At 66.6% G+C, this 42,942-nt stretch carries 41 protein-coding genes (1 of these 41 only partly in view); 16 read left to right on the forward strand and 25 right to left on the reverse strand.

Annotation, left to right across the window (positions count from 1 at the left end):
* The 3 genes in view from pilV to AC1DOX_RS16240 are tightly spaced (at most 45 nt apart) and all read right to left on the reverse strand, a layout consistent with a single transcriptional unit that may run on beyond the window.
* Window positions 1–545, reverse strand: partial view of a type IV pilus modification protein PilV gene (gene pilV / locus AC1DOX_RS16230; protein ID WP_441618482.1) — the 5' portion only. The gene continues 46 nt to the left of window position 1, outside the view; the window shows 545 of its 591 coding nt (coding positions 1–545); it begins with the start codon at window positions 543–545; its stop codon lies off the left edge, out of view.
* Window positions 545–988 (reverse strand): GspH/FimT family pseudopilin, encoded by a 444-nt coding sequence (locus tag AC1DOX_RS16235; protein WP_441618484.1) that lies wholly within the window; start codon window positions 986–988, stop codon window positions 545–547. The genes pilV and AC1DOX_RS16235 overlap by 1 nt, the downstream gene beginning before the upstream one ends.
* Window positions 989–1,033: 45 nt before the next feature.
* A complete protein-coding gene (locus tag AC1DOX_RS16240) occupies window positions 1,034–1,534 on the reverse strand; it encodes a type IV pilin protein (RefSeq protein ID WP_441618486.1) in 501 nt (166 codons plus the stop codon).
* A gap of 632 nt (window positions 1,535–2,166) precedes the next feature.
* Between AC1DOX_RS16240 and AC1DOX_RS16245 the strand changes: the two genes are divergently transcribed.
* Window positions 2,167–3,120, forward strand: coding sequence for an N-acyl homoserine lactonase family protein (locus AC1DOX_RS16245; protein ID WP_441618488.1), 954 nt, complete (start codon window positions 2,167–2,169; stop codon window positions 3,118–3,120).
* Between the two features lie 146 nt (window positions 3,121–3,266).
* Window positions 3,267–3,719 carry a hypothetical protein gene (locus tag AC1DOX_RS16250; protein ID WP_441618490.1) on the forward strand — a complete coding sequence of 151 codons (453 nt, stop codon included), beginning with the start codon at window positions 3,267–3,269 and terminating at the stop codon, window positions 3,717–3,719.
* A 349-nt stretch (window positions 3,720–4,068) separates the two neighbouring features.
* Here the strand turns inward: AC1DOX_RS16250 and AC1DOX_RS16255 are convergent, their stop codons facing one another.
* From AC1DOX_RS16255 to AC1DOX_RS16305, 11 genes are all read right to left on the reverse strand, one after another.
* Window positions 4,069–5,085: a D-2-hydroxyacid dehydrogenase gene (locus AC1DOX_RS16255; RefSeq protein ID WP_441618492.1), complete on the reverse strand. Its 1,017-nt coding sequence runs from the start codon at window positions 5,083–5,085 to the stop codon at window positions 4,069–4,071.
* A gap of 9 nt (window positions 5,086–5,094) precedes the next feature.
* Window positions 5,095–6,087, reverse strand: a complete 993-nt coding sequence (locus tag AC1DOX_RS16260; protein WP_441618494.1) for a Bug family tripartite tricarboxylate transporter substrate binding protein — start codon at window positions 6,085–6,087, stop codon at window positions 5,095–5,097.
* A gap of 65 nt (window positions 6,088–6,152) precedes the next feature.
* Window positions 6,153–7,049, reverse strand: a complete 897-nt coding sequence (locus AC1DOX_RS16265) for an amidohydrolase family protein (protein WP_441618496.1) — start codon at window positions 7,047–7,049, stop codon at window positions 6,153–6,155.
* Between the two features lie 19 nt (window positions 7,050–7,068).
* On the reverse strand, window positions 7,069–8,052 hold the full coding sequence (locus tag AC1DOX_RS16270; protein ID WP_441618498.1) for a Bug family tripartite tricarboxylate transporter substrate binding protein: 984 nt from the start codon (window positions 8,050–8,052) through the stop codon (window positions 7,069–7,071).
* A 162-nt stretch (window positions 8,053–8,214) separates the two neighbouring features.
* Window positions 8,215–9,003 (reverse strand): class II aldolase/adducin family protein, encoded by a 789-nt coding sequence (locus AC1DOX_RS16275; protein WP_441618500.1) that lies wholly within the window; start codon window positions 9,001–9,003, stop codon window positions 8,215–8,217.
* 58 nt (window positions 9,004–9,061) lie between these two features.
* Entirely contained in the window at window positions 9,062–10,234 is a 1,173-nt protein-coding gene (gene tcuB / locus AC1DOX_RS16280; RefSeq protein ID WP_441618502.1) for a tricarballylate utilization 4Fe-4S protein TcuB, read from the reverse strand.
* On the reverse strand, window positions 10,221–11,663 hold the full coding sequence (tcuA, locus tag AC1DOX_RS16285) for an FAD-dependent tricarballylate dehydrogenase TcuA (protein ID WP_441618504.1): 1,443 nt from the start codon (window positions 11,661–11,663) through the stop codon (window positions 10,221–10,223). The genes tcuB and tcuA overlap by 14 nt, the downstream gene beginning before the upstream one ends.
* Before the next feature lie 294 nt (window positions 11,664–11,957).
* Window positions 11,958–12,899: a LysR family transcriptional regulator gene (locus AC1DOX_RS16290; protein ID WP_441618506.1), complete on the reverse strand. Its 942-nt coding sequence runs from the start codon at window positions 12,897–12,899 to the stop codon at window positions 11,958–11,960.
* Between the two features lie 145 nt (window positions 12,900–13,044).
* Window positions 13,045–14,205: an acyl-CoA dehydrogenase family protein gene (locus tag AC1DOX_RS16295; protein WP_441618508.1), complete on the reverse strand. Its 1,161-nt coding sequence runs from the start codon at window positions 14,203–14,205 to the stop codon at window positions 13,045–13,047.
* Window positions 14,206–14,226: 21 nt separating this feature from the next.
* Window positions 14,227–16,377, reverse strand: coding sequence for an acetate--CoA ligase family protein (locus tag AC1DOX_RS16300; RefSeq protein WP_441618510.1), 2,151 nt, complete (start codon window positions 16,375–16,377; stop codon window positions 14,227–14,229).
* Between the two features lie 36 nt (window positions 16,378–16,413).
* Window positions 16,414–17,769: an MmgE/PrpD family protein gene (locus AC1DOX_RS16305; RefSeq protein ID WP_441618512.1), complete on the reverse strand. Its 1,356-nt coding sequence runs from the start codon at window positions 17,767–17,769 to the stop codon at window positions 16,414–16,416.
* 258 nt (window positions 17,770–18,027) lie between these two features.
* Here AC1DOX_RS16305 and AC1DOX_RS16310 point away from each other — a divergent pair, with 258 nt between their 5' ends.
* From AC1DOX_RS16310 to AC1DOX_RS16320, 3 genes are all read left to right on the forward strand, one after another.
* On the forward strand, window positions 18,028–18,939 hold the full coding sequence (locus AC1DOX_RS16310) for a LysR family transcriptional regulator (RefSeq protein ID WP_092139987.1): 912 nt from the start codon (window positions 18,028–18,030) through the stop codon (window positions 18,937–18,939).
* A 244-nt stretch (window positions 18,940–19,183) separates the two neighbouring features.
* A complete protein-coding gene (locus tag AC1DOX_RS16315; protein ID WP_441618514.1) occupies window positions 19,184–20,152 on the forward strand; it encodes a Bug family tripartite tricarboxylate transporter substrate binding protein in 969 nt (322 codons plus the stop codon).
* Window positions 20,153–20,253: 101 nt separating this feature from the next.
* A complete protein-coding gene (locus AC1DOX_RS16320; protein WP_441618516.1) occupies window positions 20,254–21,444 on the forward strand; it encodes a GGDEF domain-containing protein in 1,191 nt (396 codons plus the stop codon).
* A gap of 8 nt (window positions 21,445–21,452) precedes the next feature.
* Here AC1DOX_RS16320 and alaC read toward each other — a convergent pair whose 3' ends face one another.
* From alaC to AC1DOX_RS16340, 4 genes are all read right to left on the reverse strand, one after another.
* A complete protein-coding gene (alaC, locus tag AC1DOX_RS16325) occupies window positions 21,453–22,670 on the reverse strand; it encodes an alanine transaminase (protein ID WP_441618518.1) in 1,218 nt (405 codons plus the stop codon).
* A gap of 153 nt (window positions 22,671–22,823) precedes the next feature.
* Window positions 22,824–23,234 (reverse strand): hypothetical protein, encoded by a 411-nt coding sequence (locus AC1DOX_RS16330; protein ID WP_176861038.1) that lies wholly within the window; start codon window positions 23,232–23,234, stop codon window positions 22,824–22,826.
* A gap of 108 nt (window positions 23,235–23,342) precedes the next feature.
* Window positions 23,343–24,155, reverse strand: coding sequence for a siderophore-interacting protein (locus AC1DOX_RS16335; protein ID WP_441618520.1), 813 nt, complete (start codon window positions 24,153–24,155; stop codon window positions 23,343–23,345).
* Window positions 24,156–24,320: 165 nt separating this feature from the next.
* Window positions 24,321–25,175 carry a PadR family transcriptional regulator gene (locus tag AC1DOX_RS16340; protein ID WP_441618522.1) on the reverse strand — a complete coding sequence of 285 codons (855 nt, stop codon included), beginning with the start codon at window positions 25,173–25,175 and terminating at the stop codon, window positions 24,321–24,323.
* Between the two features lie 157 nt (window positions 25,176–25,332).
* Between AC1DOX_RS16340 and AC1DOX_RS16345 the strand changes: the two genes are divergently transcribed.
* Window positions 25,333–26,061, forward strand: coding sequence for an SDR family oxidoreductase (locus AC1DOX_RS16345; protein ID WP_441618524.1), 729 nt, complete (start codon window positions 25,333–25,335; stop codon window positions 26,059–26,061).
* Window positions 26,062–26,119: 58 nt separating this feature from the next.
* The gene (locus AC1DOX_RS16350) at window positions 26,120–26,713 is read left to right on the forward strand and encodes a 2-hydroxychromene-2-carboxylate isomerase (RefSeq protein ID WP_441618526.1); all 594 of its coding nucleotides are present in this window, start codon (window positions 26,120–26,122) and stop codon (window positions 26,711–26,713) included.
* A gap of 156 nt (window positions 26,714–26,869) precedes the next feature.
* On the opposite strand, the gene AC1DOX_RS16355 is transcribed toward AC1DOX_RS16350, so the two are convergent.
* From AC1DOX_RS16355 to AC1DOX_RS16370, 4 genes are all read right to left on the reverse strand, one after another.
* Entirely contained in the window at window positions 26,870–28,417 is a 1,548-nt protein-coding gene (locus AC1DOX_RS16355) for a methyl-accepting chemotaxis protein (protein WP_441618528.1), read from the reverse strand.
* 183 nt (window positions 28,418–28,600) lie between these two features.
* The gene (locus AC1DOX_RS16360) at window positions 28,601–29,101 is read right to left on the reverse strand and encodes a DUF6644 family protein (protein ID WP_441618530.1); all 501 of its coding nucleotides are present in this window, start codon (window positions 29,099–29,101) and stop codon (window positions 28,601–28,603) included.
* A gap of 9 nt (window positions 29,102–29,110) precedes the next feature.
* Window positions 29,111–29,515, reverse strand: a complete 405-nt coding sequence (locus AC1DOX_RS16365; protein ID WP_441618532.1) for a DUF6152 family protein — start codon at window positions 29,513–29,515, stop codon at window positions 29,111–29,113.
* A 14-nt stretch (window positions 29,516–29,529) separates the two neighbouring features.
* The gene (locus AC1DOX_RS16370) at window positions 29,530–30,888 is read right to left on the reverse strand and encodes a tetratricopeptide repeat protein (protein WP_441618534.1); all 1,359 of its coding nucleotides are present in this window, start codon (window positions 30,886–30,888) and stop codon (window positions 29,530–29,532) included.
* A gap of 313 nt (window positions 30,889–31,201) precedes the next feature.
* Between AC1DOX_RS16370 and AC1DOX_RS16375 the strand changes: the two genes are divergently transcribed.
* Complete coding sequence (locus AC1DOX_RS16375) at window positions 31,202–32,347, forward strand: DSD1 family PLP-dependent enzyme (protein WP_441618536.1); 1,146 nt, start codon at window positions 31,202–31,204, stop codon at window positions 32,345–32,347.
* A gap of 167 nt (window positions 32,348–32,514) precedes the next feature.
* Here the strand turns inward: AC1DOX_RS16375 and AC1DOX_RS16380 are convergent, their stop codons facing one another.
* Window positions 32,515–33,000, reverse strand: a complete 486-nt coding sequence (locus AC1DOX_RS16380; RefSeq protein ID WP_441618538.1) for a hypothetical protein — start codon at window positions 32,998–33,000, stop codon at window positions 32,515–32,517.
* Between the two features lie 468 nt (window positions 33,001–33,468).
* On the opposite strand from AC1DOX_RS16380, the gene AC1DOX_RS16385 reads away from it, so the two are divergent.
* From AC1DOX_RS16385 to AC1DOX_RS16420, 8 genes are all read left to right on the forward strand, one after another.
* Window positions 33,469–34,902 (forward strand): cytochrome ubiquinol oxidase subunit I, encoded by a 1,434-nt coding sequence (locus AC1DOX_RS16385; protein ID WP_441618540.1) that lies wholly within the window; start codon window positions 33,469–33,471, stop codon window positions 34,900–34,902.
* A gap of 4 nt (window positions 34,903–34,906) precedes the next feature.
* Window positions 34,907–35,914, forward strand: coding sequence for a cytochrome d ubiquinol oxidase subunit II (gene cydB, locus AC1DOX_RS16390; protein ID WP_092140014.1), 1,008 nt, complete (start codon window positions 34,907–34,909; stop codon window positions 35,912–35,914).
* Window positions 35,914–36,057 (forward strand): DUF2474 domain-containing protein, encoded by a 144-nt coding sequence (locus AC1DOX_RS16395; protein WP_441618542.1) that lies wholly within the window; start codon window positions 35,914–35,916, stop codon window positions 36,055–36,057. Before cydB ends, AC1DOX_RS16395 begins: the two co-directional genes overlap by 1 nt.
* A gap of 258 nt (window positions 36,058–36,315) precedes the next feature.
* The gene (locus AC1DOX_RS16400) at window positions 36,316–36,483 is read left to right on the forward strand and encodes a hypothetical protein (protein WP_441618544.1); all 168 of its coding nucleotides are present in this window, start codon (window positions 36,316–36,318) and stop codon (window positions 36,481–36,483) included.
* An 86-nt stretch (window positions 36,484–36,569) separates the two neighbouring features.
* A complete protein-coding gene (locus AC1DOX_RS16405; RefSeq protein WP_441618546.1) occupies window positions 36,570–38,717 on the forward strand; it encodes a phosphocholine-specific phospholipase C in 2,148 nt (715 codons plus the stop codon).
* 125 nt (window positions 38,718–38,842) lie between these two features.
* On the forward strand, window positions 38,843–39,757 hold the full coding sequence (locus tag AC1DOX_RS16410; RefSeq protein WP_441618548.1) for a LysR substrate-binding domain-containing protein: 915 nt from the start codon (window positions 38,843–38,845) through the stop codon (window positions 39,755–39,757).
* Window positions 39,758–39,820: 63 nt separating this feature from the next.
* The gene (locus AC1DOX_RS16415; RefSeq protein WP_441618550.1) at window positions 39,821–40,852 is read left to right on the forward strand and encodes a M14 family zinc carboxypeptidase; all 1,032 of its coding nucleotides are present in this window, start codon (window positions 39,821–39,823) and stop codon (window positions 40,850–40,852) included.
* Entirely contained in the window at window positions 40,849–41,610 is a 762-nt protein-coding gene (locus tag AC1DOX_RS16420; RefSeq protein WP_477101447.1) for an alpha/beta fold hydrolase, read from the forward strand. Before AC1DOX_RS16415 ends, AC1DOX_RS16420 begins: the two co-directional genes overlap by 4 nt.
* Window positions 41,611–41,668: 58 nt before the next feature.
* On the opposite strand, the gene AC1DOX_RS16425 is transcribed toward AC1DOX_RS16420, so the two are convergent.
* Complete coding sequence (locus AC1DOX_RS16425; protein ID WP_441618554.1) at window positions 41,669–42,268, reverse strand: TetR/AcrR family transcriptional regulator; 600 nt, start codon at window positions 42,266–42,268, stop codon at window positions 41,669–41,671.
* Between the two features lie 293 nt (window positions 42,269–42,561).
* On the reverse strand, window positions 42,562–42,942 hold a 381-nt coding region (locus AC1DOX_RS16430; RefSeq protein ID WP_441618556.1), incomplete at its 5' end, for a copper resistance protein CopQ.

Below are 42,942 nucleotides of genomic sequence, written 5' to 3' on the forward strand. Positions count from 1 at the left end.
TTGGCGTCATCGCCAAACTGGCCACGGCCGCACGGCAGCGCTGGGGCACCAGTCTTGGCCAGCCCCTGCCAGGCGATGGTCACGCGGTAAATTTGGTTGGGCGTATCCAGCAATTCGACGCAGCCCAGCGCACCGATCATGGCACCGACCGCCTTGCCGCCATCGTTCTCGGCGCTGCCGAGAAGTGCGGTGCCCCACGCGGCCAGGTCTGCCGTGGCGAGGGCGCGCTGGGCATCCGTACCAACCGCACAGGCGGGCGGAGCTGCGGTGCTGCTGCCGGCAACCGTGATAGTGCCGCCGCTGGCATAACACGCCGCCGCCTGCCGGTTGGCGTTGAGCCGCGTCACCATGTCCTGCAGCAACGTCAGCGCCTGCGCGCGCTGATACGACTCCATTTCAGACTGCCCGGAACGCGCGATCAGTCCGGCGGCGCCGAGCAAGGCTACCAGCAGGATAACCACGGATACCAGCACTTCAATCAAGGTGGCGCCGCGCTGGTGGCGCCTTTGCAACCGATGCAGATCCCCTGGTCTGTGTCGTGTCATCAGCAAGCCCCCGAGACCGTGGCGGCACGGCCAGTGCCGCTGACCTGCACGCAGACCGTAGCATCGGTCTGCGTCGCATCCGTAGGTGCCACCTGGAATGTCTGGCTGCCACTGCCCAGCCTGCCGTCGTTACCTACGGAGAGTGACGTGCCGCCACTGGCGGTGATCGCCACGCCGTCATAGGGGCCGTAGCCACGCACCCTCTCGGTGCCAGCCGTGACAGCCCATCCGCCAGCCCAGGCGCCAGAAGCGGCCATCGTCATCGTGCTGTTGCGTTTGACGGCTTCGCTGCGCGCCAGCGTCACGGCCGACGCAAGATCAGACGCCGCGTTGCGGGAGCGATTCGACGCAATCAGCCTTGAGAACGACGGAGCCGCCGCCATGGCGATAACCGCGAAGACGATCATGGTGATCATCAGTTCGGTCAGCGTGAATCCACGCATGCGTGACGCCGGGCACCGGCAGGAAGTATGAGGAGATGACATGGATTATTTCCAGCAGCCCTGCCCTGCCCCGGAAGCCGTCTTGTCGCCGGCGCCGGTGAGCGTCAACGTTCCACAGTTGGTATCGCCAGTGGCTTGCGTGCCGATCGGCGTGGCCGTCAGTTGGTATCCGGGCGGCGTTGCCACGGTAATCAGTGTGATCTGGTAGTTCGGGGAAACTGATGCAGGAAGGCTGGCGTAGCCCAGCGCGGGCAGCGTGGTGGCATAGGCGCGGGTATCGACCAGGAAGCGTTCCTGCATGCTGGCGACTTCCAGCAGGAACGACTCTGCCGCCGTGCGATTTGCGCGCACGATATAGCGTGTATAAGCAGGGATTGCGATAGCCGCGAGGATGCCGAGGATGGCCACGGTAATCATCAACTCGACCAGCGTAAAGCCGGCTGCGCGCGCAAAGCGCGAACGGCATGCGCCGGCCGTGACAGCCGACTTGATATCCCGAAATAGCCGTGCAAGGCTATATCGCACCGCCGGGCTTCTTTGGCCCATGCTCGCGCTCCTAGTTATGTCCTGCTGACCCGGTGCCGGACAATTTATGCAGCGAAGTGTAGTTTTGATTCCGCCGCCGGTCAAACGCCACGATATGACTGCGGTGCAACTGCAACGCTCCCGGGGATAAGTGCCGAATTCTTAAGGAAACATTAATGGCATTGAACCCGGAAAAGGCGCTCGGGTTGAAAATTTCCCTGGCACGAAAGACTAGGAGACCTACTACCCGCACTGGCTCGCCACGCTTGAGCCCCTGGTGGCAAGCAAAGGCGTCGCGAACGCAGAGATGCAGGCGCGCTACCGCGACGCTTGGCACTACGCGGCGCGTCGCTGCCTCACGGCAAGCCTGTTGAACTCTCGCCTGGCGATTTCCGGGGAAACGGGGATTCGTGAGTCGAACTCCGTTAAAAGCCGACTCTGCGGCCGTGGAACCGCCTTGTCGCTCTACCGCTTGGAGTCCACTACAGCCAACCGGGAGGGTGGCCCATAAGGGTCTCTTGCCGGCCCGGGAGGCGCCAGACGACCTTGTGAGTTTCTATCAAAGGGCTGGCTGGGACGAAGATGCGATCGAGATCTGAATACTTGATACGATACGTCGCATCCACCGTTGCATCCACAGCCAGAAGCGGTTGATGACAAAAACGACGATTGAGAATCCGCCTGGCGAGCCCCTGTTATCGTTCCGATTTGAAGCCTCGCAAACGACCTTGACTGAACTCGCCGCCCACCAGGAGAAGCCCGTCATGCCGAGATTTCCACGCATCGTCGCCAAACTTGCGCTCGCTTCGCTGGTCATCCTGGTCGTGGGGTGCGGCGGCATGACCGCGCAGCAAACGAGTGGTGTCGAACGCCTCTACGTCCTCAACTGTGGCGAAGGTATCGCCGGCGACATCTCACGCTGGTCGCCCAGCGTGAATGTCGGCAAACCGATGGCGTTCGCTAACAATTGCTATTTAATAAAGCACACCCAGGGCTGGATGCTATGGGACACGGGCGTAGACGACTCCATTGCCGCCATGCCAGACGGGCAGGCCCCGACGGATCCGAAGGCGATACATTGGCGTCGGCCGAAGACCCTGGCAAGCCAGTTGGCGCAACTCGGTGTCAAGCCCTCTGACATCCAATATGTCGCAGTTTCTCACACCCACCCGGACCATATCGGCAATGTAGAGATGTTCCCACAGGCGATGCTGTTGGTGCAGAAGGCTGAATACGAATGGCCCGGTGCCAACAATACACCGCGCTTCAAGCCCGGGCATCCAGTCACTAAGCTCGAAGGCGACAAGGACGTGTTTGGTGACGGTAGCGTGACGCTCATTTCGACATCCGGCCACACACCTGGCCATCAGTCGTTGCTGCTCAAGCTGCCGAGGACGGGTGCGGTCGTGCTGTCGGGTGACGCAGCCCACTTCGAGAGCAACTGGGTCAATCGGCGAGTGCCTTCCATCAACTTCGACAAGGACATGACGCTGGCCTCGATGCAACGCATTGCCGAGTTGCTGGCACGGGAAAAAGCGCAGCTCTGGATCAATCACGACAAAGCGCAGCGCGACACGCTTAAGATGGCGCCGCAGTATTACGAGTGACCGCTACCGCTCTCGCGAGAACGATCTGCTTCGAGGTGGTCAGAGACGATCGCAGATTCCAGTTGGGCATCCGACCGAGCGCGTCCCGTCGGAAGACGGTCTCTCGCGGAATTCGCGCCCTTCTTCTCAGATAATAAGAAAACCAAATGGAAGACATCGATGCCCAACCCGCAGATCACTCGATCCACTCTGTCCTGCGCGAACGCATCGTTGAGCATCTCTTCGTAGGTCAAGCCCTCCAGCGCTTGTGGCAAGTAGGGATTACAGATGCCGAGGTCTTACGCTCAGAGTTCGATGCTGGTGGCTACGACCTTGTGATGAGCTACCGCAATCTTGTGCGTCACATCCAACTGAAGGTGCCTGTCGTCGATGCAACGACCAGCAAGATTACCGCTAATCTCAAGCTTCAGAAGCGTCCCTGCGGATGTGTCTTATGGATTTTGGTGCGTCCGTGCTTGACGATTGATTCATATCGTTGGTTTGGAGCTCGTCTGGGAAGCCGCTTCCGGCCATTGACAAAAAGAAGGTCGCCAAACACTCGCGGGGAAATTCTTCGGAACACAAGGCCCAGCGACCCAACCAACATGTTATCGCCGTGAGTGCCTTCAGGCGGATCGACTCGTTGGACGATCTTCTCACTACTTTGCTGGGGGGTTAATTTGCCATTGGCGACGAAGGCGATTGAACCGCCCCGAACTTCGCGGAGACCCATGCTTGGCACAGGAGACGCATTGCAGCCGACGACCGCTTCCCCTCAACAAGTGGTCGTTGACATGTAATGTGATCAACGGCGGTAACGGCTCGTTCTCCGACCCTCAGTCACCCCGCCCATCCGCGATATACCCAAAAAAGCCCGCTCGAAGCGACCGCTCGAAGCGGGCCATCGTAGGAGCCTTGTGCCGGTCGGTCATGCACGGCGATGGCCGCCACCCACCCGACGCTGGCGACCTATGCGACCGCGTTGCGCAGCGCCTCGCCCCGCACCCAGCGGCTCAGGTTGTCCAGGAAGATGTCGACCACGCGCGCGGCGTTGCCGTCTGAGAATCCGGCGCTGTGCGGCGTGGCGATGACGTTGGGCAGTGCCCAGACCGGCGAGTCCGCGGGCAGCGGCTCGTGGGCGAACACGTCCAGATAGGCGCCTGCCAGCCTGCCGTCACGCAGTGCGTCGACCAGTGCGGGCTCGTCGACCACTTCCCCGCGCGCCACGTTGACCAGCCGCGCCCCTGCGGGCAGGCTGGCAAGCGCGGCGGCATTCACCAGTCCGCGCGTCTGGTCGGTCAGCGGGCAGGCCAGGATCAGCCAGTCGGTACGCGGCAACACCGTCGCCAGCGATTCGAACGTGATCGTCTCGTAGCCATCGCCAGCTGGCGTCGCGCGCTGGCGCACCACCACCACCGACATGCCGAACAGCTTCAGCACCGCGCCCAGCTGCTGTCCGATCGGGCCCCAGCCAACGATGGTGGCCGTCTGGCCGTGCAGGTCGCGCGGCAACCCCGTGCCGATCAGCGGTGCCCAGCGACGCTCCCGCTGGGCATCGAGCATCTGCGGAAAATGCCGCGCAAGCGCCAGGAGCCCTGCCAGTGCGGTCTGGGCCACGACCCCGGCGTTGGCGCCCGACGATGTGGTCACCGTCACCCCGCGCTGCCGTAGCTGACCGAACACCGCGCGGTCAGCGCCTGCGGAATGGGTATGGGCCCATTGCAGCGACGGCGCTTCAAGCATCGCGGTATAGAAACGCCGGGTGGCCGGCAGGATTTCGTGCTTGGTGGAAAGCCCGGTGACATCGCGCGAGACGAACGCGATATCCGCATCGACACCATGCGGATCGTCCGTGGCAGGCGGCAACACCGGCTCCCACGCACGCGTGCCCAGCGCTGCGCCAATCGCCTCGCGGTTGTGGCGCAGCGACGCCTCGGACAACAGGACGCGCAGCGGCGCGTCGGATACGGATTCAGGCTTTACCATGTTCCTCGCTCAATCGACGGTGGCGCCGGAGGCTTTCACCACACTCTTCCATTTGACGTATTCCTTGCGCGTGAACTGCCCGAACTGCTCGGCCGATCCGCCCACGGGGTCCGCCCCCTCGCGGATCATCTGGGCTTGCAGGGACGGCAAGGCATCGTTTACCGCCTGGTTGACCCGGGCGATGACCGTCGGCGGCGTGCCCTTCGGCGCGAAGATGCCGAACCACGATCCAGCCTCGAAGCCCGGGAAGCCCTTTTCCGCCACGGTCGGCAGGTCCGGCAGCGAGCGCGAGCGCCGGGCGCTGCTGACCGCCAGCGCGCGCAGCTTGCCGGACTGGATGTGCGAAATCACGGACGGAATCGTCGCGAACATGAACTGTATCCGACCGGACAGCAAATCATTGAGCGCATCCGCGCCCTTGTAGGGGATATGGGTGGCCTGCGTGCCGATCCGCTCCGTCAGCATGAAGCCGGACAGGTGCGACGAGGTGCCCACGCCGGTCGAGCTGTAGTTCAGCTTGCCGGGGTTGGCCTTGGCATAGGCGACGAATTCCTCGAACGATTTCACCGGCAGCGACGGATGCACCACCAGCACGTTGGGCACGTCGGCGATCTGCACGACGGGCATCAGGTCCGTCAGCGGGTCATAGTTCAGGCGCTTGTACAGGGTCTGGTTGATCGAGATCGGGCCGACCGAATCGACCAGCAGGGTGTAGCCATCCGCCGGCGATCGCACGACGAACTCGGTGCCAATATTGCCGCCGGCGCCCGGCCGGTTGTCGACCACGAACGATTGCTTGAAGCGCTGCGCCAGATGCTGACTCACGCTGCGAGCCAGCATGTCGGTGGTGCCGCCGGCCGTAAATGCGACCACCACGCGCACCGGCTTGGCGGGATAGTCTTCGGCGGCATGGGCCGTCGTGTTCAGGGCGATGCCGGCACCGGCAAGGGTCAGGCACGTCACGCTTTGGGTCAGCCATCGACCGGGGGCAAATCGACGCATGGGAAGTCTCCTGTGAATGCAGCGGTCCGCCGGGCGGCCGCTGTCTTTTCGATGGGAAGGATGGTTCAAACGGTACCGAAGTCGTAGAGCCTGGCCGGGTTGGTGACCAGCACGCGTTCTCGCGCGGCGGCATCCGGCAGCCAGCGCGCCAGCAGGTTGAACAGCACGCCGTCGTCGGGCATCTGCGCGGCTTCGAAGTAATTGATGTGTGGCCAGTCGGAGCCCCACACCACCTGCCCCGGATTGGCCGCCAGCAGCGCGGCGACAAATGGATCGACCTCGTGATACGGCGCACCCGCGGGCTGCAGCCGATCCGCGCCGGAGATCTTGGTCCAGGCCACGCCCTCGGCCAGCAGCGCGCACAGCGCCTGGAAACCGGCATCGGCCACGCCGCGTGCCGTGGCCATGCGGCCCATGTGGTCGATGACCAGCGGCAGCCTCACGGCCTTCAGTCGTGGCGCCAGCGTCACCAGATCCGGCGCGTGAATCCAGATCTGCGCGTGCCAGCCGCGCTCGGCTAGCCGGGGCGCCAGCGCGTCCAGCACCTCGATGCCCACGCCGTTGCGATACACCGCGTGGCCACCCATTTGGTAGAGGTTGATGCGCACGCCGCGCACGCCGGCCGCGTGCCACGCGTCGAGTTCGGCGTCGCTGGTATCGGCGGCGGGCACGACGATTCCGCGCAGGCGTGTGGGGTACTTGCGCAGCGCATCGGTCACCACGCTGTTGTCGGTGCCGCTGGCGCTGGCCGTCACCAGTACGCCGCGCGTCAGGCCGAGTTCATCCAGATGGGCGATGAATGCGTCGGCGGGATGCTCGGCCGGCGTGTAGCTGCGGTCCAGCGCGAGCGGATAGCGTGCAAACGGGCCAAATACGTGGGCGTGGCTGTCGCACGCGCCGGGCGGCGCGCGGAACGCCGGCGCTGCGATGGTTTTCAGCGGAGGAAGGCAGGGACGCGTCATGGCAAGGTTCGGGTAGCGGTTAATCCGGCGCCTTCAGGCGCCCGGCGGCGGCAAGCGTCTGGGCGCGCGCGTCCTCGCGTTGCAGCGATGCCAGCAATTCCTGCGGCGAGGAAGACTGCGCCACGCTACCCACGCTCAGCAGGCGGCTCTTGACGCTGCCTTCGGCCAGCACCTTGCGCAGCGCACCGTTGATCGCATCGACCACGGCGGCAGGCGTGCCCGCTGGTGCCAGCAGCCCGGTCGCCGTCGTGGCCTCGAAGTTGGCCAGGCCCGCCTCGCGCAACGTCGGCACCTTCGACAGCGCCGGGTCCCGTTCGCGCGACATCACCGCCAGCGCCCGCAACGCGCCGGACTGGATATGCGGCGCGGAGCTGGTCAGCTGATCCACCACCAGGTCAATCTGGCCACCCATCAGATCGATCAGCGCCGGGGCCGACCCCTTGTAAGGCACCTCGTTGAGCCGGATCTTCGCGGCGTCCTCGAGTTGCAACGCGGCCATATGGTTGGTCGTGCCGGGGCCGGCATGGCCCACCGTCACCTTACCCGGGTTCGCACGCGCATGGGCCAGCAGTGCGGCGATGTCACGGAAGCGCGTGTCGTTGCCCTTCACCACGACCACGAGCGCCGTGGTGGAGACCAGCCCGACCGGACTGAAACTGGCGAGTTTGAAGCTGGTGCGCGTCATCTTGGGCAGCACGACGATGGCGTTCGGCGTGGTCACCAGCAGCGTGCTGCCATCCGGCTCCGCACGCGATACCGCCGTGGCACCGATCACGCCGCCGGCGCCGGGCCGGTTGTCGACGATCACGTTGCGGCCCAGCGTCTGCTCCAGCGCCGGCGCAATCGCGCGTGCCACCACATCGAGGTTGCCGCCCGGGGCGAACGGCACCACCAGCGTGACCGGCTTGTTAGGAAGGCCCTGCGCCTGCGCCAACAGCGCGTGGGGGGCCACGCCGAGCGCGAGCATCTGCGCCAGCATGCGTCTGCGGTTGATCTGTCTCACTCCTTCTCCTTTGGGGGCTTTCTTCTGTGTCTGATAAGGAAGGTGAGGCCGCCGTCGTTTCCCGTTCCACGCGACCTCGAGGGGATCTCTCACCGTCTTTGCGGTGCTATGAAAATGAAGCGATAGCGGTCCTGGTCAGGCGCGGCCGCAGACAGATGCCTCCTAGTCGCGGTAGCTGGGGTCTAGACGATCGAGTTTGCGCAGGAGCGCAGGCCACTCCATCACGCCATACGGACGGCGCGTGCCGGGCTGGTAGTTGTTCCAGGTTTCCTGCAGGACATCCGCCGGCACGTCACGCAGCGGCGTGCCGCACGACATCGCCGCCACTTGCGAGCGGCAGGCCAGCTCCAGCCGGTGCATCCAATTGAACGCCTCGCCAACGGTGTTGCCCACCGTCAGCACGCCGTGGTTGCGCAGGATCAGCGCCTCGCCCTGACCAAGATCCTCGATCAGCGATGCCTGCTCGGCGGTATCGAGCACCACGCCCTGATATTCGTGATAGCCCACCTTCAGGAAGCGCATGGCGGTCTGCGTGACCGGCAGCAGGCCGCAATCAAGCGCGGATACGGCCATCGACGCCCAGCTGTGCGTGTGAATCACGCAGGCTACCTCGGGGCGGGCATGGTGCACGGCGCTATGGATCACGTAACCGGCCTTGTTGATGCCGTAGTTGAGTGCGCCGAAATCCGGCTTGGAAAGAATCTTGCCGTCGTGGTCGACCTTGATCAGGCTGGACGCGGTGATTTCCTCGTACATCATGCCGTAGGCATTGATCAGGAAGGCATCCTCCTCATCGGGCACGCGCACGGAGATGTGGTTGGCCATCATGTCCGCCATGCCGTACAGCTCCACCAGCCGGTAGCAGGCAGCCAGATCCACGCGGGCCTGCCACTCCGCCTCGCTGCATTGGCTGCGCATCGATGGAATGTTCAGCACACCGGGTTTCGTCATGATGGGTCTCCTCTGGGTCTAGCGTTATCTGGAAAGGGGCGCCGGGGTGAATCTTGTTTTAGTCCGAGCCGAGCGCCAGGTCATTCGATCGGCGCTTTTCGATGTGGTACTTCAGCAGGGCGGCGCTGCGATAGATGCCGTGCGCGAACTTGCCGTATGGCAGCGTCAGGAACAGCGCCATCACGATGCCGAGGTGCACGGCCAGCAGCGACGCCATCGCAGCGGAATCGCGCCAGGCCAGCAGCGCCAGGCCGCTTGCGCTGGTCAGGAACAGCAGCGCGATGAAGCCACGGTCCATCGGCTTCTGCTCCGGATCGCCCGTGCGCGGGTCGCGCCGCATATTGAGCCAGAACAGCCCAGCCGTGCCGATCAGCAGGCCGATGCCGCCCACCATGCCCAGCAGCACCGGCAAGCTGGTCACCGGATACGGCGCGTGCAGGTCCAGCAGATAGTGATACAGCGTGGCGACCGCCGTGGCGGCGAAGCACAGCATGAAGCCATAGAACGTGAAATGGTGGAAGCGCCGGCGCACCAGCGTGAAGGCATCGTCCGCGTTGTTGCAGCCCTGTCCGTGGCCGCCGTCGAGGTACTTGAGCCGCAACGCGTCATGCGCGGCGCCACCGACGGCCGCGCCGCGTGCTTCGCCCGGCCGCGTGCCCGGCGACACCTGCCGCCAGAACCGCGTCACCCCTGCCCCCAGCGCCAGCATCGCGAACAGGAACACCACGCCGAACATCGCCGCCAGCAGGTTGTGCGGGAAGATCGCGTAGAAATTGCCTGCCAGCGGTGCGTGCAGCAGGCTGCCGCGCATCGCCAGCACCATCAGCAGGAACAGCGCCAGGCCACCGGCGAGCGCCAGTGCGGTAACCAGCCCGGCACGGCGATACAGGCCGCCGAGGGCCGCCGGAAACGCGTAGTCCCCATAGGTCTGCACGCGCACCTTCGCCATCGCCTGCGGGATGTTGACGGCGAATTCGTGCGGCGGCGCGTACTGGCACGCGTGGTAGCAGGCGCCGCAGTTGTGGCAGAGGTTGGCCAGGTAGTGGATGTCGGCCTTGCCGAATTCCAGCCGCCGCGTCATGGCGGGAAAGACCGCGCAGAAGCCCTCGCAATAGCGGCAGGCGTTGCAGATCTGCAGCGTGCGGGCGACTTCGCCTTCGTCGGTGGTCAGCGGCAATGCGCCTTGCGCCAGCGCCGCCGCCTCGCGCGTCAGCGCTTCAAGATGTTGCATGTTCTGTTTCCTGTGATGCCTGTCGGGCGCCAGCCCGTGCCGCCCCGCGTCTGATCGCAGCGGCGGCGGCCTGCGTGCCCGCGATGCGGCCAAATGCGGTGCCGATCGCCATGCCGACGCCCGCCGTATAGCCCTTGCCCAGCACGTTGCCGGCCATCATCTCGCCGGCCACGAAAAGGTTCTCGCTCGGCTTGCCGCCGAAATGCACGGCCGATTCATCGTTCACCTTCAGGCCCAGATAGGTAAAGGTGATGCCCGGACGCAGCGCGTAGCCATAGAACGGTGCCGTATCGAGCGGCCGGGCCCAGTGGGTCTTGGCCGGCGTCACGCCTTCGGTGTGGCAGTCGTCGAGCACCGTGTGGTCGAACTTGCCGACGCGGCAGGCGGCGTTGTATTCGTTGATCGTGCGCATGAAGGTGGCTTCATCGAGCCCCAGCTTGCGCGCCAGCTCAGGCAGCGTGTCGGCGGTCACGCCGGGGAACACCGGCGGCATGAAGCGGCCCACGGCCTTGGCGTCGATGATGGAGTAGCCGATCTGCTGCGGCTGCTGGGCGACCAGGCGGCCCCAGATCGCATATCGCTTGGGCCAGAAGTCCTCGCCTTCGTCGTAGAAGCGCTCGGCGTTGGCGTTCAGCACCACGCCCAGCGACACGCAATCGATCCGCGTGCAGATGCCGCCGTCATAGAGCGGCGCGCGCGCGTCGATGGCCACGCAGTGGGACTGCGACGGATCGCCGATGGCGTCGGCGCCCGCTTCGATCATGTATTTCAGCAGCACGCCCATGTTGAAGCGCGTGCCACGAATCAGGAAATTGTCGGCCGGCCATTCGCCACGTTCGTTCTGGCCCCAGGCCTCGCGCAGCCACTCGCGGTTCGATTCGAAACCGCCGGCGGCCAGCACGCAGGTGCGTGCCTCGATGCGTTCCTCGCCGATGCGGGCGGCCACGAAGCGGTCTCCGTCGAGCTCGATCGCGTCGACCGGCGCGTTGTAGCGAATCTGCACGCCGAGCTTTTCGGCGCTGCGATAGTACGCATTGACCAGCGCCTTGCCACCGCCCATGAAAAAGGCGTTGGTGCGCGCCACGTGCAGCGCGCCGGACAGCGGCGGCTGGAAGTGCACGCCGTGGCTGCGCATCCAGTCGCGGCAGGTGGAAGACGCGCGGATGGCAAGCCGCGCGAGGTGCTCGTCGGTCAGGCCGCCGGTCACCTTCAGCAGGTCTTGCCAGTATTCCTCTTCCGGGTAGGCATCGACGAGCACGTCTTGCGGCGCATCGTGCATGCAGCGGAGGTTGCGGGTGTGCTGGGAATTGCCGCCACGCCATTCTCGGGGCGCGGCTTCGAGCAGCATCACGCTGGCGCCGGCTTCCCGGGCCATGAGGGCTGCGCAGAGGGCGGCATTGCCGCCGCCGATCACCAGGACGTCGATCATGGCCGGACGCCCTGGCTGCAGGAATTTTTATGGGGAAGGGACACGACTTTCTCGGGCTTTTTGGAGTCTGTCCGGGACTGTAGCGGGCGGGCGGGACGCTGCTAAGCCCTTGTCCGACATGGGGGTATCACGATTCGTGATGGGGTGCGGACAACCGAACGGGCCTCGTTTTCAGCGGTGGCGCAGGAAGGCCGGGGGACGCTGGGCCAAGGCGACAAAAGGGACGAAAGCGACGGAAAAGTGCGACGAAAGAGCGCGACAAAAAAGCGCCGAAAACGGCGCCCGGGCCGCGTTTCAGCCCTCCAGCAACCGCGCGCCGCGCCAGCCACCTGACTTAACGAGTCCCCGTGCCGTATCGGCCAGCACCACGCGCAGCGCCAGCGCGGCCGGCGACAGTTCGTCGTCGGACAGGCTGCACAGCAGGTTCTGCCGGCCCACCTCGGGATCGTCGATCTGGGCCAGATGGAAGCGTGTTTCCGCATCGGGATACCGCCCCACCGCTGCCCAGGGCTGGAGCGTGGCGCCAAAGCCCATGTCCACGGCATCCATCAGCATGGCCAGCGAGTCGATCTCCTGCACCACGCGCGGCGCCACCTTGGCGCGGGCGAACGCCGCGTCCAGCGTGCTGCGCAGGCCGTGCACGCCGGTCGGCATGATCAGCGGGACCTCGGCCAGGTCGGCCATGCCCAATTGCGTGGAGGGCTCCGCCTTGCCTTGCGGCAGCGCCTGGCGCGACTGGATCAGGAACAGCGTCTCCTCCAGCAGCGGAATCACCGTCCAGCGCCGCGCCGCGTTGGTATCGAACAGCACCGCCAGGTCAAGCTGGCGGGCGTTGAGCATGGCGGTCAGGTGACCGGACAGGCTTTCCACGATATGCAGCCGTACATCGGGATAGCGCTCGCGCATCGCGCGGATCAGCGGCACGCCGATCACGGATGCAGTGGTCGGCGCCAGACCGACGCTGACGGTCCCGGTCAACCTGGCCTGATGGGCGGCGCGCCGGGCCTGCTCGGCATGACGCAGCGTGAGCTGGGCCTCGTGGAAAAAGGCGAGGCCGGCCTCCGTGGGCGTCACGCCATGCGGCGTGCGGCGCAGCAAGCGGGTCGCCAACTCCCCTTCCAGCCGGCTGATCTGCTGGCTGACGGCCGACTGCACCATGTCGAGCTCGAGCGCCGCCCGGCTCATGCTGCCGAGTTCGACCACCCGCACGAAATACTGAAGCTGGCGCAATTCCATCTGGCTCCCCCGAATTCCCGCATGCGCCGAACCCGCCCGCGCCGGCGGGGGTTCGGTCCTGGATGTCTCCGGGTCTTATACCAGATGTGCGGCCACGCATTCGACTGGAGCGTCGGTGCGCGTGGCCCGCATCGCGTGCCGGCCGTCAGGCTCGCGCTTTCTCTGGCCGCTGCGAGAACGTGCGCTCGAACACCGATTCGGCGATGCGATTCTTCAGGATCTCGATCGATCCGCCCGCGATCATCCAGCCACGGCAGCGGCGTTGGCAGTACTCCACCAGTTCCTCCTGGCTGTAGCCCATGCCACCCATCACCTGCAGCGCTTCATTGGCGATGTCGAAACCGGCCTGGTTGCAGAAGGCCTTGGCGATGGCCGTTTCCTCGGCGGACGGAATGCCGCTGTCCGCGTTGGCAGCCGCGCGATACAGCAGCAGTTGGCCCGCATCGAGCTTCATCTTCATCTCGGCGAACTTCCATTGCAGCCCCTGGAACTCGCAAAGCAGCCGGCCGAACTGCTTTCGCTGCATCGCCCATTGGCGCGCCACCTCGTACGCGTAGCGGCCGAGCGCCAGCGAGCGGGCGGTGTTGCCCATGCGCTCCACGTTGAAGCCGGCGATCTGCTTCTTGAAGCCCCCCTCGCCCAGCAGCACGTCCTCGGGGCCGACGTAGACATCCTCGAAATAGATCTGCGCCCATTCCTCGCCCGACATGAAGCGCGAGCGCTGGCCGATGCGCACGCCCGGCGCCTTGGTGTCGATCAGCACCGACCCGATGCCGCCCACGCCGGGGCCAAAGCGCACATAGGTCAGGATCACATCGGCGTGCGGGCCGTGGGTCGTGAAGATCTTGCTGCCCTGGATGCGGAAGCCCTCGCCATCCGGCGTGGCGGTGGTCTTCAGCTCGGTCACGGCGGAGCCGGCTTCCGGCTCGGTCATGCCGACGGAAATCAGCGCCTCGCCCTGCAGCAGCGGCGTCAGCCATTTGGCCTTCTGCGCGGCGGACCCATACTCGGCCAGCACGCGGATGGCACCGAAATTGCCGGCCTGGATGACGTCCGCGCTGCGCGGGCATTGCGCGGCAACGGCCTGGATGGCGATGATCGCGTCCATCAGCGTGCCGCCCTGCCCGCCATCCGCCTCGGCGATCGTGATACCCAGCAGGCCCTGCGCGGCCATCTTCCTGGCCACCTCCCACGGGTATTCGTCGATGTGGGCGCGCTGGCGGGCGCCCGGCTTCAGTTCCTTTTCGGCAAACCGGCTGACGGCGTCCTGGAATTCCTGTTGTTCCGGGGTGAGTTTGAAGTGCATGAGCGTCTCCGAATCTGAATCTCAGAATGAATGTTGGGGGGCGGCCAGCCGCAGCACGCAGTCGACACCGACCACGCCCTCGGCGCGCACGAACAGGGGATTGATCTCCGCTTCGGCAACGTCGGCGCCCTGCATGACCGCCAGCCGCGAAAAGCCGACGATGGCGCGTGCCAGCGCATCCACGTCGCCACGCGGCAGGCCACGGAAGCCGCGAATCAGCTGCGTCGAGCGGACCTCGCCGATCATGTCGTGCGCCTCCGCCAGACTGACCGGTGCGGGCCACAGGCTGACGTCGCGATGCAGTTCGGCCGTGATGCCACCCGCGCTCAGCATGACCATCGGGCCCACCAGCGGATCGTTGCGATAGCCGAGCATCAATTCCAGCAGGCGGCTTTCCATGCGCTGCACCAGAATGCCGTCGACGCGCGCTGCCGGAGCGGCCTGCCGCGCGTTCTCCAGCAGCCGCGCCGCGGCACGCGCTAGTTCCTCGTTGTCGCGCACGCCCACCTCCACCCCGCCGATCTCGGTCTTGTGGAGGATGTCGCGCGAACAGATCTTGGCGACGACCGGATAGGGCACCGCGTGCTGCAGCGCGCCCTCCCCGGTCACGTCGCGCACCAGCGCCATCGGCGCGATCGGCACGCCCAGCTCCGCAAACACGGCGGCGGCCTCGAACTCGGACAGGTCGCCTTGCGTCGGCAGCGCGGACGGCCACGTCACCGGTGCGGGGCTCTCCGCCACATCGTTGCGGGTCATCGCCGCGCGGAACAGGCAGGCCAACGCATCCGCGCAGGCCTCCGGGGTGCGGAACGCGGGCACGCCGGCCGCCTGCAGCAGTTCCAGCGATTGCGTGGCTTCCGGCGCCAGAAACGACAACAGCGGCTTGCCGCGCTGCGCGGACGCTTCCACGATCGGGCGCACGGCCAGCTGCGGGTGAAACTGCGCCGAGGACCCGACCACGCAGAGCACCGCATCGCACCAGTCGCTCTGGATCATCTGCTCGACCAGATCACGATACTGGGCGCTGGTTGCCGCCAGCGTCAGGTCGATAATCGGCGTCTGGCGAATCCGCACGCCGCGCTCGGCCATGTGGGCGATGAATTCGACGGGCGGCGCCACGGCCTCCACATTGGCCAGGCCCAGACGGTCCACCACCGTCGCGGCGCCACCGCCCGTGGTCGTCACCACCGCGATGCGCGGATTGCGCCGCAGCGCGGGGATATCGGCGGCATAGCGGCGCGTCAGCGGCGCGGCCTCGAACAGCGTTTCCAGCATTTCCACACGCATGGCGCCGTGCTTACGCAGGAAGGCATCCACGGCGGCGTCGTTGCCGGCCAGCGCACCCGTGTGCGACTGGGCCAGCGCCTCGCCCTGCGCGGAGCGGCCCAGCTTGTAGACCAGCACCGGTTTCCCTGCGGCACGGGCGCGGCGCAGGGCCGGACCCAGCACCGCCGCATCGCGGATCGTTTCCAGGAACAGCAGGATCACCTCGGTGGCGTCGTCATCGACCAGCAGGTCGACCAGCTCGCCGACCCCGATATCGCTCTCGTTGCCCACGGAAACTAGCTTGGCAAAGCCGAGACCACGGGCCGCGCCGCGCGACAACAGCGCGCCGAGCATCGATCCGCTTTGCGAGACCACGCTGATGCCTCCCGCGCGCAGCGTGTCGACCTCCAGCACGGCATTGACGGAAAGGATGGCGCCGCTGTGGATGTCCACCACGCCAATGCTGTTGGGACCCAGCAGCCGCACGCCCAACTCCTTCGCCCGCGCGGCAAGCGCCTGCTGCGCGGCCATGCCGGCCTCGCCCAGTTCCGCAAAGCCGTCCGAGAACACCGTCACCACGCTGGCGCCGCGCGCCGCGCATTGCTCCAGCACCTCGGCCACCTGCCGGCCCGGCACCATCACAAAGGCATGGTCGATGGCATCCGGCAAGGCCGCGACGCTCGGATACGCCTGCAGCCCCATCACCTCGGTGCGGCCGGCGTTGATCGGGAACACCCGGCCTGCATAACCATGCTTGCGCATGAAGCGCAGCGGCCGCGCGGTGTTCTTGCTCTCGTCGGCGGAGGCGCCGACCAGCGCCACGGCGCCCGGCGTGAACAGCGCCCTGGCCAGCGTGCGGCCCGTGGCGCCCGCCTCGGGTCCACCTTGTTCGTTGACTCGCGTCATCAGTGATTCTCGTCTTGAAGAGGGATCGGGTCCGGCTCAGCCGGCCCGAAGCGTGGAAAGCCCCAGCGCACGCACCGGGCGATGGTCGAGCTGCCAGAGCGCATCGAGCAGCCGCGCGGCCGGGCCGGCGCCGAGTACCGGGGCACCCAGCTCCATGAACTTGTCAGCCAGCGTCGCGTCATCGAGCGGGGATTCGGGATCGCCGCGCCGATACGGGGCAAAGTGCGCATGACGGCTACCGTCGGCCATCTCGATCTCGACGCGCGCGGCCCGCTGGCGCGGGAACGCGGCGGTCAGGTCGGGATCGGCGGTCAGCGTGATCTTCGTCATCAGCGCGCGAATGGCCGGGTCCGCCAGCCGTTCCGGCTGGAATGCGTCGAGCCGCACCGCGCCGTGCAGCAGGCCATGCGCCACCACGTATGGCAGGCTGAAGCGCGCCTCGAACGCGGTGGCTGGCTGGAGATTGCCGGTGACATCGAGCGCCACCTGGTACGTCGCCACGCGGATCGCCGCGATGCGGGCCGGGTCCAGCCGATGGTCGCGCACGATCTGCATGGCGGCGTCGATGGCGGCAAAGGTGTGGCCGCAGCAGCCGTGATTCTTCTGCGTGATACGCGTGATGTGGTAGTCGGTGCCCAGCCCGGCGGTCACGCCCTGCCAGTCCGGCTTGCCGCAGAGCGCGGCGCCGAAGCCGGCATCGCCCTCCAGGATGTCGTGCACACCATTGACGCCATGCGCGGCGGCCTGGGCGGCCTGCACGCCGACCTGCGCGGCGTGGCCGGCGTGGAGTGCCTTGGTCATCGCATCGGAGCGGAACGCCTGTTGCAGCCCCGACGCGAACGTGGCCGCCGTGGCCAGTGCATCGGCCGCGGCGCGGACATCGCCCGGGGACAACAGCACCGCGCCTGCCGCCGCCGCGCCAAAGCAGCCGACCGTACCCGTGGTGTGGAAGAAGCGATAGTGCGCCGGCTGGATGGCCGCGCCGATGCGCGTGGATACCTCGTAGCCAGCGATCACCGCGCGCAGCAGGTCGTAGCCGCTGGCGTCCACCTGCTCGGCCAACGCCAGCGCCGCCGCGATCGTCGGGCAGCCGGGATGGTAGACAGCATCGCGAAAGATATCGTCGAACTCCGCCGCGTGCGACGTGCTGCCGTTGATCCACGCCGCCGTGGCCGGAAACGCCGACGTGGCGTGACCGATGATGGTGGACTGGCCAACGCCCAGCTCCGCGCAATGCGCGGCTACCAGTTGCTGCCCGGGCGCCATCTGCACGCCGGCCAGCAACGCGGCGAACCAGTCGATCACCGCGCGGCGCGCATGGTGCAGGACGGGGTCCGGCAGCGCTGCGGTGGCCTCACGGCCAGCGTAGGCGGCGAATTCGTTGATGATCATGCGGGGTCTCCTCTTGCCAACGTCTCGTTCGGGAATGCATCACATGGTAGGGATGGCATGCCGGCGAGCTTTGACATTTGGTGAAGGCTCCCGAGCCGCCGTGCATATTCCGGTCAGCGGAGCGGCGGTGCATACTCCACAGGCACGCCTTGCACGCCGGGCCTGTCGCCTCCGGGAAAACCCGCGCCCCGCGCGGCCCCGTCGGCAATGCCTGCCGCCCAGCCCGTTTCGATTTGGAGAAAGCCTGCGCCCATGGACATGGACATTGCCTCGCTCGCCATCCTGATTGCCGCCGTCGAGGAAAAAAGCCTTTCGCGCGCGGCCGAACGCGAGAACCTGGTGACCTCGGCGGCCAGCAAGCGTATTGCGGAGCTGGAGCGGCGCGCCGGCACCGCGCTGCTGCGCCGCCACGGCCGCGGCGTGGAGCCCACGCCGGCCGGTGCCATGCTGTACCAGCGTGCCAAGGCCATCGTGCGCAGCGTGCAACTGGCGCAGGACGCGCTGGCGGCCTACTCCGCCGACGGTATCGCCAAGATCCGGCTGGCCTCCAATGCCTCGACGATCCTGCAGTTCCTGCCGACCGATATCAGCGGTTTCCTCAAGCACGCCCCCGAAGCCCGGATCGACCTGGTGGAAGCGTTCAGCTTCGATGTGCCGCGCCTGGTCTCCAACGGCGATGCCGACATCGGCATCTATCACGCCAAAAGCCCCAGCCCCGGCGTGCATTCGCTGCCGTATCGCCAGGACCGCGTCGGGCTGGTGGTGCCGCGCGGGCACCCGCTGGAGGCCAAGGGCTCCCTGCGGCTGGAGGAGGCGCTGGACTATGACTTCCTGGGCTACTTCGCCCGCCATACCTTCGACGCATTCCTGACGCTGGCGTCCGGCACGATCTCGCGGCCGCTGACGGTGAAGACGCAGGTCTCCAACTTCGAGGCGCGCTGCCGCATGGTGCGCGAGGGCCTGGGCATCGCCATGGTCCCCGAGGGCATTGCCAAGAACTATCTGTCGATGATGGGGCTGTCGCTGCTGACGCTGACCGATGCGTGGGCCGTGCGGGACTTCTACGTCTGCGTGCGGGACAGGGAAAGCCTGCCGGCCGGCGTGGCGCAACTGCTGGAATACCTGAGCCGCTGCGCGGCCATGGAGCAGCATTTCCAGAAACCCAGATAGGGTTTTTGCCCCGGGTTGCCCTGGGGCTTCGCTGTGGGGCCTTCGCCAAGGCCTTCGTAACAGGCTTTTCTACGGGATTTTCCCTACACGGGGCTTCGTTACGTTTCTTCATTACGCGCGCCATGAAGGCTGCGTTTCCCTTTAGTCAAAGCTGGGCCAGGTGGGCTTTCTAAGATGTGCTGGACGCGTGCGTTCTCATGGCGGGGCCGCACGAACGACGATAACGATCACATCGGAGACAGCCATGAACAAGATCCTGCGGCGCACGGCCGCCGGCCTGCTGCTTTGCTGCGCCGCAACGGCCGGCGCCCAGCAACCCTACCCCACCAAGCCAGTCCGCATGGTGGTGGCGTTCACCGCGGGCGGCACGACCGATATCCTCGCGCGCGAAGTCGCCCAGCAGATCGGGCAAACATTCGGCCAAAGCGTGGTCGTGGAAAACCGCCCCGGCGCCGGCGGCAACATCGGCACGGATTTCGTCGGCCGCAGTGATCCCGATGGCTACACCCTGCTGGCCACTTCCGTCGGCCCCGTGGCCATCAACCCCACGCTCTACAGGAAGCTCAAGGTCAATCCGCAAACAGACTTGGCGGCCGTCGCCCCGATTGCGGACGTGCCGAACGTGCTGGTGGTGAATCCCAACCTGCCGGTCAAGACCGTGCAGGATCTGATCGCCTATGCCAAGGCCCATCCGAATTCCCTGAATTTCAGCTCCACCGGCGTGGGGACGGCCGCGCATCTCTCCGGCGTGCTGTTCAACGAGCGTACGGGCGTGCAGACGACCCATGTCCCCTACAAGGGGGCCGATGCGCTCAACGACCTGCTGGCAGGGCGCGTGCAGTTCATGTTCGCGACGATTCCGTCGGTGATCTCGCATATCCGGGGCGGCAACCTGCGCGCGCTGGCCGTCACCTCGCGCAAGCGCTCGGCGGCGCTGCCCGATGCGCCGACGATGGCGGAAGCCGGCGTGCCCAACTTGGTCACTGGCGCGTGGTTCGGCCTGTTCGCGCCGAAGGGCACGCCCAAGGAGATCGTCGCCACGCTGAACAAGGCCGTCGGCGACGCGCTCGCCAAGCCGGAGGTCCGGGCCAAGATGTCCCAGCAAGGCGCCGAGGCCATGCAACTGGCCCCCGAGGCATTTAGCAAGTTCGTGGTGGCCGAATACCAGACGTGGAAGCCCGTGGTCATCAGTTCGGGCGCACGGATCGACTGACACGCGGCACTTACCCCTCGCCAGCGGGGTCGGTATTCGTGATGGCGGGACGCGGACGGGGCCGTATCATTGCGGTTTCCTCACCACGGATGTCCCGCCGAATGTCGGCCCCGCACGCCCTGCTCATCATCACCGCGGCGCTCAGCGCCATGATGCTGGCCATCATCTGGTCGTTGTGCCGTAGCGACCTGCCCGGCGTCACCGACTGGTGCATGGCCAACCTGATCGTCACCGGCGCGCTGATCCTGTTCGCGCTGCGTGGCGTGATTCCCGATTTCCTTTCCGTCGTCGTCGCCAATGCCGCGCTGTGCCTGGCGCTGTGCGTCTTCTATGCGGGCACGGTGCGCTTCTGTGGCGGCAGTCCGTCGTGGCGCCTGCTGGCTGGTGTTGTCGTCGCCACGACGATCGGTGTCGTGGCCTTGCGCTACGGCATCGACAGCTTCCAGGGCCGGGTGGTGGTGGTCTCCGTGCCGCACGCCAGCCTCTGTGCGCTGGTGGCCTGGACCCTCCTTCGCGCGCGATCGCGCGGCAGGCCAAACAGCCACGCCATCACCACCGCGATGTTCGCGCTAAGTTTCGCCGTGGGCCACACCACGCGCGGCGTGCTGGCCGCGTGTTCCCTGATGGGCGACAGCCTGACCGCCGATGGCATCAATACCGCGTTCCTGGCGCTCGGTGCGCTGGTCATGCCCGCGTTGTCGATGGGCGCCGTGCTGATGATTCACGACAGCCTGGTGCGCCGGCTGGAAGCCATCGCCAATACCGATGCGCTCACCGGCGTCATGTCACGCAAGGCCTATGAGGACGAGGCGCAGCGGGAGCTGACGCGCGCCCTGCGCGACGGGCGCGCGCCGGCGTTGCTGATCATCGACATCGACCGCTTCAAGAACGTCAACGATACTTGGGGCCATGCGGCCGGCGACACGGTGCTGCGGGCCTTTGCCCAGCTGGCTGCGGGCGAGATCCGCGCGAGCGACCGGCTGGCGCGGCTGGGTGGTGAGGAATTCGTAGTGCTGCTGCCCGCGACCAGCGAGGCGGAAGCGCGGAAGGTGGCGGAACGCATCCGGCAGCGCGCGGAAGACAGTCCGGTGACGGCGGAATTCGGGACGGTGCGGTACACGATCAGCGGCGGCGTGGCGACGTGGCAGCCTGGCGAGTCGCTGGCGCGGCTCTCGGCACGCGCCGATGCCGCGTTGTATCAGGCCAAGGTCTCGGGGAGGAACCGGATGGTCGGAGAGAGCGAACTGCCTGACGGCAGCCGCTCCACTCCGGAAACGCTGGTGGCGGTCTGAACGCCGACTCAGGCTGCTGGCACCTTCACTAAGCCATCGGCGCGGAACATCGCCTTGATGCCCCGCACGGCCTGCCGGATGCGTGATTCGTTTTCGATCAGCGCAAACCGCACGTACTCGTCGCCATAGTCGCCAAACCCGATGCCCGGCGAGACGGACACCTTGGCCTTGGCGAGCAACTGCTTGGCGAACTCCAGCGATCCCAGCGCGCGATACGGCTCGGGGATGCGCGCCCAGATGTACATCGACGCCTTGGGGATCTCCACGGGCCAGCCCGATTCGATCAGCCCCCTCGCCAGCACGTCGCGGCGCGACTGGTAGTGGGCGGCGATCTCCTTCACGCACTGCTGGTCGCCTTCCAGCGCGGCGATTGCCGCCACTTGCAGCGGCGTGAACGTGCCGTAGTCGTGATAGCTCTTGATTCGCGTCAGCGCGGCCACCAGGTCCGGATTGCCGACCATGAAGCCGATACGCCAGCCCGCCATGTTGTAGCTCTTGGACAGCGTGAAGAACTCCACCGCGATGTCCTTGGCGCCGGGCACCTGCATGATCGACGGCGCCTTCCAGCCATCGAAGACGATGTCCGCATAGGCCAGGTCGTGCACCACGAAGATGTCGTGCTTGCGGGCCAGCGCGATCACGCGTTCGAAGAAATCCAGCTCAACGCACGCCGCCGTGGGGTTCGACGGAAAACCCAGCACGATCATCTTCGGCTTGGGATAGCTGCCGCGGATCGCACGTTCCAGCTCGGCAAAGAAGTCGATCCCGGGCGTCAGCGGCACCGAGCGGATATCCGCCCCGGCAATCACCGCGCCGTATATGTGGATCGGGTAGCTCGGGTCCGGCACCAGCACCGTGTCCCCGCGGTCCAGCGTGGCCAGCATCAGGTGCGCCAGCCCTTCCTTGGAGCCGATCGTGACGATGGCTTCCTTGTCCGGGTCGATCTCCACGTCGTAGCGCTCGCGATACCAGTGCGAGATCGCGCGACGCAGGCGTGGAATCCCCTTCGACGCCGAATAGCCGTGCGTATCGGCCCGCTGCGCGGCCTCGACGAGCTTCGCCACGATATGCGGCGGCGTGGCGCCATCCGGGTTGCCCATGCTCATGTCGACGATGTCCTCGCCACGGCGGCGGGCGGCCATCTTGAGCTCGGCGGTAATGTTGAAAACATACGGGGGGAGACGATCGATGCGCGCAAAGCGGCGCTTGCCGGAGTCGGCAGTCATGGCGGGAGTCCTTTACGTAAGCGCCCGGAACCGTCCGAGCGACGTCGGCGGCCGTTGTCTCGGCCACCGGGAACTGATATTAGCCAGCGGCGCGCATTTGCACAACCGGCTTTTGCACCGTCGGCGTCCGCGCCACAGCCGATGGCCTGACGTTTATAGCAAGCCGCCGGGCATCCGGCTCGGACGAGCCGACTCCGGCGGAAGCTGGTGCACGATGCAGTCGAGCGCCGCCGCGTTGGACTTGTCGCCGCCCATGGCGCCGGCAATCGAGTCGCGATACTGCTGCACGGAAATGCGCTTGTAGTAGAGCCGTGACGTCTGGTCCAGCCAGAACACGTAATCGCTGTCGCTGTCGTTGCTGCCGCTGCGCAGCCAGTCACCCACCTGGTGCGTGCCGAGCCGTGTATTGGCGCACGTCTTCTGGACGGTGTCGAGATAGGCGTTGAAGCCCTTGGCTTCGACATTGCGGACCGCGTCCGGAGCGCAGGCGGCGAGTGGAAGCGCGAGAGGGATGGCGATGACCATCGCGACGAACGGCGGCAGGCTTGGGCGCGGCAGCGGCATGGCAAGGTCCCGTGGCGATTGACGTGCTAGCTAGTGTAGCCGCCGAACGCCAACCCGGGGGACGCCGCTCTGCCGATTGCGTCGATCGTCAGCGCGTCGGCCCGTCCGTCAGTCGTCGATGGTCTCGTGGACGGCGGCGTTGCCGTGCTTCCAGTACGCCGATGCCCGGATGCGCGTCTTGTCGATCCCGCGCTCGGCCACCAGATGCTGGCGCACCGCGCGCATCGCGGCTGCCTCGCCGGCGGCCCAGACATAACCCTCGCCTTCCGGCAGGTTCAGGCCGCGCACCGCAGGCACCAGCAGGCTGCCCGCGGCATTGTCTTCGCGATGCAGCCAATGCACTTCGGCACGGGGCCCGGTAGCCAGCGGAACCTGCGCCGAGGCATCGGGCACCTCGGCCACCACGATCACACGGGCATCGGGACCGAGTTCCTCCACGCGCCGGCCGATGGCCGGCAATGCGGTGTCATCGCCGATCAGCAGATGCCAGTCAAATTCGCGCGGGATCATGAACGACCCGCGCGGGCCACCCACGCCCAGATACTGGCCGGCCCGGGCCTGCGCCGCCCAGGTGGAAGCCGGGCCATCGCCATGCAGCACGAACTCGATGTCGAGCTCCTGCGTGACGGGGTCGTGGCGGCGCGGCGTGTAGTCGCGTGCCTGCGGACGCGGCTGGCCTTCGGGGAACACGATGCCGTCGGGGCCGACTTGCGGCAGCACGGGCTTCTCCATACCCGGCGCCGGAAAAAACACCTTCATATGGTCGTCGAAAGACCCGGAGACGAAGTCCACCAGGTCTGCGCCGCCCAGGGTCACGCGCAACATCTGCGACGACACCCGCTGCGTGCGCAATACCTGCAGCAGGCGCATCTTGAGAGGATGACGGACGCGCTGGACGGTCAGGTCACGAGAATCAGTCATGGAATTCCTAGGAGAGAGGCCGCCGGCCGGCGCGGGCGGCAAGGACAGTCTGGAAAACAGGAGCGAAATAGCCGGCGTCATCGCTGTCCTCTTGTGGGCGTGCCAGCAGGCCTTGTCGATGCCTGCTGGCTTGTTGTCGCAATCGCAGTCCGATCCGTCGAGCGATCAGATTCCCGATCCGTTGTCCGACGGGTTGGCTGATGGGTTGGCTGATGGGTTGGCTGGTGGGTTGGCTGGTGGGTTGGTTGATTTGCCGGCCGCCTCGATCTCGTCCGCCGCGCGGGCGAGGATGGCGGCGATGCGGCGCTGCTCGTCCGGCGACGCCTCGCTGCGCTGCGCCAGCACCTGCTTGAGCCGTACACGTGCCGCCACGAACTCCGGCAGCCAGCCGCCCTGCTCGGGCTCGCGCTGCGGGGTGCCGCTCATGGCACGGCGCATCCAGTCCATCTTGCGCGCCACGTGCTGGAGCTTGCCGACCATCATGTCCAGCCGCTCGCGGTGCTCGGCCAGATAAGCGCGCCCCGCGTCGGACAGGTGATAGCGCTTCTTGTTGCCTTCCGTGTCGACCGTGGCGTAGCCCAGGTCTTCCAGGAAGGTCAGTGCAGGATAGACCACGCCGGGGCTCGGCTTGTAGAAGCCGCCGGTGCGGGTCTCCAGCGCCTTGATCAGCTCGTAGCCATGGGATGGCTTTTCGTCGAGCAGGGACAGCAGCAGCAACTGGAGATCGTCCGCGCTGAACTTGCGGCCACGGCGCCAGCCGTCCCCATCGAAGCCGTCCGATCCGTCCCAGTCGCCACCGCCGCCCTGCGACCAGAAACCACCGCCGCGCCGGCCGATGGCGTGAATCCAGAAATGCGATGAGAAACGGGAGAATGCGCGAGCGACATCGCGGACGTCGCCAAAGAAGCGATCGGCCCGCTCGTGATCGCGGTGCCGCTCATGGCCGCATCGCCCCGATTCGTGGTGATGGCCGTGCTGGCCGTGATGGTGGCCGTGGGAAGAACCGAACTGGTGTCGCATGGTGCACTCCGATATGTCGTAAGACGTATCGTAAGATATATATCGTACGATATAAAGTCAAGGAAACATTGGCGGACTGCGGTGCGTGTGCAGCGGCGGAGTTCCTGTCACAATGCAAGTCACTTGGCCCACCCAACCCTGGCAGGAGGAGACCACCATGCCCGACAAGAAAGCCATCCTCGTAGTAGGCGCCGGCGACGCCACTGGCGGCGCCGTTGCGCGACGTTTCGCACGCGAGGGCTACGTCGCCTGCGTGACGCGTCGCAGCGCCGACAAGCTCGCGCCGCTGGTCGACCAGATCCGCGCCGAGGGCGGCGAGGCGCACGCGTTCGGCTGCGACGCGCGCAAGGAGGAAGAAACTGTCGCGCTGATCGAACGCATCGAGCGCGAAATCGGGCCACTGGAGGTAGCGGTGTTTAACATCGGCGCCAACGTGAATTTTCCGATTCTGGAAACCACGTCGCGCGTCTACTTCAAGGTGTGGGAAATGGCCTGCTTCGGCGGCTTCCTGATGGGCCGCGAGGCCGCGCGCGTGATGGTGCCGCGCCAGCGCGGTTCGATCTTCTTCACGGGCGCCACGGCCAGCACGCGCGGACGCGAAGGCATGTCCGCGTTTTCCGGCGCCAAGCACGCGCTGCGCGCACTGGCGCAGAGCATGGCGCGCGAGCTGGGCCCGAGGAATATCCACGTGGCGCACCTGATCATCGATGCCGCCATCGACACCGCGTTTATCCGCGACACCTTCCCGGAACGCTACGCGACCAAGGCGCAGGACGGCATCGTCAATCCGGAACATATCGCCGACACCTACTGGATGCTCCACCAGCAGCCGCGCGACGCCTGGACGCACGAGCTGGACATCCGGCCGTGGATGGAGCGCTGGTAGCCGTCCCCGCCAACCCGACCGATTTCCACACACGACACGCCCCCAACGGAGACATGCAATGAGCAAGCAGGTGGAATTCTTCTTCGACTTCGGCAGCCCCTACTCTTACCTCGCCTACAAGGAACTCCCCCGCGTGGCGGCGCGCACCGGCGCCACCATCGTCTGGCGGCCCATGCTGCTGGGTGGCGTGTTCAAGGCCACCGGCAACCACAGCCCGGCGGAGATCCCCGCCAAGAGCGAATGGTCAAATTCGGATACGGCGCGCTGGGCCCAGCGCTACGACGTACCGTTCCGGCAGAACCCGTTCTTCCCGATCAACACGCTGGCCCTGATGCGCGGCGCGATTGGCTACCAGCGCAAGGGCGAGGCCGACTTTCACCGCTATGTGGACGCCGTATTCAGTGCGATGTGGGAACAGGGCAAGAACCTCAACGACCCGAACGAGATCGGCAAGGTTCTGGTCGGCACCGGGCTGGACCCGCGCGAAGCGATGGCCATGCTCGACGACCCCGAGGTCAAGGGCGAGCTGAAACGCGTGACGGAGGCAGCCGTGGCGCGCGGCATCTTCGGCGCGCCGAGCTTCATCGTCGACGGGGAACTGTTCTGGGGCAACGACCGCCTGCTGTTCGTGGAGGAAATGCTGGCGACGTGAGCCCGTCCGCGCCCGTCGCGTGGCGGGGGATGGACAGCTGAGGAAGGAAGACGCCCGCATCGCGCGCACATCCGGCGGCGGGCATCCAGCCTGGTGGAGATTCGCCTTCGCGGACGGCGCGAAGGCGTTCAGCGAACGATAGACGCGCTGCGACCGTCAGGCCGCCAGGCGGAACGTGGTAACCGCGGCGGCAAGCTGGTTGGCCTGCGACTCCAGCGAATCGGCCGCGGCGGCGGCCTGCTCCACGAGCGCCGCGTTTTGCTGGTTCACCTGCTCCATCTGCGACACCGCCTCGCTGACCTGGACGATGCCACCGGACTGCTCCTGCGACGCCGCCGAGATCTCGTTGACCGTCGCGGCCAGGCGCTTCACCGCATCGACGATCTCCTCGATGGTGCTGCCGGCCTGCTCCACCTGCGCGCTGCCCGCGTCCACCTTGCCCACCGACGAGTCGATCAGCGTCTTGATTTCCTTGGCTGCCCCGGCGCTGCGCTGGGCCAGCGCCCGCACTTCACCGGCCACCACCGCGAAGCCACGGCCCTGCTCGCCCGCACGCGCCGCTTCCACGGCGGCGTTCAGTGCCAGGATATTGGTCTGGAAGGCGATGCCGTCGATGACGCCGATGATGTCGACGACCTTCTGCGAGCTGGCGTTGATTTCACTCATCGTATGCACCACGCCGCGCACCACGTCGCCACCGCGCGTCGCCAGGTCGGCGGCGTTGCGGGCCAGCTCGCTGGCGCGGGCGGCGCTCTCCGCGTTGTTGCCCACGGTGGACGTCAGTTGCTCCATGCTGGCAGCGGTCTGCTCCAGCGCGGACGATTGCTCCTCCGTGCGCGACGACAGATCGGTATTGCCGGCGGCGATCTCGCGCGCGCCGATCGTTACGGCATCGGACCCGGCGCGGACTTTCATCACCGTCTGGGTCAGGCCGGCCTGCATGCGCGACAACGCGCCCAGCAGCTGGCCGATCTCGTTCTTGCCGGCCGGCGGCACCTCGATGGTCAGGTCGCCGTCCGCCACGCGCATGATCAGGCCGCAGGCCTGGTTCAGCGGCGCCACCACCAGGCGACGCAGCGCCAGATGCACCACCACGATCAGCAGCACGGACGCCGACAAGCCGACGATCACCAGCACCACCACGCGGCTGAGGCGGCTGCGATCGTCGTGGATCTCCTGCTCGTTGAGCTGGCTCGCCAACGCCTGGAACCGTTCTACGCCGACCGAATACTTGGCACCGGACGACGTGATGTCCTTGTCGTTGATCGCCGCGTAACCGGCCGGGTCATTGTTGCGCAGTGCGTTCAGCGCGCGCTGCACGGCGTCCATATGGACACGGCCCGCGCTGACGATCTCCTCGCGCGTGGAGCTGTCCTGGCCGGGGAAGGCGGGGGCCTTCTCGAAGGCATCGAGTTCCCCGGTCGACTTCCCGATCGATTTCTCCGCGCTGCCGATCGCGTCCGTATTGACGCCGCCGCCTTCCTTGGCCGAGCTGTAGGCACGGGTCAGCGCCGAGCGCGCGCGGGTCATGTCCTTGTACGCGTCATTGAGCAGCAAGGCGCGCTGGGCGATCAGATGGATGCGCTCGGCGGACGCACTCGATGCGTGCAACTGGCTGACGCCCAACGCGGCGCCAAAGACGATCATTAGTCCGAAGACCACCAGGGTGGCCAGCAGGCCATGGCGGATGCTTATGTTGTTCATGAGGGGGGCTCAACTCGATCAGGTCCAGTTCAGTCTTATCGACGGCCCGCCAGCAACCTTGAGCATCGTTGCACGCAATTTGCGTTACATCAAATTGTTGGCTTGAAACAGAAATTTGTGTGGACACGGGCACCCGATGCCGCATTTCTGCCAGCCAGGCCGCACCCACCGAAAAACGGACGCTCAGACGTAGGCGATCAGCCGGCCCGCGCAGATCACCAGTGACCACGTCAGCAGCGACAACACGGCGCACGTGCGTGCACCGGCCGGCGGCGGCCGGTCGGTCTCCCATCCGGCATCGCCGGCATGTAGCTGCCGGTAGGGACCCATGTGGAACCATGCGGCATTGGCCAGCCCCAGCCCGATCAGCAACAGCTTGACCAGGAAGGCCCGGTTGACGATGAGCTCGTCGGCGTGCGCCATGAACAGCAACGCGCCGCTGGCCAGGATCGCCAGGAAGCCGGCCACCGACGCCGGCAGCGCGTGGCGCAGCAGCGTGGTCACGGGCAATTGCCGCCCCAGTCCCGCCAGCCGGAGATCGACCACGACGATGGACCCGAACAGCAACGCCATGCCGGCCAGGTGCACGATCTCCAGCAACGGGTAGGCCCAGGCGGAGGCCCGCAGCGCCACGGACAGCGGGAGCGCCGCGAGCTGGGCGCCCCATGCGCTCAGTTGCTCCATGCCGGACGCCTAGCGGAGCTCGACCGTCTGGCCGCCGTCGAGCGTGATCCGCTCCACCCGCATTTCACCGGCTTTTTCCTTGCTGGCGTAGCCGATCATGGTGACCTGCTTACCCACCGCCACTTTTTCCGCCGTGGCGCCGCGCGACTCCATGCGTGACACCGGCGCCAGCACGGCCAGCCACTCCTTGCCCTGCGCGTCCACGCGGATCATCGCGTGCGGGTTCTCGTAGCGGGACTCCACCACTTTGCCGGTCACCGTCAACGGCTTGGTCTCGTCGTAGGTGGACCAGCCATGATGGGCGATGGCAGGCACACTGGCTGCCACCAGCGCGGCGCTGCCGGCCAGCAACAGCGTGGCACGGGTCAGTTGCCGGAAGGTTTTCCGCGTGGTTTGTCGCGTAGTTTGGCGCATCAGCGTATCTCCAGTCAGTGGGTAACGGATCGGACTACGGATCGGCTATCGCGGGCCCGACGCGCCAGCGCGCCCAGGCTCGGATTCGTGGGATTCATCGGTTTCGCCGCGGTGCGTTCCGCGACCAGGGCTTCGGCCAGGCTGGCGCGGCCACCCCGCAGCGCGGCTTCGATCAGCGTCAGGTTGAAGACGTCGCGCTGCGCATGGCTGCCGCCAAAGCGATGGGCGATCAGGCGCACCGGCATCAGCAGGTCGATCGTGGTGCCGTAGTCGCCCCGCTCGAAGGCGATTAGTGCGTCGGCCACGGGCACGCCGACGTCGCGCGTCATTATCGCGTTGGTGCCGCTGCCCAGCGCCGCGCCCGCCATGGCCGCGCGGATTTCCGCGACGTCGGCCGTGCGGCCCGCGCCCAGGCACGCCATGATCGCGTGGACGTCATTGAACGCGTAATAACCCGCCGCGCCGCGCGCGTGCCAGTCCTCGGCCACGTCGATCCAGCGATTGCCGACGTCCACGCCGCGCAGATGCAGGCGCCACAGCAGCGCGGAGGCGTCGATGAGATCGAGCGCGATGGCAGGGGCCGGCCGCTTCACGTGATCGTCAAAGAGCCTCAGCACATCGTCGTAGCGCTCCTCCTCCATCAGGAACAGTGCAAGATGCCACCAGTTGTGGACGGCCAGCATGTTGTCCTCGGCCCAGTCGGCGGTGCGCGCCTGCAGCCAGTCGATCCCGGTATCGAGCCGCCCCTGCATCTCCATCACATGGGCCACGGCATGGATCGCCCACGGATCGCGCGGGTTCAGCGCCACGGCTTCGCGCCCGCGCGCCTCGGCGTCCTCGTAGCGATTCATCTCCTCCAGGCCAAACGCGTGCATGCCCAGCAGGTAGCCATAGCCCGGTAGGTCCCGGTCCCAGTGGGGCAGCACCTGCGCGATGCGGTCGCGCAGCATGGACGACTGGCCCAGCAGGAAATCGCCGAGGTGGGCGACCTGGATCGCCAGGATGTCCCGCGGATAGTCGATGGCGATGTCGCCATAGGCCTGGACGGCTTGCGCGAACCGGCCGTCCAGCCAGGCGCGTGCCGCGGCAATATGGCGACGCTCGCGGTCATTGGGCCCGGTGCGGATGGATTCGCCGGCCTCCACGCTCTGGCGCAGCATCGCCTCGGCGGTGCCATCGCCCGACGTGACCATCAGGCCCGCGCGCAGGGCATGGCCCATCGCGAAATCGGGATCGTCGATCAGGGCCGCATCGATGGCGCCTAATGGATCGCCGTAATACCCGTGCAATAGCGTCAGCGCCTTCTCGAAGCGCGCGATCGATTGCGGATTGCTCGTGGAGACTTGCAAGCCTCTTGCGTCCACCTGTGTCATGGCGCCACCCCTTGTTTGCCGGACCGGACATCCAACCACCATCCTAGTTGAGAACGGATGCAGCGCAAGGCGGGGCGTCCCTGAGTATCGGGGTGCCGGAGGGGACCCATTGGCGCATCGCGGGTGCGTCGTTGGCACACCGTTGGCGCCGCGGTGAGACGCCGGCGCCGCGCATGCTACGCTGTCGCTCGCGCCGGTTCCGCGCCCCGGATCGTTCGCAACGGATCGTTCAAGCCGGAACCCGCGCCCTGATTGATCTGCCCGGCTCTCGCCTCATTCTTCTGCCCGCCACCTCCACCCGATGCCAACTACCATGCCCATCGCCTTCGATCTCCCGCCCGCCGCCCGGCCCGGCCAGCCCGCCGACGCCATCGATACGCCCTCGCTGGTGCTGGATCTGGACGTTTTCACGCGCAACGTGGAGCGCATGCAGGCGGCCGCCGACCAGGCCGGTGTGCACTTGCGCCCCCATGCCAAGGCCCACAAGTGCCCCGACATCGCGCTGGCACAGGTGGCGCGGGGCGCCGTTGGCATTTGCTGCCAGAAGGTCAGCGAGGCCGTGCCATTCGTGCGCGCCGGCATCCGCGACATCCACATCAGCAATGAAATCGCCGGTCCGGCCAAGGCGGCGCTGCTGGCAACGCTGGCCCGGCACGCGCGACTGAGCGTCTGCGTGGACGATGCCTCGCAGGTGCAAGCGCTGGCCGCGGCCACGCAGGCCGCCGGCACTACGCTCGATGTGTTCGTGGAGATCGACGTCGGCCAGAACCGTTGTGGCGTGGCCGATGCCGATGCGGCGCTGAAACTGGTGGAACGCATCGCCGCCCACGCGACGCTCCGGCTGCGGGGGCTGCAGGCCTACCACGGCGGTATCCAGCATTTGCGCGACTGGGCCGGACGGCGCGAGGCGGCCGCGCAGGCCGCTGGCCGCACGGGCGCCGTGCTGACGCAATTGGAAGCGGCCGGGGTTCACTGCGAGGTGGTCACCGGCGGTGGCAGCGGCAGCGTGGAGTTCGACCTGGGCAGCGGCGTGTACACCGAGATCCAGCCGGGCTCTTATGTCTTCATGGATGCGGACTACGGTAGCAATGCATATGCCGGCGCGCTGCGCTTCGACCACAGCCTGTTTATCGCCACCACGGTGATGAGCGTGGCTGCTGGCGATCGCGTGGTGCTGGATGCCGGGCTGAAGTCGATGGCCGTGGATTCGGGGTTGCCCTGGGTCTGGGCCGATGGCGCTGCGTCGCAGACGCTGGACTATGTGGCGGCCAACGACGAGCACGGCATCGTCAGGCCTCGGACGGCGAGCCGGAGCGACCTGCCGGCGCTTGGCAGCCGCGTGATGCTGGTGCCCGGCCACTGCGATCCCACACTCAACCTCTACGACGAGATCGTGGGCATCCGCGCGGGCGTGGTGGAAAGCGTGTGGCCGATTGCGGCGCGTGGGCTGAGCCGCTAGAAGTCCGGCGGCGAGTCGCCGGGAATCGGGTGCTGCGGGTCTGATACCGGGGATTTGGCCCGGTGATTCGGCGGCTATGAATCCAGCGCCTACGCTGGATCGCAGTGGCTGGGTGGTCTGGAGACTGGGAGGTTTGGGGGTTCGGGCGCCGACGCCGGCACCCGGGCTCAGGCGAGTTGCGCGGCCACGTCGTTGAGGTCGGCCGTGCGCCATTCGGTGCCGGTCCACGCCTCGAAGCGCAGATCGGCCAGCGGAATGCCGGACATCGTGCCCAGCCAGTCCGTCGGCGCCGCGCCGCAGCGCAGGCCGCTGGCCACCATCGTCATGGCCTCGGGCACATCGATGTCGGCCACGCGCGTGATCGTCGGCCAGGGCAGCAGGCGGATGTCATTGGCCGACAGGCCAAACCGGTACAGCCCGAAGCGCGCATGCAGCCCCGAGCGCGACAGCGTGTGACGTGCCTCGCTCAGGCAGTCGTCCTTGCTGGCCGACGGGTCCCATTGCTGGTTACGCGAAAACCAGAGGATCTCCTGTTCACCCCCCCGGGTGGGCCAGACGTGTGCCGCCGCAGGCACAAGCCGGCCGGACTGTGCGATGGCGGCCAGCGGCGTGCCAACGGTGTAATGCCAGACATAGCGTGATTCGGTGTTCATGTTGCTACTCCTGCAAGCGCCTACCGCTTCCAGATTGGTGGCGGGAAGCCTCCGCCACAAGCAAGGTCATGCGGTATTGCGACTGCAACAAAAATGGCAACAGCGGCACATGCTCCGGCCCGCTTTTACCCATTCGTCCTGCGGGCCAAAGCTGGCGCGGCTTCCCGGAAAACATTGAGCAGATGCGGCGCAATTCATGATTCGCAAGCTGGAGGGAAACGTCTAAAACCATAGCACACGGATTGGTGCATCGCAGCACATTCGCGCAAACTGATCCGGTTTTTTCGTCGCATATTGATGCTGTTATTCTCGGGTAGCGTGCCCTAGCATGGCAACTGGTTCTTCCACAGGAGATCCGTTGTGCAGCCGGGAGCACCCTCGCTCCTTGCGCACCCCGGCATGTGCACTACGCTTGACGTGGGTGCTGTGCAGGCGATGCGCGATGGCCCGCGCTCCGGAGGACATCACATGCCAGGCTTCACCGCGCTCGACCTCGCCCGCTTCCAGTTCGGCTTCACGATCTCGTTCCACATCATCTTTCCGGCCATCACCATCGGCATGGCCTCGTACCTGGCCGTGCTGGAAGGCTGCTGGCTGCGCACGCGCAATCCGGTCTATCGTGATCTCTACCACTTCTGGTCCAAGATCTTCGCGGTCAACTTCGGCATGGGCGTGGTGTCAGGGCTGGTCATGGCGTACCAGTTCGGCACCAACTGGAGCTTCTTCTCCGAATTCGCGGGCAGCATCACCGGCCCGTTGCTGACCTACGAGGTGCTGACCGCGTTCTTCCTGGAGGCCGGCTTCCTGGGCGTGATGCTGTTCGGCTGGAACAAGGTGGGCCCCGCGCTGCACTTTGTCTCGACGCTGATGGTGGCGCTGGGCACGCTGATCTCCGCCACGTGGATCCTGGCGTCCAACAGCTGGATGCAGACGCCGCAAGGCTTCGAGATCGTCAATGGCCGCGTGATCCCCACGGACTGGATCGCCGTGATCTTCAACCCGTCGTTCCCCTACCGGCTGGCCCATATGAGCGTGGCCGCCTTCCTGGCCACCGCGCTGTTCGTCGGCGCCTCCGCCGCCTGGCACCTGCTGCGCGGCCGCGACAACGCGGCCATCCGCAAGATGCTGTCGATGGCGATGTGGATGCTGCTGATCGTCGCGCCCATCCAGGCGGTGATCGGCGACATGCACGGGCTGAACACGCTGGAACATCAGCCCGCCAAGATCGCGGCGCTGGAAGGGCATTGGGAGAACACGGGCAACGAACCGCTGCCGCTGCTACTGTTCGGCTGGCCCGACATGCAGCGCGAGGAAACCCGCTTCGCCGTGGAGATCCCCAGGCTCGGCAGCCTGATCCTGACGCACACCCTGGACGGACAGATTCCCGGGCTCAAGGAATTCCCGCCCGGGGATCGTCCTAACGCGACCATCCTGTTCTGGAGCTTTCGCGTGATGGTCGGACTGGGCCTGCTGATGATCGCGCTGGGCGCCTGGAGCCTTCTGCTCCGGCGTGGCGAGGCGCTGTTCCGCTCCCGCGCATTCCTGCGCATGGCGCTGTGGATGGGGCCGACCGGCCTGATCGCGTTGCTGGCGGGCTGGTTCACCACCGAGATCGGGCGCCAGCCGTGGGTGGTCTATGGCCTGATGCGCACCGCCGATGCGGTCACGCCGCACGGCGTGCCGGAGATGACGTTCACCGTGGCGCTGTTCGTGGTCTCGTATGTGTTCGTGTTCGGCGTGGGGATCGCCTACATGCTGCGGCTGGTGCGCAAGGGTCCGCAGGAGCATGAGGGCGATCCGCCCGAAGGCGTCACGGAGCCGCCACCCGACCACAAGCCCGCGCGACCGCTGTCCGCCATCGACGACGATGTGCGCCCTGCCACCGCACGCACCGGGAGCTGACATCATGGGTATCGATCTTTCGCTCCTCTGGGTCCTCATCATCTTCTTCGGCGTGATGATGTATGTGGTGATGGATGGCTTCGACCTCGGCATCGGCATGCTGTTCGCCTTCGTGCCCGATCGCCATGACCGCGACGTGATGATGAACACCGTGGCGCCGGTCTGGGACGGCAACGAGACGTGGCTCGTGCTCGGCGGCGCCGGGCTGCTAGCCGCCTTCCCGCTCGCCTATTCGGTCGTGCTGTCCGCGCTGTACCTGCCGCTGGTGCTGATGCTGCTGGGCCTGATCTTCCGCGGCGTGGCGTTCGAGTTCCGCTTCAAGGCCAACGACCGCGAGCGGCCGGTGTGGGATCTGTCGTTCATTGTCGGATCGCTCGTCGCCGCGTTCTTCCAGGGTGTGGCACTGGGCGCCTATATCGACGGCATCCCCGTCGAGCGCGGCATGTACACGGGCGGCCCGCTGGACTGGGTGGCGCCGTTCCCCCTGTTCTGTGGCGTGGGGGTCGTGGTGGCTTATTCGGTGCTGGGCAGCACGTGGCTGATCATGAAGACGGAGGGCCCGCTGCATGACCGCATGAAGCACGTGACCAGCCGCCTGGCGTGGGTGTTGCTGGCGGTCATCGGGGCGATCAGCCTGTGGACGCCGCTGACGCATCCGGCCATCGCCGAACGGTGGTTCCAGCTGCCGAACCTGATCTGGTTCTCGCCGGTGCCGCTGCTGGTGGCCATCTGCATGGCGATGCTGATGCGCGCGCTGCGTCGCGACGCGCATGTCACGCCGTTCCTGTATGCGCTGGGGCTGGTGTTCCTGGGCTACAGCGGGCTGGCGATCAGCGTATGGCCCAACATCGTGCCGCCCCATATCTCGATCTGGGACGCCGCGGCGCCGCCGCAGAGCCAGGGCTTCGCACTGGTCGGCGCGCTGTTCATCATCCCGTTCATCCTGATGTACACGGTCTGGGCCTACTACGTGTTCCGTGGCAAGGTCCGGCACGGCGAGGGCTATCACTGATGCATAGGCCGCCGCAACACGTGCCGCGCTGGCTGCGCCGGCTGGGCTGGCTGGTGCTGATCTGGGCCGGCAGCGTGGTCGCGCTGGGCGTGGCGGCGTGGCTGCTGCGCGGGGTGATGCAGTTGGCGGGCATGCACCGCTAGGCGCGCCGCCAGCGCCCCTCGGCGCCGCGCGGCCCGCGCTCTTTTCCCGCGCTCACCCCCCGGCCCCCCCTTCCGGGCCACCTCCCGGCCATCTCCAGCCATGGCCCCGCAAATTGGCGAATGTCGCCATCAGGATTCTTTGCCCTGATGTCACTGCGCCGACAAGCCCCATCCGTACTCTGCGGAGCACATCGCGGTCAGCGCGATATGCCACGGGACGCATGACGCGTCCACTCCTCCTCCGCAAGAGAGACGAACATGATCCACGCAATCCGCACCATTGCCCGCGCCCGCCCCCTGGGCGCGCTGGCCGCCCTACTGTTGTGCGCGGCACTGACCGCCTGCGGCGGTGACGACGACGGCAGCAAGCCGCCCGCCGGCGATCCGGGCAACACGCCCAAGCCGCAAATGAAGTGCGCGCCCTGAGCCCGCCCTCCGACCACCGATCCGATCACCGATCCGACCGTCATCCCGCACGTCCTCCTCACAAGAACACTCAGGGCAGCCCAGACATGAACTCCAGTAGCCGACGCAATTTCCTGAAGATGGCTGGCGGCAGCGCCGCCGCCACCGCGGCGCTTGCCGCCTTTCCGCCGGCCATTCGCCGCGCGCTGGCAATTCCGGCCAACAACGTCACCAAGTCCATTCGCGACGTCCAGTACGTGGTGATCCTGATGCAGGAAAACCGCTCGTTCGATAACTACTTCGGCACGCTCAAGGGCGTGCGCGGCTTTGGCGATCGCTTCCCGATCCCGCTGCCGGGCGGCCGCACCGTTTTCCAGCAGACCTACGCCAGCGGCAACACCAACCGCGTGGTGCTGCCCTATCACCTCGACAGCAAGGCCGGCAACGCGCAGCGCGTCAGCGGCACCCCGCACAGCCAGCCCGATGGGCAGGCCGCCTGGGATCTCGGCCGCATGAGCGCTTGGCCGACGGCCAAGAAGACGCAGTCGATGGGCTACTACACGGAGCAGGAGCTTGGCTTCCAGTTCGCGCTGGCCAACGCCTTCACGCTCTGCGACGCCTATCACTGCAGCTTCCACGGCGGCACCAACACCAACCGGCTATATCACTGGACCGGCACCAACGATCCGTTCGGCCAGAAGGGCGGCCCCGTGATCGACAACAGCGGCGATTCGCTCGACGCCACCGGCATCAACTACACGTGGACCACTTACCCGGAGCGCCTGCAGACCGCCGGCGTGAGCTGGAAGGTCTACCAGAACATGCCGGACAACTTCACCGACAACCCGCTGGCCGGCTTTGCGCAATATCGCGCCGCCAATGCGGCCGCAGGCAACGCCATCGACGGTGCGCCCTACCCCGCCTACACGCCGGCTGCCGATGCGGCCAATCCGTTGTTCAAGGGGATCGCCAACACCATGCCGGACGGTGGCTTCCTGCAGTCGCTGCGCGACGATATCGCGGCAGGCACGCTGCCGCAGGTCTCGTGGGTGGTGGCGCCGGCCACGTATTCGGAGCACCCGGGGCCGTCAAGCCCGGTGCAAGGCGCGTGGTACACGCAGCAGGTGCTAGACGCGCTGACGGCCAATCCCGATGTCTGGAGCAAGACCGTCCTGCTGATCAACTTCGACGAGAACGACGGCTTCTTCGACCACATGCCGCCGCCGTGCGCGCCGGCGCTGGACGCCGCTGGTAATCCGGTCGGCGGCACCACGATGGATGCCAAGGCGGAGTACTACAGCGTCGATCACACGCCATTCGGCCCGGGGCCGCGCGTGCCGATGTACGTGGTCTCGCCGTGGAGCCGCGGCGGCTGGGTGAATTCGCAGGTGTTCGACCACACGTCCGTGCTGCGCTTCCTGGAGGCGCGCTTCGGTGTGGCGGAGACCAATATCAGTCCCTATCGCCGGGCGGTCATGGGCGACCTGATGACCGCGTTCGACTTCGTCAACCCGAACGGCAATGCGGCCCTGGCTTTCACGCCGTTGCTGAAGACCGACGCCGACAGCCAGCGCGCCGCGCAGGACGCGCTGACGCAGATCCCGACACCGTCCGTCGCCACGCAAGTCATGCCAAAACAGGCCGCCGGCACGCGTCCCTCGCGCGCGCTGCCCTACACGCTGCATGCCAGCGGCCTGGAAGACCCAGTCAATCGCACGATGTGGCTCAAGTTCAAGAACGATGGCGCGCAAGCCGCCGTGTTCCACGTCTACGACCGCCTGCACCTGGGCGATGTGCCGCGCCGGTATGCGCTGGAATCCGGCAAGGAGATCGACGCGAAGTGGGATGTGTTTGCCACGGACAATGGCCGGTATGACCTGTGGGTGCTGGGGCCGAACGGCTTCCACCGCGCCTTCGTCGGCGACGTCAGTGCACAGAAGGCGGCCGGCGGCGGCGCGGCGCCCGAGATCCGCGTGTGCTACGACGAGGCCAACGCGCAAGTCTGGCTGACGCTGATCAATCGCGGCACGGCCACCTGCACGTTCACCGTCACCCCCAACGCCTACCGCTCGGACGGCCCGTGGACGTTCGAGGTGCCGGCGGGCAAGGAGTTGGACCAGCATTGGCCGGTCAGCTCGCAGGGCAACTGGTACGACTTCACGGTCACCACGCAGCAAGGCGGCTTTGTGCGGCGCTTTGCGGGCCGGCTGGAGAACGGCACGCACACCATCTCCGATCCGGCGATGGGCGCTTAAGGCGTTCACCGCAGCGCGCCCTGCTCTCGTTTCGGAGCGGGGCGCGCGCGTTTCGTCTGGGGTCGTCACGCTGTCACATTCATGCGCTAGCCTCGCCGGTCGTCCTGCTTCCTGAATGAGACCCCATGCTTGGCGACTTGCTGATGACCTTCTACGAAGTCGCGCGCCAGGGCAGCATCACCACCGCCGCGCGGCAATTGCGAGTGAGCCAGCCCACGGTCACGGGCCGCATCCGGCAGCTCGAGGACCTCTATGGCGTGGAGTTGTTTCATCGCCGCGCCAGCCGCGTCGACCTCAGCGACGTGGGCGTCGCGCTGATGCCGCTGGCCGAGCATATGATGCGGCAGGAAAGCAATGCCGACTTCCTGCTGCGCAATGCCGGCAACCTGGGCTTTGGCAGCCTGCGCATCGGCGCGACCGGCCCCTACTACATCCTGCGCAGCGTGGCCGCCTTCCGGCAGCGGTATCCGGCTATCGACGTCAGCATCGAGGTGGGCAATTCCCGGCAGATGCTTGACGCGCTGTTCGAGTACCGCATCGACGCCGCGGTGTCATCGCACGCCGTCGACGATGCGCGGCTGGCCAGCGTGACGCTGGCCGCCGACCCGATGGTGCTGGTGGTCCATCCCGTGCATCCGCTCGCGCGGCGTCCGCGCGTGGAAGTGGCGGAACTGACCACATGCCACCTGCTGGTACGCGAACAGGGCTCGATGACGCGCGAGGCGACCGAAGCCGCACTGGCCACCGTCGGCGCGGAACTGCCCGCACACACGGTCATCGGCAGCCGCGAGGCAATCTGCGAGGCGATCCGGCACAACCTGGGCGCCAGCGTGATGCCGGTGGGCGAGGTGCCGCGCGATCCCGCGCTCAGCGTGGTGCCGTTTGCCAGCCACGCGCCCGTCATCCATGAATACCTGTACTGCCTCCGCAGCCGGCGCGAGACCCGCCTGCTGGTGGCGCTGCTCGACTGCCTGGTGTTGCCCGGCAGCGTCGCCGATCGCCGTTGCGAGGCACCGCCGCCAGCGCCTATATTGAACTGAGTCGAACTGCGTTGAACTGAACTTCCTGCCGCCTTCCCTCCCCCTCCTCAGCGACCCTCGCCGATGACCGCTCCGGGCCATCCTAGCTTTCCCGAGTACGACCAGTTGCTGGCGCTGCTGGAAATGGGCGCCCCGTGGTTCCAGACCCGCGTGGCCTGCGAGGTGGCCGTGCAGGGCCGCATGTTCGCCGTGCATGTCGCAAGCCTCGGCACGCAGGCGCCGGACGCGCCCGCCATCGGCATCTTTGGCGGCATTCACGGGCTGGAGCGCATCGGGACGCAACTGGTACTGGACTACATGCGCTCCGTGCTGTGCCGCCTGCAATGGGACGAACTGCTTCATCGAGAACTGCAGACCGTGCGGCTGGTTTTCATGCCGATCGTCAATCCGGGCGGCATGTACGGGGCCACGCGCGCCAATCCGAATGGCGTGGACCTGATGCGCAACGCGCCCCAGAACGCCGATGCCGCGGTGCCTTTCCTGGCCGGCGGACAGCGCATCGGCGCATGGCTGCCGTGGTATCGCGGCCGGGCCGGCGCGCCGATGGAGCCGGAAAGCGCGGCCCTGCTGCGCGTGGTCGAACAGGAATTGCTGGGCCGGCCGCTCAGCTTCGCGGTGGACTGCCATTCGGGCTACGGCTGGCGCGACAGCATCTGGTTTCCGTACGCGCGCACGCACACGCCGATGGCACACCTGCCGGAGATGTACCTGCTCAAGACGATGTTCGAGCAGGCACATCCGCACCACGGCTACGCCTTCGAGCCGCAGAGCCACCAGTACCTGCTGCACGGCGACCTCTGGGACTTTGCCTATGACCGCGCGCCGCCGGGCAGCCTGTTCCTGCCGATGACGCTGGAGCTGGGATCATGGCTCTGGATCAAGAAGAATCCGCGGCAATTGTTCTCGCGCGCCGGCATCTTCAACCCGATCAAGGCGCACCGCACGGCACGCGTGCTGCGCCGGCATGTCAGCCTGTTCGATTTTCTCGGGCGCATCGCCTTCGCTCAGGAGCGATGGCTGCCGCATGGCGAGCGTCGCCAGCAACTGCTGGCGCAGGCCCGCGCGCACTGGCAGAACAGCAAGCCCGCACCATGAGCCCGTGGATCTTCCTGCGCGGGCTAACCCGCGAATCCAGGCATTGGGGGAGCCTGCCGGCCGTGTGGGAATCGCGCGGACTGGGGCGCCCGGTGCTGATCGACTTGCCGGGCAACGGCGCGGCGCGCGATGCGCCGGTGCCTGCCGATGTACGCGGGATGGTGGAAGCGGTGCGCGCGTCGGCGCGCGATGCCAGTGCGGGCGTGGGCGCGCCCTGCCGCGTCCTGGCGATGTCACTGGGGGCGATGGTGGCGACCGACTGGGCACAAGCATATCCGTCGGAAGTCGCCGCGCTGGTGCTGATCAACACGAGCATGCGCCCGTTCAGCACGGTAACGGAGCGGCTGCGGCCGCAGAACTGGGCGGCGATCCTTGGCATGGCCAATCACTGGCATGACCGCGCGCGCTGCGAGCGCACGGTGCACCGGCTGACCTGCGAGCGGATGGATGCGCGTGATGCGGACCTCGCGGAGTGGGTCCATATCGGCCAGAGCGCTCCGGTCACGCGGGCGGCGGCGGCACGGCAACTGCTGGCTGCGGCGCGCTATCGCGCCAGCGCGAAGCCACCCGCGTGCCCGACGCTGATCCTGTCGTCCGATGCCGACCAACTGGTCAACCCGGCCTGTTCGGCACGGCTGGCGGCTGCGTGGCAGGCACGCCACCTGCGACATCCGTGGGCCGGCCACGATCTGCCGCACGATGACGAAGCCTGGTTATGTGACGCCGTGGCCAGCCAGCTGAACGGGACGTCCCAATGAAAAAAGCCGCCGGATGGGGTCAACCATCCGGCGGCTTTTCTTCAACAGGCGAATTCGATCAGGCGTGGGCTTCGAGCAGCGCGGCAGCCCGCTTGTTGCACAGCGCACCGAGCAGCGTTTCCGCCGCGGCTTCCAGCCGTTCCTGCGTGCCGAACAGGCGCGCAGCAATCAGCCCGTTCTGCAGCGCGCCGTAAAGCACCTGCGCCAGCATCTCGGGCGGCACCGGGTACGGCGTATCGCGTTCCTTCTGGCCACGCTCAAGCAGTTTGGCCAGCCAGGCTTCATTGATCCGATAGAAATCCTTCAGCACCTTGTGCACGGGCTCGGGCAGGCACAGGACTTCCGTCGACAGCATGCCGGCCAGGCAGATCTGGTCCGATCCACAGGTCTCGCGAATCGGGTCGAGGTACTGCTTCGCCTGTTCCAGCACCGGCAATGCCGGATCGATACCGCTCAGGCGCGCCGAGATCCGCGCGCTGTATTCCTTCACCGCTTCCAGGACCAGGTCGTCCTTGGACGGGAAGTAATAGTGAATGCTGGAGGTCTTGACGCCCACCAGCTCGGCCAGGTCGCGATAGCTGAAACCGTTGAAACCACGACGGCGGATCAGTACCAGCGTGTGTTCGAGCAGTTGCTCGCGGACAGGTTGCGTTTTCATGTGGGGCAGTTTATCTACGTGAAGATAGATACTCAACCGGGGATTTTCCCGGAGTCAATGCCTGGCCTCAAAGTGCCAGTGTCTGCACCACAAGAGTGACGGCGGAACCACTGGCGAGGCAGATTGCCATCCATCCGCCCAGAATCAGGGCGTCGTGACCAATCGTCTTCATATTAGTGCTCCCCGGAAAAAGCAGGCCGGAGCCCTTGTGAGGCCCCGCCTGCCGTGCTGCATGGATCATCGCTGCGATTCGCCGCGTCCGGCGGCGAATCCGCTTCCGTTAATTCGCCAACTCAGGCCAGCGCGCCGTCGGTGAAGACATCGAACTGGCGGGCACCGTCATAGAACGGGTTGCGCGGGGCATTGCCACGGGCGCCGTCCAGATACGGATCAACCTTGCGGGCCGGGCTGGCCGATACGCCTACGCGATCCAGCCCGGCGACGAAGCGTGCACCGTCGGTGTACGGGTCAGCCGTGCGGGCACCGTCCGTATAGCCATCGCGGTTCGTCACGCGGGCGCCGTCGAGGTACGGGTCAGCGCTGCGGGCCGGGGTGGCCGATACACCGGTGCGATCCAGACCGGCGACGATGCGGGCACCATCGGTGTAGGGGTCGGTCTTGCCGACACGGGCGCCGTCGGTGAACGGGCTACGTTGGTCGTTCACGCGGGCGCC

This window comes from Cupriavidus sp. 01L415 (assembly GCF_056400065.1).

Bases quoted from the DNA above. Each gene is read 5' to 3' on its own strand.
- AC1DOX_RS16235 (WP_441618484.1), bottom strand. From the start codon at position 988: ATGCGTGGATTCACGCTGACCGAACTGATGATCACCATGATCGTCTTC.
- AC1DOX_RS16240 (WP_441618486.1), bottom strand. From the start codon at position 1,534: ATGGGCCAAAGAAGCCCGGCGGTGCGATATAGCCTTGCACGGCTATTT.
- AC1DOX_RS16245 (WP_441618488.1), top strand. From the start codon at position 2,167: ATGACAAAAACGACGATTGAGAATCCGCCTGGCGAGCCCCTGTTATCG.
- AC1DOX_RS16250 (WP_441618490.1), top strand. From the start codon at position 3,267: ATGGAAGACATCGATGCCCAACCCGCAGATCACTCGATCCACTCTGTC.
- AC1DOX_RS16255 (WP_441618492.1), bottom strand. From the start codon at position 5,085: ATGGTAAAGCCTGAATCCGTATCCGACGCGCCGCTGCGCGTCCTGTTG.
- AC1DOX_RS16260 (WP_441618494.1), bottom strand. From the start codon at position 6,087: ATGCGTCGATTTGCCCCCGGTCGATGGCTGACCCAAAGCGTGACGTGC.
- AC1DOX_RS16265 (WP_441618496.1), bottom strand. From the start codon at position 7,049: ATGACGCGTCCCTGCCTTCCTCCGCTGAAAACCATCGCAGCGCCGGCG.
- AC1DOX_RS16275 (WP_441618500.1), bottom strand. From the start codon at position 9,003: ATGACGAAACCCGGTGTGCTGAACATTCCATCGATGCGCAGCCAATGC.
- tcuB (WP_441618502.1), bottom strand. From the start codon at position 10,234: ATGCAACATCTTGAAGCGCTGACGCGCGAGGCGGCGGCGCTGGCGCAA.
- tcuA (WP_441618504.1), bottom strand. From the start codon at position 11,663: ATGATCGACGTCCTGGTGATCGGCGGCGGCAATGCCGCCCTCTGCGCA.
- AC1DOX_RS16290 (WP_441618506.1), bottom strand. From the start codon at position 12,899: ATGGAATTGCGCCAGCTTCAGTATTTCGTGCGGGTGGTCGAACTCGGC.
- AC1DOX_RS16295 (WP_441618508.1), bottom strand. From the start codon at position 14,205: ATGCACTTCAAACTCACCCCGGAACAACAGGAATTCCAGGACGCCGTC.
- AC1DOX_RS16300 (WP_441618510.1), bottom strand. From the start codon at position 16,377: ATGACGCGAGTCAACGAACAAGGTGGACCCGAGGCGGGCGCCACGGGC.
- AC1DOX_RS16305 (WP_441618512.1), bottom strand. From the start codon at position 17,769: ATGATCATCAACGAATTCGCCGCCTACGCTGGCCGTGAGGCCACCGCA.
- AC1DOX_RS16310 (WP_092139987.1), top strand. From the start codon at position 18,028: ATGGACATTGCCTCGCTCGCCATCCTGATTGCCGCCGTCGAGGAAAAA.
- AC1DOX_RS16315 (WP_441618514.1), top strand. From the start codon at position 19,184: ATGAACAAGATCCTGCGGCGCACGGCCGCCGGCCTGCTGCTTTGCTGC.
- AC1DOX_RS16320 (WP_441618516.1), top strand. From the start codon at position 20,254: ATGTCGGCCCCGCACGCCCTGCTCATCATCACCGCGGCGCTCAGCGCC.
- alaC (WP_441618518.1), bottom strand. From the start codon at position 22,670: ATGACTGCCGACTCCGGCAAGCGCCGCTTTGCGCGCATCGATCGTCTC.
- AC1DOX_RS16330 (WP_176861038.1), bottom strand. From the start codon at position 23,234: ATGCCGCTGCCGCGCCCAAGCCTGCCGCCGTTCGTCGCGATGGTCATC.
- AC1DOX_RS16335 (WP_441618520.1), bottom strand. From the start codon at position 24,155: ATGACTGATTCTCGTGACCTGACCGTCCAGCGCGTCCGTCATCCTCTC.
- AC1DOX_RS16340 (WP_441618522.1), bottom strand. From the start codon at position 25,175: ATGCGACACCAGTTCGGTTCTTCCCACGGCCACCATCACGGCCAGCAC.
- AC1DOX_RS16345 (WP_441618524.1), top strand. From the start codon at position 25,333: ATGCCCGACAAGAAAGCCATCCTCGTAGTAGGCGCCGGCGACGCCACT.
- AC1DOX_RS16350 (WP_441618526.1), top strand. From the start codon at position 26,120: ATGAGCAAGCAGGTGGAATTCTTCTTCGACTTCGGCAGCCCCTACTCT.
- AC1DOX_RS16355 (WP_441618528.1), bottom strand. From the start codon at position 28,417: ATGAACAACATAAGCATCCGCCATGGCCTGCTGGCCACCCTGGTGGTC.
- AC1DOX_RS16360 (WP_441618530.1), bottom strand. From the start codon at position 29,101: ATGGAGCAACTGAGCGCATGGGGCGCCCAGCTCGCGGCGCTCCCGCTG.
- AC1DOX_RS16365 (WP_441618532.1), bottom strand. From the start codon at position 29,515: ATGCGCCAAACTACGCGACAAACCACGCGGAAAACCTTCCGGCAACTG.
- AC1DOX_RS16370 (WP_441618534.1), bottom strand. From the start codon at position 30,888: ATGACACAGGTGGACGCAAGAGGCTTGCAAGTCTCCACGAGCAATCCG.
- AC1DOX_RS16375 (WP_441618536.1), top strand. From the start codon at position 31,202: ATGCCCATCGCCTTCGATCTCCCGCCCGCCGCCCGGCCCGGCCAGCCC.
- AC1DOX_RS16380 (WP_441618538.1), bottom strand. From the start codon at position 33,000: ATGAACACCGAATCACGCTATGTCTGGCATTACACCGTTGGCACGCCG.
- AC1DOX_RS16385 (WP_441618540.1), top strand. From the start codon at position 33,469: ATGCCAGGCTTCACCGCGCTCGACCTCGCCCGCTTCCAGTTCGGCTTC.
- cydB (WP_092140014.1), top strand. From the start codon at position 34,907: ATGGGTATCGATCTTTCGCTCCTCTGGGTCCTCATCATCTTCTTCGGC.
- AC1DOX_RS16395 (WP_441618542.1), top strand. From the start codon at position 35,914: ATGCATAGGCCGCCGCAACACGTGCCGCGCTGGCTGCGCCGGCTGGGC.
- AC1DOX_RS16400 (WP_441618544.1), top strand. From the start codon at position 36,316: ATGATCCACGCAATCCGCACCATTGCCCGCGCCCGCCCCCTGGGCGCG.
- AC1DOX_RS16405 (WP_441618546.1), top strand. From the start codon at position 36,570: ATGAACTCCAGTAGCCGACGCAATTTCCTGAAGATGGCTGGCGGCAGC.
- AC1DOX_RS16410 (WP_441618548.1), top strand. From the start codon at position 38,843: ATGCTTGGCGACTTGCTGATGACCTTCTACGAAGTCGCGCGCCAGGGC.
- AC1DOX_RS16415 (WP_441618550.1), top strand. From the start codon at position 39,821: ATGACCGCTCCGGGCCATCCTAGCTTTCCCGAGTACGACCAGTTGCTG.
- AC1DOX_RS16420 (WP_477101447.1), top strand. From the start codon at position 40,849: ATGAGCCCGTGGATCTTCCTGCGCGGGCTAACCCGCGAATCCAGGCAT.
- AC1DOX_RS16425 (WP_441618554.1), bottom strand. From the start codon at position 42,268: ATGAAAACGCAACCTGTCCGCGAGCAACTGCTCGAACACACGCTGGTA.